Origin of the sequence: Pseudomonas sp. NPDC079367 (genome assembly GCF_044542195.1) — a bacterium.
In the GTDB taxonomy this organism is placed as follows: domain Bacteria; phylum Pseudomonadota; class Gammaproteobacteria; order Pseudomonadales; family Pseudomonadaceae; genus Aquipseudomonas.
Map to the genome: position 1 here is coordinate 169,558 of NZ_JBITTW010000003.1, position 55,533 is coordinate 225,090.

The window sequence follows — 55,533 nt, forward strand, 5'->3', positions numbered from 1 at the left end:
CAATTCACCGCCAGCGCGAACCTGCTGGATCTGGGCAACTCGCTTTCATTCGGCACCGAAGGGACGCTCGTGCAAACGGCCGCACCCGCGCTTGCAGTCAGCCGTCGTGGCTTTGGTCTGGTCACACTCGACAGCCAGGGTGACATGCGCTTCCTCGAGCCAACCGATGAACAGCAGCGCAGCCGTCTGTGGACTCCGGGTGACATGCACTTGCGTGCTGCGCAGATCTACCCCGCCAGCGGTGTCTCGGCTGATGTGCGAGTGGGTTATCAGACCCAGGCCGGATCGGTGCCGGAGCATACGTTGCGTATCGGCAGCTACGGGCCGGCGCCGACTTTATTGCCTTACTCGGTGTTCGGCAGCCTGACATTCAGCGCGGGACAGATCGAACAGGGGGGCGTCATTCGTGCGCCTTTGGGGCTGATTTCCCTGGGTGATGACTCCATCGTCAAGACCGGTGAGCTTCACCTTCTCCCGGGTAGTGTGACGTCAGTCAGCGCCGCCGGACTGGTCATGCCGTATGGGGGCACCACCGACGGTATCGACTATCGATACAACGACAAGTCGGTTTTCTTGAATGGCATTGCCAGTGCTGCATCCGGGGTCATACTCGATGCGCAATACACCGATGTGCAGGCCGGGGCGGTGATCGATCTTTCGGGCGGCGGCGATCTGCGTGGGGCCGGTTTTGTCTCCGGACGAGGCGGTTCCACCGATGCACGTTTCAATCCGCTGGTACGCAATGCCACCGATGGCACGTTCAGTTTGCCCGGGCTGGCCAGTAATCCCGTGTATGCAATCGTTGCCGGTGATCAGAGCCGCTATGCGCCGATGCTCGCCGAGGCTGGCGCAGTCGATCCGCGCATCGGCCAGCAGATCACCCTCGGTGCCGGCGTTACCGGACTGGCGCCCGGCACCTACACTTTGTTGCCATCGACCTTTGCCTTGTTGCCGGGCGCCTTCCGGGTCGAAATCAATGGTCAAGCGATGGCGGGTTCCATGGACGGTGCGCTGAAGTTGCGCAATGGCTCGTGGACCACGGCCGGACAGCTGTCGATTGCCAACACCGGTATTCGCGACAGTCTGCCCAGCCAGGTCATCGTGACGTCTGCCGACGTGCTGCGGCGCTATTCGCAGTACAACGAAACCGGGTTTACCCAATTTGTGCTCAACGATGCTGCCCGCCGCGGTCTGCCTCGCGCCCGCACACCGCTGGACGGCAACACGCTGCAGCTGCGCATGGTCAGTGGCGGCGAGCACGACACAGCCCTGGATTTCGACGGGCAAGTGCTGTTCAAGCCTGCCGAAGGGGGGGTTATTGGTACGGCGGTGGTTCAGGGCGGTTATACCGGCGGTGACTTTGAAATTCTCGGTGCCGGGCACACGCGTACGCCCGGGTTCGACGGTGTTTCGCTGTATGCCGACACCCTCAACCGCTTGAATGCCGGACGTTTGACCATCGGTGGCACCCCGACTGTGTATTACGGCTCCGAGGGCGGCTCGATCAAGGTGATCGGCAATATCGCGGCGATTCGTCTGCGCGAGGGCGCGATTCTCTCCGCGCCAGAGGTCGTGCTGAGCAGCAACAGTGCCAGTGGCGGCATCACCATCGATGCGGGCGCAGGCATCAATACCTTGGGACGAGGCGCCGTTCCGTACGATGCCGCAGCCGGTTTCGTCTACGCACCTGAGCGGTCTAGTCTGCTGGTGGTCTCCAATGGCTGGACACCGGTGCTTGCGCCTGCCGAGGGCGGGGGCGGGAGCATTCGTATCGGCAACTGTCCGACGGCCGATTGCACCGCTGCGGCGTTGCTGTATTCCAACGGCAGCATCATCGCCGCCACCGACAAGGACTTCGAACTGGGCGAAAGCGTGCGCTTTGGCACTCGCCAACTGGGGCTTTCGGTCGGCGTGGTCAATGCCGGCAGTCAGCAAGCACTGGCCGCAGCCAGCGGCCGTGTACCCGCGGGCCTGACGCTTAACCAGAGCGTGCTGGATCGCCTGTTGCAGGGCGACACGCAATTTGGCGCCCCCGCCCTGGAGACCCTGAGTCTGGTGGCCCGCGATGCGTTCAACTTTTTCGGCAGCGTTACCCTCGACACCCTTGATCCGAAGACCGGCCAGAGCCGCTTGCAGAATCTGGTACTGGGCAGCCCGGCCATCTACGGCTCGGGCGCTGCCACCGATGTTGCGACGATCCGCACCCGCAATCTGATCTGGAACGGGGCCACTCAGGCCCCGGGTACGGTGGTCAAGGATGGCGCCGGCACCGGCCACGGTACGCTGGATATCCAGGCGCAGCGGATCGAACTGGGTTATGGCCCGAATCCGCAGCCCAATGGCCTGGATCGCAATGACCGACTCACCCTGGGTTTTGCCAGCGTCAACCTCAACGCCAGCGAACGCATCACCGCCAACCACAAGGGCAGTCTGGCGGTGTACGAATCCCAAGGGGCTTATGACGCGGTCAAGGGGTTCAGCTACAGCGGCGGTAACCTCAATCTGCACACGCCACTGCTGACCGGCGAAGCTGCCTCGGTCAGTGATCTCAAGGCCGGCAACCGTCTGACCCTCAGCGGCACCGCCACAACGGCTGTGGCGGACGCGCTTGGCGCACAACTGAGCCTGACGGCACGCAACGTTGTGCTCGACAGCCGCATCGTTCTGGCCAGCGGCAAACTGCTGGTCAATGCCGAGGATGATCTGACCCTTGGCAGCGGCGCGCAGGTGGACATGGCGGGCCGGGTTCTGCCGTTCAACGACGTGAAGAAATACAGCTGGGGCGGCGATGTGTCGTTGCAGAGCAACAACGGCAATATTCGTCAGTCGGCGGGTTCGCGAATCGATCTGTCGGCCGTCAACAATCAGGCCGGGCAACTGAGCGTCGTGGCCCTGGGCACTGACGCCGGACAGGTTGACCTGCAAGGACAGATCAGCGGAACCAGCAGTGGCTATTACGATGCGGGCGGCACATGGGTGCCGTACAAGGCCGGTGGCGTGGACATTCGCGCCCAGCGCCTGGAAGGTGATTTGAGCCAGGCCTTTGCCAGTCTCAATCAGCGCTTGAACGCGGGCGGGGTGGTGGGCAGTCGCAGCTTCCAGTTCAAGCAGGGCAATCTGCTTGTCGGTAACGGACTCAAAGCAGGCGAGGTCAATGTCTCGGTGGACAACGGCAACCTGACCGTGGACGGGTTGATCGATGCCAGCGGCGAACGGGTCGGCTCTATCCGGCTGGCCGCGAAGAACGCGTTGACACTGACTGGCAACGCGGTGCTGGATGCCCATGGCCGCGTACTGCGCGTCGACAGCTACGGCAAGATCATCGACGCACCGAACCGCGCCATGGTTGAACTCAATTCGGCTGACGGCGTGCTGACACTGGCCGCTGGTGCACGGATTGACTTGCGGCACGGCACCGACGCACTGACGGGTAACCAGGCGGGACAACGCGACGGCCTGTCGCGCGGGACGCTGGAGCTCAATGCACCGCGTCTGGGCAGCGGTGATATTGCGGTTGATGCCAGCGGTACGTTGACTGTTCAAGGCGCCCGCTCCATCGGGTTGAATGCCGTTCGCCGTTACAGCGATGCCGCCGATGGCACCGATCCGGCGGCCAGCGGTCGCCCGTATCAAGTGATCGATCAAGCCTATCTGGACGCCATTCATGCCGACAGCAGCGGTTTCATCGATGCGGCACTGAACAACAGTGATCTGCTGCAGCGCAAATTGGCCGGCCTCAACAACGCGACCTATGCCGATGCGTTTCATCTGCGCCCGGGGGTCGAAATCGTCAGCAAAACCGCCGACGGCGATCTGGTGGTGCAGGGCGATCTCGACTTGTCCGGCTACCGTTACGCCAGCCTTAACCCCCACACTCGGCTCACCTCGGTGTACGGCAGCGGGGAAGCGGGCAATCTGTTGATCCGTGCCGGTGGCAACCTTGATATCTACGGCAGCATCAACGACGGTTTTGCGCCCCCACCGGGGACCGTGGACGACGCCGGCTGGAAACTGTTGCCGGGGATACAGCCGTTCGGCGGCGACCTGATCGTACCGGGCAGTGGTGTCAGCCTTGCCGAAGGGACGCTCTTCCCGGTCGGTGCGACCTTGAATTACGACCTGCCGATTCAAGCCGCCACGTTGGCCGCAGGCACGGTGTTGCCGGTACAAGCCACGCTTGCCGAACCCTACTCGCTACAGGGTGGAACGGTGCTGGCCGGCGATGTGCACGACGCGACGGGAAACCTGATATATGCCGCCGGTACGCTGCTCGACAATGCCGTGACCCTCCCGGCAGGCAGCCGATTGGGCGCCGGCCTCCGCTTGAACAACGCCACCGCCCTGCAGACCCTGCTCTGGCCCAAAGGCGTGCCGTTGCCGGGTGCCGTTGATGCCGATAATAGAACGGTGGGTGTTGGGTTGAACGGTACGTTGGCGCTGTTGCGCGGTTCGCTGATTCCATCCATGACCAACGTGAAGTTGGTGGATGGCACGGTCTACCTCGACCTGCGTCCCGCCAATGGCGAACTACAGGGGCGTAACTGGGCGATCGCCAGCATGCTGCCGGCGGGGAGTGCGTCGTGGTCGATGCGCATGGTCGCAGGCGCCGATCTGTCCGCAGCCGACAGCCGTAGCGTGAAACCTCAGGCCAGCGTCGGCAACTTGCAGATGGCCGACACCCATTATGGTGTGAGCATGACTGAGGTGGCTGGCAAACTGGTCTGGGCCGTGGATAACGAGTATGGCTTTACACCGTACGAACCGGTTCCCGAGGAATATCTTGTGCTCTGTGAGATTGCTCCCGGTGCCTGCGCCCCGATGGCGCGCAGTGTATGGGCCCCTGGCAACTGGATGGGCATGCCGGATTACACACCGATGAACGATGACGAATTGTTCTGGTGCTCCATCGACCCGGCACTGTGCATTGAAAACAATCCGAGCAAGAGCGCCCAGGCCCACACGCAGATGTTCAGCGTTTTGCGTACCGGTACCGGTGACCTGGACTTGATGGCGGCCGGTAATCTGAGCATGGCTTCACCTTTCGGTGTGTACACCGCCGGCACCCAATCGGGTGACGTCGATGCGCGTTATAACCAGGCGCGCGGCCGGCTATCGGCTGATGGATCGGTATTGGGCAGCGCTGGCAGCGATTACGAAAAATGGGTCGATGGCGGCAGTGCCAGCCTTTATCAGGCCTGGTATCCACAGATGGGCGGTAACCTGACGATCAATGCTGGCGGGTCTGTGTCCGGCGACGTGCTCGGGCGTCGCTCGGTCGCCACGGGCGACGGTACGCGGGAGCAGGTGCCGAGTGTGGCAGTGGGCAATTGGCTGTGGCGCCAGGGCACCGGCAACAACGATGTACCGACTGCCTGGTGGATCAACTTCGGCAGCTACGCTGCGCAGCCAATGCCGGCACAGGGCGTGGAAACCAAGCCTTATCTGGTGGGTTTTACCGGGTTCGGTACGCTGGGCGGCGGCAACATCAGTCTGAGCGCTGGCGCAGATGCCGGCATGCTAAAGCCCATGGGCGATGACAAGTATGCGTCGTATCCACGTAGTCAGGGGTTGATCGTGGCAGTCGGCAGTACGGGACGCGTGGGCAGCGACGGTAACCTGCAACTGACCGGTGGCGGAGATCTGGATATTCGTCTGGGCGGTGGCCTCAATCCGTCTCTGCAAGCACGTGCCGGCCTGCAAGGTACCGGCACGCCGACCCACGATTTGCAGGGCGCGCTCATCAACCTGCGCGGCGCGGCGCAACTGACGGGCGCAGCGTTGGGCGGAATCAATCTGCAGTACGGCGCTTCTGCGCTGTTTCATGACCCAAGGGAAACGCGCGCTTTCGATCCGTTCAACTCGACGGCCAGCAATGCCAGTGGTGGGCTGGTGCTGATTCCCGGCGACTCCGGCATGCGCCTCAACACTCGGGGTGATCTGGTGCTGGGTGGCGCCACGGATCCGGGTCGCGTGCGGTTACAAAACTCCACACCGTTTACCACGGCCGATGGCGTTTACCATGCGGGTGGCGGCTTGAGTGGTTTCTCGCTGTGGACCGATCACACCGCCATCGATTTATTCTCGGCGGGCGGTAACCTGACACCGAGCACTCAATTGATGGAGACCACCGGGCAGGACCCCGTCGCCGGGCTTAACACGTCACCTACGGATGACCGCTTCGTCATTCCTTCGATATTGCGTGCGGTGGCCGGCCAAGGCTCTATTTACGCGGGACCATCAGCCACTTACGGCGTAGGCAACCCGGCACCGGTCGTGGGCTATTCGTTGCTATTGGCACCTTCCAGCGCGGGGCAACTTGAACTGATCGCAGGGGATTCGATCTATGCCGGTGGCTACGCGATCAATCAGTCAGGGGCCAGCCCGGCGGCACTCGCCACGCCGTTGACACCTGCGTTCAATGGCTACGCCAACAACCAGTTCAGTCGCCCTGTCATGACCAATGCCGGCAGCGACGGCGTATTGGCGGATACCAATTCGCGCTATCCGCTGTTTGCCTTTGGTCCCGATAGCTATTCGGGGTTGAGCAGGGTTCAGGGGCCGGCGCGCTTCTATGCACTGACCGGTGACCTGGTGGGTATTCGCACGGGTGAAACGCTGGCGTTCGCGACCACAAAGCGCACCTGGTACGAATCGGCAGGCCCGGTCTGGATGGTGGCAGGGCGCGACATCGTGGCGTCCGGTACCAACCTGGGCCAACCCACGAATGCGCCCACCGGCGGCATGGGGCGCAATAACGAACAGGTCGCATCGACCGGCAATCTGTTCGTGCATAACGATGCGCGCGACATTTCGAGGGTTTCGGCCGGGCGCGACATTCTGTACAGCAGCTTCGACATTGCCGGCCCAGGGGTTCTGGACGTCAGTGCAGGGCGCAATATCATGATGGAAGATCGCGCCAGCATCACCAGCCTCGGCCCTCTCGCGGCGGGTGATCATCGCTCCGGTGCAACTATTGTGATGCAATCAGGCGCGGGCGCGCAGGGGCCGAATTACTCGCGGTTCGTTGCGCGTTATCTGAACCCGCAAAACGTCGCGGATTCGGCTGTGGCCCTGAGCGCGCAACCGGGCAAAGTGGTCAAGACCTATGTCGAAGAACTGCAGAGTTGGCTGAGCCTCGGTTATGGCTTCAAGGGTAGCGATGAACAAGCGCAAGCCTTCTTCGCCGCACTGCCGAGTACCGAGCAGGCGATCTTCGCCCGCCAGGTGTACTTCGCCGAACTGCGCGCCGGCGGCCTGGAATATACCGATGCCAATGGCCCGCGCACCGGCAGTTACCTGCGCGGTCGCAATGCCATTGCGGCGTTGTTTCCGAACACCGATGTGGCGGGCAATCCGATTCGCTACGACGGCGATATCACCCTGTACGGCGGCGCCGGGGTCAAGACGCTGTTTGGCGGCGATATCCAGATGCTCACGCCGGGCGGTGGTCAGGTGTTCGGCATCGAAGGCGCGGCGCCACCGTCGACGGCGGGGATCATCACTCAGGGCTCGGGCGATATTCAACTGTACTCGCAAGGCAGCATTCTGCTCGGCCAGAGCAGGATCATGACGACGTTCGGCGGCTCGATTCTCGGCTGGTCCGCCGAGGGCGACATCAACGCCGGTCGCGGCTCGAAAACCACTGTGGTCTACACGCCGCCAAAACGCGTCTATGACACCTGGGGCAACGTCACGCTGTCGCCGTCGGTGCCGAGCACCGGCGCCGGTATCGCCACGCTCAACCCGATCGCCGAAGTGGCGCCGGGCAACATCGACCTGATCGCGCCGCTGGGCACCATCGATGCCGGCGAAGCGGGGATTCGCGTGTCGGGCAACGTCAACATCGCTGCGCTGACGGTAGTCAACGCCGCGAACATTTCGGTGCAGGGCAAGGCGACCGGCGTGCCCGTGGTGTCGGCGGTCAACACCGGCGCAATCACCTCGGCCAGTTCGGCAGCATCCTCGGCGACCCAAGCGGCGGAAGACGTCGCCCGTCAGCAACAGGCGGCGGCGCGGCAGAATCAGGCCTCGGTGTTTACCGTGCAGGTATTGAGCTTCGGCAACGAGCAACTGGCGCCGTCGCGCGATGGTGCCAGCCGGGCACCGGCGACGGGCTACAACCCCGACAGCCCGGTGCAGGTACTCGGCGCCGGCGCGCTGGATGAACAGGCGAAACAGCAGCTGACCGAGGAGGAACGTGGGCAGCTGACGTTGTAAAAGACTCTCGTGCAGTACGTTTGGGCGGCCGGTTGGCCGCCTTTTTTTTAGAGTGATGGGGTTCGGGGATATTTTTGTCGAGCGTGAAGTACCCTGAGTATGTCGATCTCCCCATTCACCCGATAATCCAGCAGATAGTTCGGATGAATCACCATTGCTCGAGTGCCAGGCACCCGACCGGATCGGTAGCCATCGGGTATGGAAGAAAGTTTCTGCGCTGCGGTAACGGTTTTGCGTTGAAAGGAAACCGAAGCAATGGAGTTGTGCTGGTCGATGTAATCAATGATGTCAGCCAGTTGACGAATAGCCTTGTAGCTCCATTTAACCGCAGCGCGGCGTGTCCTGCGGTTTTCTTCATTCATCTGATCGAGCAACACCATTGCTTCGGCATGGGGAATGCCTGGGTGCGGGTCATCAAGTGCTTCCTGGACCTGCGCACGAAACCAAAGGTCGTAATCCGCAGCCTCTTCTTCGGTTTCGAAGTCTGAAACGATAAGTGAAAGTTCAGCGTTCATCATGACCTCCAACATCAATGTGAAGCAGTCTGAGGGGATGTGGGCTCGTTGTAGTCACTGGCGGGACGAGGGAGACATCATCCCCAAACCGACGATTCAGATCTGTCAGACGCTTCGCCTGTGATGCGCGTGAAGTCGATCAGCTGTGTAGTTCGATTCTGTGGGAAATCAGCTTTTGATCATCGGGCTGACGGCCGCCGCTCAAAGCCGCGGCCACAGCCACGCCGCAATCAATTGCCGTCCGCCACCTTGCGCTCGATCTCATCGACTTTGCGCTGCAGCTCTTCAGCTTCCTGCTCTTTGACCCGAGTGGAAGAGGGCGTGATGATTTTGTCCACGCCTTCGGTCTTGCCATCGCGGTCCTGCAGATCGCGTTCGACCACGTTCACTGGTTTGCCGCTGGCATCGGTGGGCGGGGCGTTGGGGGTTTTGTCGTCGTTGGGGTTCATGGCGCTGGCCTCCTGTGGGTGTACATATTGGAGACAGCGCGGCGGCAGACGTTCGAAATTTTTCAGCTGCGAGGCCCTCTCCCGCAGGAGAGGGCACAGCGGTTGTTTCAGTCCTTAAGAATGTCGCGATCCTTGGTTTCCGGCAGGAAGAACGTGCCGAGTATTGCCGTCGCCACTGCAATCACGATCGGGTACCAGAGCCCGTAGTAGATGTCACCGGTGGCGGCGACCATGGCGAACGCCACGGTCGGCAGGAAGCCGCCGAACCAGCCGTTGCCGATGTGGTAGGGCAGCGACATCGAGGTGTAGCGGATGCGCGTCGGGAACAGTTCGACCAGCCACGCGGCGATCGGGCCATAAACCATGGTCACGTAGATCACCAGCACGGTGAGCAGGAGCAGCATCATTGGGTAATTGATTTTCGCCGGATCGGCTTTTTCCGGATAACCGGCGTCTTTCAACGCTGCGCCGAGGCTGGCGGTGAAGGCGTCGTTGCGGGCCTTGAAGTCGGCGGCGGTGAGGGCGCTGCCTTCGAAACTTTCGATGACGCGATCACCTATGCGCACCTGCGCGACCGTGTTCGGTTCGGCAGCAACGTTCTCATAAGGAATCGCGCGTTTCGCCAGCAAGGTTTTCGCCAAGTCACAGGAGCTGGTGAATTTGGCCTTGCCCACCGGATCGAACTGGAATGAACACTGATCAGGATTGGCGATCACTTTGACCGGATTTTTCTCCTGCGCGACGAACACGTCCGGGTTGCCGTACTGGGTCAGCGCAGTAAAGATCGGAAAGTAGGTCAAAGCAGCCAGAATGCACCCGGCCATGATGATCGGTTTGCGCCCGATGCGATCGGACAGGCTGCCGAAAATCACGAAGAACGGTGTGCCGATCAGCAGCGATCCGGCGATCAGCAGATTGGCGGTCTGCGCGTCGATCTTCAATGTTTGCAACAGGAAGAACAGCGCATAGAACTGCCCGGTGTACCAGACCACCGCTTGCCCGGCGGTGCCGCCCAGCAACGACATGATCACCACTTTGAGGTTGTCCCAGCGTGCAAAGGATTCGGTCAGCGGCGCTTTCGAGGCCTTGCCTTCATCCTTCATTTTCTGGAATACCGGCGACTCGCTCAGTTGCAGGCGGATGTACACCGACACGGCCAGCAGAATGATCGACAGCAGAAACGGAATCCGCCAGCCCCACGCCTCGAACGCCTCGTTACCCAGCGCCGTGCGGCAGGCGAGAATCACCAGCAACGACATGAACAGGCCGAGGGTGGCGGTGGTTTGAATCCACGAAGTGAAAAAGCCACGGCGGTTGCGTGGCGCGTGCTCGGCCACGTAGGTCGCCGCGCCGCCGTATTCACCACCCAGCGCCAGGCCTTGCAGCAGACGCAGGGTAATCAGGATGACCGGGGCGGCGACACCGATGGTCGCGTAGCCGGGCAGCAGACCGACGATTGCCGTGGACACGCCCATGATCACGATGGTGATCAGAAACGTGTGTTTGCGCCCGATCATGTCACCCAGACGCCCGAAGACGATGGCGCCGAACGGCCGCACCGCAAACCCGGCGGCGAAGGCCAGCAGGGCAAAGATGAACGCGGTGGTTTCGTTGACGCCGGCGAAGAAGTGCTTGGCGATGATCGCCGCCAGCGAGCCGTAGAGATAAAAGTCGTACCACTCGAAAACCGTGCCCAGTGAGGAAGCGAAGATGACCTTGCGCTCCTCCTTGGTGATGCCGCCGCTGCGCGGTGGCGTGCCGGTGGATGCTGTGTCGATTGTGGCCATGGGTGTTCTCCGTCGTGCTTATTGTTGTAGGCCGGAGTCCCCCGTTACTGCCTGTCGCACTCTGGCCCGTTGGCATCTGCCGCCGTTGCTCTAGCGTGAAGCTTGCACAGTCTGACCGCCTCGCAGGGCTGCAAGGTTTCCTGAAGCATAATCAGCTTTTGCCAGATATCCACTCGGCCTACGCTTTGACCCAGCGCTGCCGGCTCCAGGCACTCAACCAGTCGACCAGAAACACCAGCAGCAGCATCGCCAGAATCACCGTGCTGGCCTGCGCTTCCTGGAACAGGCTCAAACTGACATAGAGCATCTGGCCCAGACCGCCAGCGCCGACAAAACCCAGCACGCTGGCCATGCGGATATTGTTCTCCCAGCGATACAGGCAGTAGGCGAGCAATTGCGGCGCGAGGTTCGGCAGGGTGCCGTAGCAGAACGCGTCAATCGGATTGCCGCCCTGCAGGCGGATCGCCTCGGCCGGTTGCGGCGGCGTGTTTTCCAGCGCTTCGGCGAACAACCGACCGAGCACGCCAGTGGTGTGCAGAGCGAGGGCGAGGGTGCCGGCGTTCGGTCCGAGTCCGGCGGCAAGCACCATCAGCGCCGCCCAAACCAGCTCTGGAATCGCCCGCAAGCCGTTGAGCAGCAGACGCGCCGCGCTTTGCAGCGGCCAGCCGAAACGCCCGGCAGCGGGCAGCGCGAGGACGATGCCGAACAGCGCCGCGAGCAGGGTGCCCAGCGCGGACATCGCCAGTGTTTCCAAAGAGCCGTGGACGATGGCTTTGAGGTAGCCCGCGCTCAAGTCAGGGCTGAGAAAACGCTGCACATAACTGCCCATCTGCTTGAGGCTGTTGGCGCTGCCGAGTTCGGCAAGATCCAGTTCCAGATAAGCGAAGGAAGCGAACGCCGCAAATGCGATCACGACGATCAGCAGCAGGTTGATCAGGCGTCTCATGTCAGCCTCCAGCGCAGCAGGCGGCTGAGTTGGTCGGCGCACAGCACCAGCAGCAGGAACGTCAGCAACATGCTGGCGACTTCACCGCCGGCGAACATGCGGATCGACAGGTCGATCTGTTGCCCCAGGCCACCGGCGCCGACAAAACCCATCACCACCGACGCGCGGATCGCGCACTCCCAGCGATACACCGTGTAGGAGAGCAATTCGGCGGCAACATTTGGCAACGTGCCGTAAGCAAACGCCGCCAGCCGACCGCTGCCGGCCTGCAACAACGCATGCGCCGGGCGCTGGTCGGTGGATTCGAAAATTTCTGCGTAGACCTTGCCGAGCATGCCGCTGTAGGTAATGGCGATGGCCAGCACACCCGCCGCCGGGCCGAGGCCAACGGCACGCACAAACAACAGCGCCCAGACGATCTCCGGCACGCTGCGCAAAAAGATCAGCAACCCGCGTACCGGCCAGCGCAGCAAGCGCCCGGGCAGGCTCGGCACGCCGCCCCGCGAAGCGGCAGAAAGCGACAGTGCGCGACTGGCGATCAGACTTGCCGGTACCGCCAGCAGCAGGGCCAGGGCCACGCCCGCTGTGGCAATCGCCAGGGTTTGCAGGGTGGCTTTGAGCAGCAGTTGCAGAAACGCCTGATCGTGCGCCGGTGGCCAGAATGCCGAAACGAAACGGCCCATTTCGTTCTGGCTATCGGCCTGAAACAACACGCCCAGGTCCAGCTCACTGAGCTGAATGCCCGGCCACAGCAGGGCCAGCGCCAGCAGCGTCAGCAAAAGTCGCGGCCACGCCGCCGGGTCCCGTGAATCGGCCTTCAGCATCGCGGAATCTGCACAATCAAAGGCGCGACCGCTGGCGCAGGCGATTGCAGTTGTTCATTGGCGTACAGCGCATCGAGCTTGTCGCGACTGACTTGATCGGATGGGCAATCGAAAAGAATCTGCCCGTCGCGCAAGCCAATGATCCGTGGAAAGTGCGCCAGCGCCAGATCCACCGCGTGCAGGCTCGCCACTAGCGTGACGTTGTGCTCGCGAGCATGGCGCGACAGGATCGACAGCGTGTGGCCGGCAAGCACCGGGTCCATGGCCGAGACAGGTTCGTCGGCGAGCAATATTTCCGGCGCCTGATACAGCACCCGCGCAATGCCGACGCGCTGCAATTGCCCGCCGGACAATTGCTGGCAATGGGCGAACAGTTTGTCGCCCAGATCCAGCCGCGCCAACGCCGCGCGCGCCCCCGCCACGTCCAGCGGATGCAGCAGGTTCAACAGACTTTTACCCAGACTCCACTGGCCGAGCTTGCCGGCCAGCACTGCGGTGATGACGCGCTGGCGCGGCGGGATGGGTGGCGCCTGATGCACCAGACCGATGCGCGCACGCAGGCGCTGACGCTGACGGGCTGACACGTGCCAAGCGCGCTCGCCGAGCACTTCGATGTCGCCACTGCTGGGCTTCAGCGCAGTTGCGAGCAGATGGAGCAGGCTCGATTTGCCAGCGCCGGACGGGCCGATGATCGCGACTTGTTCGCCGGCAGCAATCTGCACGTCGATATGGCGAAGGGCATCGACGCCATTAGCATGGCGCAGGCTGCCCTGGGTGAGGCGTAGGGTCATTTCAGCAGTTCGGCGGCGCGGGCGGCTTCCTCGATGCCCTTGTAGTTCTCGGGCTTGGTCTCGATGAAACGACTGGCGGCCTGCAGATCAAGAATCTTCTTCTGCTCGGGATTGGCCGGGTCGAGGTCGAGGAAGGCTTTCTTGATTTTCGCCGCCAGCTTCGGATCAAGGGTGCCGCGCACGGTCCAGTTGTAATCGAAGTAGGTCGGGGTGGTGGCAAAGACCTTGACCTTGTTGGTGTCGACCTTGCCGGCGTCGACCAGTTTCTGCCAGACGCTGGCGTTCAACACACCGGCATCGACCTTGCCGGCCTGCACCCAGGCAACGGTGGCGTCATGCGCGCCGGAGTAGGCGACGCGGCTGAAATAGCCTTCAGGCTTGATGCCGTCGTTCTTCAGCATGAAGTAACGCGGCATCAGGCTACCGGAGGTGGACGACACCGAACCGAAGGCGAAGGTCTTGCCCTTCAGGTCGGCGAGGCTTTTCACGTTGGGGTCGGCGGTGATGAATTTGCTGGTGAACTGCGCGTCCTGCTCGCGCTGCACCAGCGGGATCACCGGCGTCGTGGCATCAGTCTTCAAACGTGCCTGCACAAAAGTGAAACCGCCGAGCCAGGCCATGTCGAGGCGATCGGTGGCCAGGGCTTCAACCACGGCCGGGTAGTCGGCGACGGGGACAAACTGCACCTTCATGCCCAACTGCTGCTCAAGATAGGCGCCCAGCGGTTCGAACTTGCGCAGCAGCTCGGTCGGGGCTTCGTCGGGAATCGCGCTGACGCGCAGGACATCAGCGGCTTGCGTCATCAGGGCAGAAAAGGACAGCGCCAGACCGGCGGTGAGGGCGAGGGTACGCTTGAACATAGAATTCTCCGTTTCATAAGCGTCAACATTTGAAGGGCTGCCGCTACAGAGCGGCGCGCCACGTCAGGGTAGACGAAACGGCGAGGTTATACGCATTCGCGGGAGAATTGGCCAGCCTCCGTGCCGGCGCGTTGCGTCAGTTTGTGCTGGACCGGTCAAGCGGCTTCGGGCAGTTTCGCAATCACCTTGATCTCGAAATCGAAACCCGCCAGCCAGGTCACGCCGACAGCGGTGACGGTCGGAAACGGCGCTTCACCCCAGAACTCCGGCACCACTGTCCAGATCGTTTCGAATGTCGAGTGCGGATCGACCATGAACACGGTGACATCCACCGCATCATCGAAGCTGCAACCGGCCGCAGCGAGGATGGCGTTGAGGTTGTTGAAGGCGGTGCGTACCTGATCACGCAAATCCGCTTCGGGTGAACCGTCCTCACGGCTGCCGACTTGTCCGGAGACAAACAGGAAACCGTTGGAGCGAATCGCCGGCGAATAACGGTGACGCTCATACAGGGCATGGCGGGCAGGTGGAAAAACAACATCGCGCTTGGACATGGGGCTGACTCCATCAGTGGTTGATGGGCTGACTTTAGGTATTTGCACCTGCCGGATAAACGCGCAAGCTTGGCGTTCACTGTTTGTGAATTTCAAACAATCGAGGGGTGTGGATGGACCGGTTCGATGCGATGCAAGCCTTTGCCCGGGTGGTCGAGGCGGGCAGCTTCACCAAGGCTGCCGAAACCTTGCACATGAGCAAGACCACGGTGACGCAACTGGTGCAGCAACTGGAGGCGCGGCTGCGGGTCAAGCTGCTCAACCGCACCACACGCAAGGTCAACGTAACCGCTGATGGCGCGGCGTATTACGAGCGGGTGATCAAGCTGTTGGCCGACATGGACGACGCCGAAACCAGCCTGCCGGGTGCCGCCGCACGGCCGCGCGGGCGTTTGCGCATCGACGTACCCAGCCCGTTCGCGCGGCACATTCTGGTACCGGCACTGCCGGAGTTTCACGCGCGCTACCCGGACATCCAGATCGACATGGGCGTTAGCGATCGCATCGTCGACATCATCGATGAGAACGTCGATTGCGTGGTACGCGGCGGCGAATTGCTTGATCAATCGCTGATGGCGCGCAAGCTCGCCGACCTGCCATTGGGTGTTTTCGCCGCGCCGGCTTATCTGGCTCGTGAAGGCACGCCTGTACACCCGCTGGAGCTGCAAGACTCCCATCACCGCGTCGTCGCTTTCCTCTGGGCGCGCACCGGCAAACCTCTTCCGTACACAGTGCACAACGGCAGCGAGCGCCTGCAGATCAAGGGTCGCCACGTGCTAGCGGTCGACGACGGCAATGCCTATCTCGCGGCAGGGCTGGCCGGCATGGGTGTGCTGTGGCTGCCAACGTATATGTCTGATGCTCATGTGGCGCAGGGTGAGTTGGTGCCGTTGTTCGGTGACTGGCAGCTTGAATCAATGCCGCTTTATCTGGCCTATCCACCGAATCGACATGTCAGCCTCAAGCTGAGGGTGTTTATTGACTGGATGGTGGAGTTAATGGCGGCGCCGGCGCCATCGTGACGCGTCGGTAACGGCCATGATTGACTCTTGCGTGGAACCGGCCAACTATCGCCGCATAACAATGACCGATGGACCCGACCTTGATTGAACGACGTCAATTCAGCGGTGGCATGAAGGGCAAGAACCTTCGCTATCTGAATGAACAAAACTGCGATAACACCGGCGTCACCCGCACCGGTTTCCTGTTGCTCGAACACTTTTCGCTTCCGGCCTTCACCCAGGCGCTGGACACCGTGGTCACCACCAATCTGTTGCGCCCGGGACTATTCTCGTCGCGTACTTTCGGCCTGTGTGATGGCGAGGTGGTCAGCGATCTCGGGCTTGTCATCCGCCCCGACACGCGTCTGGATTCTGCCGCGCTTCACGATCTCGATTTGCTGGTGGTGTGCGGCGGCTATCGCACCGAGCTGCGCGCCAGTGATGAGTTCATCAGCCTGCTCAAGGCAGCGGCGGAGCGGGGCGTGAGCCTGGCCGGATTGTGGAACGGTTCTTGGTTTCTTGGCCGCGCCGGGCTGCTCGATGGCTATCGCTGTTCAATTCACCCGGAACATCGCCCGGCCCTGACCGAAATCGCCAAGAGCACCCATGTCAGCAGCGAACCTTATGTGATCGATCGCGACCGGCTAACCGCATCCAGCCCGTCCGGGGCATTCCACATGGCGCTGGACTGGATCAAGGGGTTGCACGGCAAGGCATTGGTCGAGGGCATCGAAGACATTCTTGCCTTCGAAGAGTCGCGTTATCGGCGGATCAAGCCGGATGAAAACATCTGCGTCAGCGCGCCGCTGCGTGAAGTGATCAAACTGATGGACGCCAACCTCGAAGAGCCGCTGGAACTTGAGCAACTGGCGGTCTATGCCGGCCGCTCACGGCGCCAGCTCGAGCGCTTGTTCAAAGAACAACTGGGCACCACGCCACAGCGCTACTATCTCGAACTGCGCATCACCGAAGCGCGGCGCCTGTTGCAACACACCGAGCTGTCGCAGGTGGAAGTGCTGGTGGCGTGTGGTTTCGTCTCACCGAGCCATTTCAGTAAATGCTACAGCTCCTACTTCGGTTATCGGCCTTCGAAGGAAAAACGGCTGGTCAAATAGCACCAGCCCTTTAGTGACCTCGAGGGGGTTCTTCACAGGTGGTCGGCATCCACTACTGCCTGGGCGAACGCTTTCGGAGCCTCTTGAGGCAAGTTATGTCCGATCCCACCTTCAATCAGCCGGAACTGGTACTTACCGGTAAACCGCTTGGCGTAGTCTTCGGGTGCCGGATGCGGCGCGCCATTGGCATCACCTTCCAGCGTAATCGTCGGCACGCTGATCGACGGCGCAGTCGAAAGCTTCTCTTCCAGTGCGGCATACTTCGCTTCGCCCTGCACCAGGCCCAGACGCCAGCGGTAGTTGAACACGGTTATCTCGACGTGATCGGGGTTCTGCAACGCTTCGGCGCTACGGTCGAAAGTGGCGTCATCGAACTTCCACTGCGGCGACGCGAGTTGCCAGATCAACTTGGCGAAGTCGTGGGTGTTCTTCTCATAGCCGACGCGACCACGCTCGGTAGCGAAGTAGAACTGGTACCACCACTGCAATTCGGCTTTCGGCGGCAGCGGGTTTTGCCCGGCGGCCTGATTGCCGATCAGATAGCCACTGACCGCCACCAGCGCTTTGACGCGCTCTGGCCACAGCGCTGCGACGATATCCGCCGAACGCGCGCCCCAGTCGTAGCCGCCCAGCACCGCTTGTTTGATGTTCAGCGCGTCCATGAAGTCGATCACGTCGCTGGCCAGCGCCGCCGGCTGGCCGTTGCGCAGGGTGTCTTTGAAGAGGAACTGCGTATCGCCATAACCGCGTGCATACGGCATCAACACGCGATAGCCGTTGGCCGCGAGCAATGGCGCGACTTTGTCATAGCTGTGAATGTCGTAGGGCCAGCCATGCAGCAGGATCACCACCGGGCCATCAGCCGGGCCGGTTTCGGCGTAGGCCACGTCGAGTACGCCAGCCTTGACGTGCTTCAGCGCGCCGAATGGGGAGGGCGCGGAATAGCTGGCGGCAGTCGGCTCAGTCGTTTGCGCCTGAGCGCTGCCAACCGCGCCGAGCAATGACAGCGCCATGACCGACAAGCCGAACGCGTGGCTGATTTTTGAAGTGTGCAGAAGCTGTTTCATGCTGACGTCTCCTTTGCAAACCTGTGGCCAAGGGCTGGATGAACCCTTGTAACTTTGGGTGCATTGAAGCGTGGCGAGGTATCTGCTCCGTGTCGCCGGAGGGGGTTTTTGCAAACGCGTGTATGGCAGCGGGGCGCGTACACAGTGTGATACACGCAGGCCAGACCCAACGTTTTCGCACGAAAATAATAAGTGGCTGTTTTAAAACAAAAAATATTTTATCTGGGGCTTCCCAAACGAAACGAATGTTGATAAATTGCGCCCCGTTCTCACAGCGAACCCAACGGGCCGCTGGAAAGAGCAGTAGGGGCGTCGCCAAGCGGTAAGGCAGCAGGTTTTGATCCTGCCATGCGTTGGTTCGAATCCAGCCGCCCCTGCCATCTTCGAAAAAAACGCCAACTTCGCAAGAAGTTGGCGTTTTTTTATGCCTGCGGTTTGGCCTGGCATAGAGAAGTCGATGTGCGCGACGCCGAAGCACCGCGCACATCAATCAGTCAGTGCGGTGCGCGCGGGATGGTTTTCATCAGGTCTTCAGGACTGATGTGCCCGACCACGCTGCCCGGCTGCGGCAGGTTGAGGATGTGGCCTTTCATCTTGCCGATGATGTGCATCTCGCACGGCTTGCAATCGAACTTCAGCGTCAGCACCTCATCGCCGTGAATCAATTGCATCGGCGCGACCTTGGTGCGCACGCCCGTGACGCCTTTGGCCTGTTTCGGGCACAGGTTGAAGGAGAAGCGCAGGCAATGCTTGGTGATCATCACCGGTACTTCACCCGGCTCCTCGTGCGCTTCATACGCCGCGTCGATCAGTTTGACGCCGTGACGGTGGTAGAAGTCGCGCGCCTTTTGGTTATAGACGTTGGCGAGGAAGGTCAGGTGCGAATCCGGGTACACCGGCGGCGGTGTGGTTTCGGCCTTGCGGCTGCCGCGCGGATGCGCCGCGACACGCGCCGCCGTCAGCGCTTCAATGACTTCACGACGCAGGGATTTTAGCTGCGAGTTCGGGATGAAGAACGCTTGCGGCGCATCCAGTTTGACGTCGGTGGCGTGGTACTGCGTCGTACCGAGCTGACCCAGCAGATCGCGCAGTTGCTCCAGCGCCTGTTCCGGCTTGTTGGCAACGCCGAACGGCCCGTTCAGGGTGACGCTGGCGCTGATGCCTTCTTCGCTGGTGGCGGTCACTTCCAGCTGCTCTTCGCGCAGACGGGCGAACCAGCTCAGGGCTACGCGACGTTCCGAAGACGTTTTCTGCAACGCCTGTTGCCAGTTGTGGTCGAGGTTGCGGTTCAGCGGGTGGTTCGGGCGCAGCTTGAACAGGCCTTCGGGCATTTCGTTCGGCTCGACGCGATAGCGGTAGCGCTTCTCGCCATCTTCCTCGAACTCGCCTTTGGCCTCGGCGATGTTGGCGCGGAAACCGACCACTTCGCGTTTGACCAGCACGTTCAGGCCATCGCCGTTGGACAGTGGCTCGTGAGTGATGACTTGCATGTCACGTTTGCCGACTTTTTCCACCGTGCCGACCGGCAGGCCGGTGAAGGTCGGCGAATCGAAGGCGCCGATGTCGATCTTGCGATCAGTGACGAAATAGTCGGTGCTGCCACGGTGGAAGGTTTTTTCCGGGTCGGGCAGGAAGAAATGCACGGTGCGGCCGCTTGAGGCGCGGGCCAGGTCCGGCCGATCTTCGAGTACGTCGTCGAGGCGCTGGCGGTAATAGGCAGTGATGTTCTTCACATAGCCCATGTCCTTGTAGCGACCTTCGATCTTGAACGAACGCACGCCGGCCTCGACCAACGCGCGAATGTTGGCGCTCTGATTGTTGTCTTTCATCGACAGCAGATGTTTTTCGTAGGCGATCACGCCGCCCTTTTCATCTTTAAGGGTATACGGCAAGCGGCACGCCTGGGAGCAGTCGCCACGGTTGGCGCTCCGGCCGGTTTGCGCGTGAGAGATGTTGCACTGGCCGGAGAACGCCACGCACAGCGCGCCATGGATGAAGAACTCGATCGCGGCATCGGTTTCATCGGCGATAGCGCGGATTTCCTGCAGGTTCAGCTCGCGGGCCAGCACCAACTGCGAGAAACCGGCCTGATCAAGGAACTTCGCCCGCTCAAGGGTGCGGATGTCGGTCTGGGTCGAGGCGTGCAGCTCGATCGGCGGGATGTCCAGCTCCATCACGCCCAGATCCTGGACGATCAACGCATCGACACCGGCGTCATACAACTGATGGATCAGCTTGCGCGCTGGCTCCAGTTCGTTGTCGTGCAGGATGGTGTTGATGGTGGTGAAGATGCGCGCGTGGTATCGGCGGGCGAATTCGACCAGTTCGGCGATTTCGCTGACTTCGTTGCAGGCGTTGTGGCGCGCGCCGAAGCTCGGGCCGCCGATATACACGGCGTCAGCGCCATGCAGGATGGCCTCGCGGGCAATGGCGACATCGCGGGCAGGGCTGAGCAATTCCAGGTGATGCTTGGGCAAGGACATAGTTTTTTTAGTCAGGCGGTCACGGTCAAGGCGCGCATTCTACCCGTGAAACGCGCGGCGGGCACGTGTGTGCTGCCCGATGGTGGCTGGCGATCGGGTCAGTTCGGCAGGCTGTTGTGTCGAATGTTCCGGCCCCTTCGCGGGCAAGCCCGCTCCCACAGGGTTTTCGCTGTGCTCATGAGTTTGCTCATAACCAAATACATGTGAGAGTGAGTTTGCCCGCGAAGACTTTGTCTGATTCAAAGGGTGCTCGGCAGACCCCCCGCGATATTGGTCAGCCCTTGGCCGCCATCGCGGTCACTTCCACGCGCATTCCTTCAACCGCCAGTGAGGCAACGCCCACTGCTGCGCGCACAGGCCACGGCTTGGCGAAGTAGCGTTTATAGACTTCGTTGAACGCTGCGCGATCACCCATATCGGTGAGGTAGATAGTCAGATGCAGAACCCGATCCATCGAACTGCCGGCACGCTCCAGTGCGACTTTAAGCGCCTGCAGTGTGCATTCGCTTTGCTCGGTGATGCCGCCAAGTTCCAGGCTGCCATCGGCGTGGGTCGGGATCTGGGTAGAAACCATGATCCCGCCGAAAGTGGCGACATCGGAAGAGATCGAGTCGGTGTCCGGATCGGGCGTGAAGGTGATGTCTTGGTTGGCCATGGGTATCTCTTGTTGGAGTGAATGATGATCGCGCCAGTTTACAGATTCCCTCCAGCCATGGCCCGTAAGGTTGCCAGAGGCACGTTTGTATAAGCGTGTATCCACCCTCAACGGATACACATGACAACACCAAACCGGGCGTTCGAGACACATCCGCCTTACATGCCGAGACCAAAGTAGCTCTCACACCCACACTGCGTTCAAGAGGGCATCACCATGTACCGTCCACTGTTTCTGGCTTCTGCCGTTGTCTTCGCTTCCCTGACCGGTTTCGCTCATGCGCAAGATGCGCCGGCCATGAGCTGGCAGAAAGGTCTGAGCCGTACCGATCTGGTTCGCCAGGATCTGGGCGCCGACAATCGCGAAGTGATTCAGGCGCGCATCGACTTCGACGCCGGCGTCAGCGCGCCTCGACATGCGCACCCCGGCGTTGAAGTCGCCTATGTGATCAGCGGCACGTTTGAGTATCAGCTCGAAGGGCAAGCGCCGGTAACACTCAAGGCCGGCGATTCGTTGTATATACCGGCGGGTGTCGCGCATGTGGCCAAAAACGTGGGCGACGAGAAAGCCGTGGAACTTGCCACTTACGTGGTGCCAAAGGGCGAGCCGCTGCTGATTCTCAAGCCGTGATGCGTCGGGCCGCTATTTCGAGCGCGGCTTGCTCATTGCACGCTTGATGCGCATCCAGTCCTGAAAGGCCGCCGTTCGTTTCGCGTCGGCCAGAGCCTTGGCTTCGGTAAAGCGAGCCCAGGCTTCAGGATTGTCCGTCTCGGCTTCAATGAATGTATAAGCCGCCTCTTCCAGAAGATCCGCCTCGCGGAACATGGCGGCATTGTCAGCCATCTCGTCATCCCACGATCGGCCGAAACCAAATCTCAATGTGCGCTCAGTCATTTTGCGTGATCCTCCTCCCAGACCAGAGGCACCGATTCTCGCCATTGCACCTCGGTCACGCCAAAGCGTTCCGCCATCGGTTTTGAAAAGCGTTTCAACGGAGGCCGGCCGGGGCGGGGAATGGGTGTGATGCCCGCATCACAACTTGCCCATTGCCAGGCTTCGGCATTGTTCATGTTTTTTGTGCGAATGACGAACGATCTGGCCTTTCCGTGAAGCAGGTAATCGATCACGTACAAATCCGCTCCGCTCATACAATTCCTCCGGCTGCTTATAAAGAGGGATATCTGGCGAAATGAATAATTCAGAGAAATTTCCTGTGACCGGGATGACCGGCTGCCCCTGCTTACATAGCGTTGTACGGCCGGTTGATACGTGCACAAGTTGAGCCCGAATGCGGTGGATATCCGTACTGTTCCGGGGCTTGGGGTGTCGATCTGAAAGGATTGAAACGCGCCCGCAACGACGCGTTATTGAGTAGAAGCATCACGAATAAATGCACGAGCAGACGAAGTCGGCATGAACCTCGGTGTTTTCCACGGCCGTGATCAGGCCTGAATGCAAAGCTTCTTCAGGATTGATGATGCGCGGGGCCGCTGTGAGATATTTCTCTGTTTCCAGCGCATTTTTACCCTGACTCGTACGCTCGGCGACGATTTGCGCGTAGAGGTGCAAGTCATAATCCAGGCTCATGGCGTACTCCGACATCCGCGAGTGATCAACTGAACCTTGCAGATGCCAATGGAAGGGATGAAACAGAAACTTGCTGTGAGTACAGGCGGTGCGGCGCTGGCCGGCGAGGAAGACAATATTGCCCATGGATTCAACGGTGCCCAGATTATGGGTATGCACCGGAATGGGCAGGGCAAGGAGAAAGTTGTACATCGTGAAGCCGTAACTGCATTCACCGCCCATCGTGGCGATATTGACGATGATTCGCGGCGCATCTTCCTTTACGGCGAGCGAGGCTTTATCGATCAATTGACCACAGGTCGACGCATTGATCGGGCCGGTGAAGTTAATGACATGAACAGGCATGGCGATTCCCTCGGCTGGTCAGGACTCCTAAGCAATAGCTGTGATCTTGCTGAAATGAAAGTGGGCAGGGGAGACAAGCTCCCCCGCACCCGGCGCATCAACTGTTGCGCCCGCCACCATGGCTGTTTTGACCACCCTTGCGTCCGGCTTCAGAGGCTTTTTCTCGATCATTGGCAAAGTTGCCGCCGCTGTTCTGGCCACCTTTGCTTCCGGCTTCTGCTGCGCGCTCAGGGTCGTTCTTGAAATTCCCTCCGCTGTTCTGACCGCCCTTGCTCCCGGCTTCAGCGGCGCGTTCCGGATCGTTTTTGAAGTTACCGCCGCTGTTCTGGCCGCCCTTGCTACCGATTTCCTGATAGAACTCTTTGTCGTGCGAAGCTGAAGTGGCTTCCCCACCTTTTTTGCCCGCTTCGTTTACCGACATGCCGCCTTGTTTATCTTGTGTCATTTCAAACTTCCTCAATTTTCTATATGGCGCCTTGTGAATAAAAGATGCACAAACTACGTGCCGTCGTCATTCGCAAAGTGCCCGCTAGTTGGCTGATTGGTTTGCTTTATTGGTCTTGCTTGTCTTTTAGCTACAAGTTTGACCGGTCTGCTAAGAACAGCGCTCATAAATTGGCATTGTATCCGGGGTGCGGGAGTTTTCAGAGTTAACTGTCAGTTCCCGGCGCTCATAGCATTCCTGCTGAACGCTCTCTCTGTGTCTTGGACTGACTTGCTGTCTTTCAACACAAGGTGACACCGACGGGCTGTCCGACCTTGTCACGTGCGAACTGCGCGCTGCTTCGGGATACACTTCCGCTCCCTTGTTTCGTTGCACTTCGCCTCGTGCAAAAGCCGTTACCGTTTTCATGATTACGCTCCATCAGCTGATTTCAAAGGGCAGCAGGGCTGCCCTTGTGCCGCTCACTCAGGACTTGCGACCACCGCCGTGGCTGTTTTGACCGCCTTTGCGACCAGCCTCGGATGCTTTTTCACGGTCATTGGCGAAGTTGCCGCCCGATGCCTGGCCGCCTTTTTTGCCAGCTTCAGACGCCTTCTCACGATCGTTCGCGAAGTTACCTGGATTTTTATTTCCTGTAGTCATGATAGCTCTCCGATATCAATTAACGTTTCGCTAGTTATGTCCATTGTTGCGCCGGACATCTACTCCGATTACGAGCCGGCGAAAAATGTTTTGAAAATTTTTGTTTAGCCCGATGAACGGTAAGTGCGTGATGAAACTTATACAGAGTGCAGTTTTGCATGCCGCTTCGTATAACTTTTCTATGCGTGGGGTATGGCAAGGGAAGAGTCAGTTTTTTGTTACCGTTTCGCTGCGTTTGATAAACCATTTGTCGGCGGGAAGTTGAACTGGAGTTCGCTCGTCTAGAGTCTGTGAAGTATCTCTACAACTGTGCCGAGGACAGAACCATGACCAATCATCACAAAGATCAACCGTTCGCTGAGGATCCGCAAAAAATCAAGGAAGCCGGCAAGAAGGGCGGAACTTCAGTCAATGTGAAAGTCGATCGGGCGGAGAAAGCGCGCGTCGGTGGGCAGCACAGCCATGGCGGTACGCGCACGGGCAAGGGGGACTGAGGCCGATGATCGCGGTCCTCTCTGCGCCAATGCAGAGAGGACTCCTTCACAGAGCTCATCTGAAGCGGGGCAGTGGCCGATCCTGCGGCTTGAGCGTTGAAAGTGTGTCGCGAATCAGCGGCGCGTCCTTTTCAATGTCGTGCAGCCGATCGCGAATGCGCAGCGCCGTCGGATGTCCGCCCTGATGATCGACCCAGTCGGCGATCTCTTTGCACGCGGCTGCAAGGCGCGCCTGGCGGGCGTCGAGCAGGGTGAGGAGGGTAGTGATGGACTCTTTCTCGGACATGGAACACCTCCGTTCAATGAAACCGCTGAACTGCAACAAAAAGCCCGCCTGTCGCGAGCGTTTTGCCGGTGGGGGCTGCTCCATCAGCTGGTTTCAGTATAGACCCGCTGCCGCCGGGCATCAGCCTGAGTGCTGGCGGGCCGGTAATTGAGAACTGGCTGCGTTGAGGCGCTGACATTCGCGGTGAGCATCCGCTTGCTCATCAAAGCCATCGCCAAAAAAGCCGCCAGTGCGTGTGTCGCAGATGCGAAACCACGCCGATGCTTCGGCGGGTTCCTGCTGGCTGTCTGCGGCGCGGCGCCCATGAATGACGATTTTGTTGCAGCGTTTCACGACGAATATGTCTTCCATGGCGCCACCGCAGTTGATTCGTGTCAGATCAACTATAGAAGCCCTGCGCGATCGTGCAAAAAATACCCAGCTCAGCTCGTCGGCGGAATACATGTGAGAGCTGACTTGATCGCGAAGGCAGTGTGTCAGACACAGACGATTCGCCTGCCCCGACGCTTTCGTGAGCAAGCCCACTCCCACAGGTTTCGCGGCGGACTCCAAATTCAAGGCACCCCGCAAACCTCATGTGGGAGCGGGCTTGCTCGCGAAGGCAGTGTGTCAGACACAGACGATTCGTCTGCCCCGACGCTTTCGTGAGCAAGCCCACTCCCACAGGTTTCGTGGCGGACTCCAATTTAAGGCACCCCGCAAACCTCATGTGGGAGCGGGCTTGCTCGCGAAGGCAGTGTGTCAGACACAGACGATTCGCCTGCCCCGACGCTTTCGTGAGCAAGCCCACTCCCACAGGTTTCGTGGCGGAACCCAAATTAGGCACCCCGCAAACCTCATGAGGGAGCGGGCTTGCGAAGGCGTCGGGGCAAGCTCAGATCAGTTGCCTGACGCACGATGAGCCTCTGATATCGGCGATCAAGAAGCCTCAGTCACCTCGCACATGCGCTCGAGAAACATCGCCAGTGCCACTTCCTCGGCGCGCAGGCCTTTGCGCACTCGCGGGCGGGGCAGTTCGGCGAGGGCGCCGAGCATGAAATGTTCAACTACGGCGGGGTGGATGTAGCACTTGCGGCACACCGCTGGTGTGTTGCCCAACTGTTTGGCGACGTTCTTCACGGCTTCGACCACGTGGCGCTTGGCTTCGGTTTCCGACTCATGCTGCAACTCGCGCAGCACCGACAGTGCCAGGGCACTGCCTGCCCAGGTGCGGTAATCCTTGGCGGTGAACGCCGCGCCCGTGAGTTTTTGCAGATAGGCGTTGACGTCGGAAGAAGTGACGGTATGCCGTTCGCCGTTTTCGTCGAGATACTGAAACAGGTTCTGCCCGGGGATTTCCAGACAGCGCTTGATGATTCGCGCCAGGCGTCGATCCTTGACGGTGATCTGGTGCTCGATGCCACTTTTGCCACGGAACTGGAACAGGATCGCACTGCCGTTGACCTCGACGTGACGGCTGCGCAACGTCGTCAGGCCATAGGAGCGATTGTCCCGCGCGTATTGGGTATTGCCGACGCGGATCAGGGTGGCATCGAGCAAGGTGATAACCGTAGCCATGACCTTGTCGCGGCTGAAACCCGGCGCATCAAGCAGCGCCTCAAGCTGGCGTCGCAGCTTAGGCAGGGCCAGGCCGAATTCGCGCAGGCGCGAATATTTGTCGGCATCGCGCACTTCGCGCCAGCGTGCGTGATAACGATATTGCTTGCGCCCGCGTGCATCGCGCCCTGTGGCCTGCAGATGTCCGCAGGGATCGGCGCAGATCCACACATCGGTATACGCCGGCGGCACCGCAAGAGCATTGATGCGTTTGATTTCGTCCGGGTCGGTAATGCGCTGCCCGGACGGTTCGAAATAGACGAACTTGCCGCGCAGTTTTTTCCGGGTGATACCAGGCTGAGTGTCATCGACGTAATGCAGATCGGCGGGCAGAGCATCTGTCAGCACGGTATCGGGCATGGCGGCTTCCTTCGGTCATACGGCAGTCTGTAACTGCATTGACCGCAGGCGCTGGCCGTCGTGCCGAATGATTTACGCGAGCACCGCTACCGCCTTGATCTGCGCCCATAGCCGCTGGCCCGGATGCACGTCCAATTGATCGCGAGAAAAGCGCGTGATTCGCGCCAACAGCGGCGTGCCACCGGCGTCCAGGCGGATCAGCACGTGCGCACTGTTGTCAGCCGCCTGTTCGCTGATGATCGTCACCGGCAGCCGATTGAGGATACTGCTGGCCGCATCGTTGTTCAGAGCCAAGCTGATGTCTCGCGCGTGTACCTTGCAGCGCAGGGCCTGACCCACGGCCATGGGCGCATGGGTGACGCGAATGTTCATTTCAGTGGCCGGCAATTGCAGGCTGAGCAATTGATAGGTGGCGTCGTAGGCGCTGACCTGGCCTGCGATGATCACCCCGGCGTCATCCCCCAGCGCCAAAGGCAGATCCAGACGCGCGAGGGTCTCGCCGATCGGGCCGCTGGCGAGCGCCTTGCCTTCGCTGAGCAACACCAGATGATCGGCCAGGCGCGCGACTTCGTCCTGGGCGTGGCTGACGTACAGCAGCGGAATATCCAGCTCGTCGTGCAGGCGTTGCAGGTACGGGAGGATTTCGCTTTTGCGGCGGCTGTCGAGCGCCGCCAGTGGTTCGTCCATCAGCAACAGTTTCGGACTGGTCAGCAGGGCGCGGGCGATGCCGACGCGCTGCCGCTCGCCACCGGACAGGTGCTGCGGATAACGCTCAAGCAGATGCCCGATGCCGAGCAATTCGGTGGCCTGGTTCATGTCGACCCGGCGTTGCGACCTGGCGATGCGTTTGAGGCCAAACTCCAGATTGGCCAGCACCGACAGATGCGGGAACAGGCTGGCTTCCTGAAACACGTAGCCAAGCGCACGTTTATGCGGCGGGACGAAGATGCCCTTGGCGCTGTCCTGCCAGACGTCGTCGTTGATCTGCACAAAACCATGCTCTGCGCGCTCCAGCCCGGCGATGCAGCGCAGGCAGGTGGTTTTGCCCGAGCCGGAATCGCCAAACAGCGCAGTGACACCGCGGCCCGGCACTTGCAGATCGACATCCAGTTCGAACCCCGGATAAGCGCGTTTCAGACGTACATCGATCATCGATCAGCTCCAGCCTGCGCGGGTCTTGCGGCTGGAATACAGCGCCAGCAACACCAGAAACGAGAACACCAGCATCGCCGCGGACAGCCAGTGCGCCTGGGCATATTCCAGTGCTTCGACGTGGTCGTAGATTTGCACCGAGACCACGCGCGTCTTGTCGGGAATGTTGCCGCCGATCATCAGCACCACGCCGAATTCACCCACGGTGTGAGCAAATCCGAGGATCGCTGCGGTGATGAAGCCTGGGCGCGCCAGCGGCAGGATCACGCTGAAAAACGTGTCCCAGGGATTGGCGCGCAACGTCGCGGCGACTTCCAGCGGTCGAGGGCCGATCGCTGAAAAGGCATTTTGCAGCGGTTGCACCACGAACGGCATGGAGTAGATCACCGAACCGATGACCAGCCCGGTAAAACTGAACGTCAACGTGCCCAGCCCCAGCCATTGAGTGAACTGACCGAGAAAACCGTGCGGCCCCAGCGCCAGCAGCAGATAAAAACCGATCACCGTCGGCGGCAGCACCAGCGGCAGGGCGACGATGGCGCCAATCGGGCCACGCAACCAGGACGAGGTGCGCGACAGCCATAACGCGATCGGGGTGCCGATCACCAACAGGATCACTGTGGTCAGTGACGCCAGTTTCAGGGTCAGCCAGATCGCGGCGAAATCGGCATTGGTCAGCGACATTTACAATTGGTACCCGAAGGACTTGATCACCGCAGCGGCTTTCGGGCTTTTGAGGTAATCGAGCAGGGCCTTGGCAGCGACGCTGTCCTTGCCTTTGTTCAAGATCACCGCGTCCTGTTTGATCGGATCATGCAGGCCAGCCGGAACTATCCATGCCGAACCGCTGCTGACCTTGCCGTCCTTGTAGATTTGCGACAGCGCTACAAAGCCCAGTTCGGCGTTGCCGGTGGAGACGAACTGGTAGGCCTGAGTGATGTTCTGGCCTTCGACGATTTTGCTTTTCGTGGCTTCGCTCAACTGGAGTTTTTCCAGCACCTGGGTGGCGGCGAGACCGTACGGTGCGGCTTTCGGGTTGGCGATGGACAAGTGCTGGTATTGGTTGGTTTTCAGCACGTCACCCTGTGCATCGACATAACCTTCTTTTGCCGACCACAGCGCCAGGGTGCCGATGGCGTAGGTGAAGCGCGACCCTTTGACGGTTTCGCCTTCCTGCTCAAGCTTTGCCGGGGTCGCGTCGTCAGCAGCGAGAAAAACTTGGAACGGTGCGCCATTCTTGATCTGGGTGTAGAACTGGCCGGTTGCGCCGTAAGCGGCGACCAGTTTGTGGCCGGTGTCTTTTTCGAAGTCGGCAGCGATGGCCTGGATTGGCGCGGTGAAGTTGGCGGCGACCGCCACTTGCACTTCGTCAGCCTGCGCGGCGCCGAAGCTGAAAAATGCTAGGAATGAGGCGAGGCAGACAGGGGCGAGGCGTGTGGCAGCAAGTGTCATGTAAAGGCTCCGTGATCGGCGGTAAATGCTTTGCTTTGGATAACGCCGATACACGGGCGCGATCGCTGTATACGGAAATATATAGCGATACGCCGCCAGGTGGCGAGGGAATAAATCCGCTCGCCACGTAAATTCAGTGGCGGTTGAGTTTCGCCAAGGCGCCTTCGGCGAGTTGCCGGGTCAGTTCAGCGCTACCGATATCCTTGCCGAGCGTCAGCGCCTGTCCGGCCCAGAGGTTGGCAAAGTCGGCGTCATCCTTGGCCCGCAGCGGCATCAGCGCACCGCCGGCCAACGGGAAGGCTGGCGCTTGCGCTGAAATCGGGCCGAGTTCGCGCATCGCCCGATTGACAATGCCCCGCGCCGGACGTCCGGTGAAAATGTTGGTGATGGCGGTCTGGCTTTCCTTGGCGGTGCGCAGGGCCTTGTGGTGTGAGGCGCTGACTTTGGCTTCCGGCGTGAACAGGTACGCCGTGCCGACTTGCACCGCCGAGGCGCCGAGCATGAAAGCTGCGGCAACGCCTCGCGCATCGCTGATCGCGCCCGCCGCGATCACCGGCACTTTCACCGCGTCGACCACCTGCGGCACCAGGGCGAAGGTGCCGACCTGGGTGCTCAGATCATCGCTGAGAAACATCCCGCGATGGCCACCGGCCTCATAACCCATGGCGATGATCGCATCGCAGCCGTGTTGCTCCAGCCAGATCGCTTCTTCGACTGTGGTGGCAGACGAAAGGATTTTCGCCCCGGTTGCCTTGACCCGATCAAGCAGGGCTATTTCCGGTAGCCCGAAATGGAAACTCACCACCTCGGGTCGGAACTCTTCGAGCACGGCACACGCTGCTTCGTCGAACGGAGCGCGGTTGGAAACCGGCGTCGGCGCGTCGAAATCGGCACCCAGTTCGCGGTAGTAGGGTTCGAGCAGGTTTTTCCAGTCACGGGCCCGCTGTTCATCAGGCGCCGGTGGCTGGTGGCAGAAGAAATTGACGTTGAACGGCTGGGTGGTGTGCTGGCGAATCGTTTTCAACTCTTCGCGCAGTTGCTCGCTGCTCAGCATCGCTGCCGGCATTGAACCGAGGCCGCCGGCATTGCACACGGCAATCACCATCGAAGAGTTGGTCGCACCGGCCATCGGGCCCTGAATGATCGGCAGTTCGATTCCGAGGAGATCAAGGATGCGGGTGTCAGGCCACTGGCTCATAAAGCAACTCTCCGAACGATAAAACGGGCAGGGACGGCCACCGGTTTTAGCAGCAAAACCAACTGCGCGGCCAGTCTGAAATTCTGAACATGACGTGCATTTTTTCAGCGTCGGTGCAATCCGCCGCCACCGCTAAACGATCGGTTCATCATTTGTGAAGAATGATTGAAGTTGTGCGTGCGCTGATTGCCGAGATTACGTGCGGCGGATTCGCGGTTGAGATTCTGCAGCTGCGCATTGTTGTTTGCGGGTCTGGTCCGGTTGGCACCGCTGCCGGCCACGGACTGCCAGCCGTTGTCGGTTTTCTTGTAGACGTTGCCGTCGCGCCCGGCATAAACATTGTCGCCGACCCGCGCGGCGCCGCCGTTGCGGCCATGGATACCGCCGTATTGCGTGGTGTTGCCGGTATTGGGGTTGTAAACGGCGCCGCGATTGGCACTGACGTGAGTGCCGCTGCGGACGTTGCCAGCGCTAACCCGTTCTCCGGCGATGGCGCCGCCGTTCGGGCCGACTGCCACGCCGCTGCGCCCGGCAGCGTAGTTGCCGGTGTAGGCGTTGTGCACCGCGCCACGTTGCCCGGCGGCGGCAATGCCGGTACGCGAGTTGTACGAGGCGCCAACCTGACCGGCCCAGCGATTGCCGGTCCAGGCGTTGTAACCGGCGCCATAACGGCTGACCGTCGCGCGATCACCCCACTGATGATAAAGATTGCCGGTGGTTCCGGCCCAGCCACCCGGGCCCCAGGCCACCGCGCCGCCGCGATAACCGTAAGCGGCGCCACCCCAGGCCAGCGGCGCCGGGTACAGACGCGGACCCCACGCGTAGCCCCAGCCGTAATTTCCCCACCACGGATAGGCGCCCCAGCCCCAGCCCATGGCGACGGTGTTGCCGCCCCAGCTCCAGCCGAATCCGAAGCCGAAGGTCCAGCCAGTCCACGGCGTGTAACGAATCGCGACGCCGAAACCATAGGTCACCGGCGGCCCGTACCAGACATTGCCGACCCACGGCGCATACGGATAACCGGTGCCGTACACCACAACGCCAGTCGCCGGGTCCAGCGTCGAGCCTTGATAGCCCGGCGTGTAGCCGACCACCACGGTATCGCCGCGGGATTCGTAAACCTTCACGTACGTGAGGTAGTGCATCGGCGAGCTGGGCGGAATCGAATAAATCACCGCTGGCACTGAAGTGGCCACACTCCACGGCCCGTTCAGCGAGGTGGCGCTGAACCAGATGCCGTTCTCCACGGCCCACCAACTGTCGTTGTCGACGCGAATGATCGGTGTGGCGCTGTTGATCACGTATTGCAACGGCGTATTGCTGATCGCTTTGAGCTGCGGCTCACCGTCAAATTGCGGCGCCGTCATCTTCACCGCGCTTTTCCTGATCGCCGACGTCTGCGGGATGGTCGCCGCAATGGCCGCCTCCTGCGCCTGTGGCGTGCCGGCTACCGAGGCTTTGACGTTCTCTTTGGCGCTGTCGTCGGGAATATTGGCAAAGTCGGCCGGCAGTTTGTCTGCCGGGACAAAGGTCCATGGCCCGCTCATGTCGCTGGCGCGAAACCAGCGCCCGGAGATCAGCACGTAACTGTTCTGGTCACCGATTTCCTTGAAGATGTGCCCGGTGGTGTTGCTCACGTACAACAGGCTGGTGCCCTGAATCGGTTGCCATTGCGCGGCGCCGTCGGTAACCAACAGTTCGGTTGGCGCGGTGGCGATGAAGATTTTCGGCTGCGGCGGCTTGGCCAGGCTGGGAATCTTGTCCTTCGGATCGCTTTGTCCGGTAAGCAGGTCCACCTGGCGACTCTTGATCGCCGCCTGTTTGGCTTTTTCCAGACTGGCCGGCGGCGCAGCAAGGCGCGTGTAATCGCCGGCCAATTGATCGGCGACCATCCAGCCGTCAAATACATGCAGGTAGTGTTTGCCTTCGGCGTCTTTGAGCAGCAGTGGGCGCGTGTTGATCACCCGTTGCAGCTCCGTTCCTTCCACCGGCCGATAAGCCGCCTCACCGTCGATGTACACGAGGATTGCCGGTCTGTCGGAACTGATTATGATCGGCGGGGTGTTTTCCAGCGGTGCGCTGTCGGCTTTCTGTTCAGCGTTGAGCACGCCGACCGCCGCTTCCAGTTGATCGAGGGAGATGGTTTTCTTGCGGCTCTCGGCATCTTTTTCCAGGATGGCGAGCCATGTGTTGGCCTGTTTGGCGTCGGCGGGGAAATCGGCCTCGATGATCTTGTACTGATCGAGCGCGACCCAGCGGGTGGTCTTGTCGACGAGAGTGTGCGCGCTGAACTGGACGATGCCGTAGGTGGATTTGCCATCGGCGGCGGTGGCTTCGACGGCCGCGCGGGCATTGAGCGTATAGCCATCCCAGCTGTCGAGCTGCGGCTGATACACCGTCAGCTTGCTCTTGCCGCTGCTGATCACCTGCGGCCATGTCGGCTCGCTTGGCGCCGCGTTCGGCTTTGCCGCTGGTGCGGCTGCCCAGGCATTGCCAAGCGTCAGCAGACATAACATCAGCAACGAGGGTAAAGCGCTCAGCAAAGGCATCGTCAGCTCCATCGACACACCGGTTGGCAAGGCGCAACCGGGAAAACACAACCGTCGAAAAAGCATAGCCGCCCGCCGTGGATTTACCCGGCTGATCGAGCAGTTAGCGCAAAGTCGAGTGTGGCAATGTGTTGCGATGTGCTATTTCAAGGCATGCTTTTTCCAAATCATCTTCGAGGGGCCGTCATGTTCAATGCCATTCTGATCGACAAAGACGACAACGGTTATCGTGCCTATCTGCAGCAAATCGATGAGCAGCAACTGCCCGAAGGCAACGTCAGCGTGAACGTCGCGTACAGCACCCTGAATTTCAAAGACGGCCTGGCGATCACCGGCAGCAGCCCGGTGGTGCGCAAGTTTCCCATGGTGCCGGGGATCGATCTGGCGGGGACTGTCGAGTCCAGTTCGCATGCGGATTTCAAGGCAGGCGATCGGGTGCTGCTCAACGGTTGGGGCGTCGGTGAAAGCCACTGGGGCGGGCTGGCGCAAAAAGCCCGGCTCAACGGTGACTGGCTGATTCCACTGCCGCAAGCTTTCACCCCCGCGCAAGCCATGGCCATCGGCACGGCAGGTTATACCGCGATGCTGTGCATCCTGGCGCTGGAGCGCCATGGCGTGACGCCGGATCACGGCGAAGTGCTGGTCACTGGCGCCAATGGCGGGGTCGGCAGCTTTGCCATCGCCTTGCTCAGCAAGTTGGGGTATCGCGTGGTGGCGTCCACGGGGCGGGTGTCCGAGCATGAATACCTGCAGCAATTGGGCGCTGCCGAAATCATCGATCGAGCCACTTTGTCCGAGCCGGGCAAGCCATTGGCGAAGGAACGTTGGGCGGCGGTGGTCGATTCGGTCGGCAGCCATACGTTGGCGAATGCTTGCGCCAGCACGCGCTCCGAAGGCGTGGTTGCGGCATGTGGGCTGGCGCAGGGCATGGATTTTCCGGCGTCGGTTGCGCCGTTCATTCTGCGCGGCGTCACTTTGGCCGGGATCAACAGCGTGACTCAACCGAAAGCACGCCGTGTCGAGGCATGGGATCGACTGGCCAGGGATCTGGATTTCTCCTTGCTCAACCTGATCAGCCAGGAAATCAGTTTGAGCGAAGCCCTTGAGGCCGCGCCCAAACTGCTCGCCGGTCAACTACGGGGCAGGGTGGTGGTCGACGTCAATCGCTGAGTTCGCGCTCTAACAGTTGACGTTTGCGCTCGACGCCCCAGCGGTAGCCGGAAAGATTGCCATCGCTGCGCACCACGCGGTGGCAAGGAATCGCTACCGCCAAGCGGTTGGCGCCGCAAGCCTGGGCGACGGCGCGCATCGAGGTCGGTGCGCCAATGCGCTGCGCGATCTGGGCGTAACTGGCGGTGCTGCCCGGCGGGATCTCGCGGAGTGCCTGCCAGACTCGCTCCTGAAACGCTGTGCCGCGTATATCCAGCGGCAAGTTCAGGCCGGTCGCAGGTGCTTCGACAAAGCCGACGACGTTGGCGATCAACCGTTCAAATTCGCGGTCGGCGCCGATCAGATTGGCGTTGCGAAACTGATCCTGCAGGTCGCACACCAATAGATGCGGATCGTCGCCGAGCAGAATCGCGCAAATCCCCCGTTCGCTTTGCGCGACCAGAATCGCCCCCAGCGAGCATTGGCCAACGGCAAAGCGGATGTCATTGTTCTGCCCGGCGGCGCGGTAGTCGGTGGGCTTCATGCCGAGCAATTGGTCAGCGGCTTCGTAAAAACGGCTGTTGGAATTGAAGCCGGCGTCATACAGCGCATCGGTCACCGAGCCGCCGTTCGCGAGTCGCGCACGCAGCTTGCGTGAACGATGCGCCGTGGCGTACGCCTTCGGTGTCAGGCCGGTCGCAGTTTTGAATACCCGGTGGAAATGAAAAGGGCTAAGGCCGGCGGTGGCCGCCAGGCTGTTGAGCGCCGGCAGCGTCTCACAGGCCTCGATCTGCCGACACGCTGCCGCAATGATCGCTGCATGCTGCGTATCATTCTGATCCTTACTGGCGCGTTTGCTCGGCCGATATCCGGCAGCTTCGGCCAGTTCGGCTGTATCGAAAAATACGACGTTCTGCGGTTTCGGCAACCGCGCAAGGCTGCTCGGTCGGCAATAAACACCGGTGGTTTTTACCGCGTAGACAAATGTCCCGTCGGCACTTGAGTCGCGAGCCACCACGGCGGCCCAGCGTGGATCGTCTTCAATACTGGTGTTCGAAAGCGTGTCCATGAGAGGGAATCCGTTGACCTGTTTGACTCAGGTTAACCAGCATCGGAGCTGACGACACTCCGCGCCTTGCGGTCAAACTTTTACTGATCGCCAGCGACGCGGAAGGTGATGTTGACGCGCCGCTCGCCCAAGAGCGGGTGATGGCCGGGTTTGATTGGCAGTACGCCGTGATAGCGCAGGCGATCCACCCCACCCCAAATCACCATGTCGCCGTGCAAGAGCGGGATGCGCTGGCTCTTGTCGCTGCGTTCGAAACCGCCGAACAGAAACATCGCCGGCAAACCCAGTGACAACGAAACGATGGGCGCGGCATAACCCTTTTCGTCCTTGTCCTGATGCAACGACATCTTGGCACCGGCGACGTATTGGTTGATCAGGCAAGAGTCGGGATGGAAATCCTTGTAGCCGGCTTGCTCTGCCGCCTCGCTCGCGAGTATGGCAAACACCGCCGGCATCGACGGCCAGGGCAAACCGCTGAGTGGGTCGACGCTGGAATAGCGGTAACCGCTGCGATCGGTGACCCAGCCCAACTGCCCGCAACTGCTGGTGCCGACCGACATGCTGAAACCGCCGGGCGTGACCATGTGGCGTAGCGGGGCGGCGACAAGAATCGCTTCAAGTTCGGTCAGCAGTTGCTCGACCTGCGGCAAGGCGAATCCGCGCAGCACCCACGATTGTTCGCCGATCTGCTCCGCGCGGGCTTGCTGTACGGGTTCGTTGTCGGCGAACAGGTCAAACGTGGTCGGTTGCATGGTGTTGTTACAGCGCTTTGCTGACCTTGATGTCACTGAGCTCTTCGTCAGCGTGCATTTTTTTCAGCGCCGCTTTCGCTTCCTCGTCAGTGCCCGTTTCCAGCTCGGCGAACTCGAAACGCTGTTCACCGTCCAGTTTGTACTTGATCACGTATTTGGTTTTTTGCGCCACGGTCATGTTTTCCTTTCAGAATTAACTGCGCGTCTCAGCTCAGTTTAGTGCTGGAACGACGGATGATCTTGATCGAATGGGTCAGCGTCGGCTTGCGCGTTACGCTGATTGCGCGGCGGTTGACGGTGTCGATGGTGATGTTCCAGAAGCCGGTGCTTGGCGCCGTGATGCGCGCTGGGAAGGTGTCGAACGCGCCGCCGTGATAGGTGTGACGGCCGCCGTTTTTGAAGCTGCGAAAGTTGGCATCGTTCATCAAACGGATGTTGCACATTTGCGAGCATTGAATGACGACGATGTCGTCTTCGTTGAGGTGCTCGCGCTGGTGAATGAATTTCATGGGCGCCTCCAGAAGGGCTTTTTCTACAAAATCAAAACGATAGCTTGTCGATGGGCGCAGTTTATCAGGCCGCACGGGTTATTATCTGGCCGTCGGGCGTTGCTTTGACAAATTTTGAACAGAACTTCGCCACGGCAGGCGGGTTAAATGCAAAAGGCCCCGGAGAAAAGCGGCGTTTGTGCTGTCGGACGGTCTTTAACGGAGGATTTGTATGAAGTGGGGTGTGGTGTGTGTGCCGTTGATTCTGGCGATGGCCGGTTGTGCAAATGTTTCAGAAATCAATGAAACGCTGCCAACCATGAGCGTGATCTCCGGCAAAAAGCCCCAGGAGTACGCGCAGTGCCTGACCGACAAGCTCGCTGATAGCCGCGGTGCGTTGCAGGTTCAGCCGCAAAAGGACGGTGTTCGAGTAATTGTTCCGGGCAAACTCTCTTCAGGCCCGGCAGCAGTATTTGATATCGAAGATCGCGCTGGCGGCAGCAGCATCAAGCTGCATGAGCGCATGTCCAATGTGCCGGTTCGCCCTCGCGATGTGCAGAAAGCCGCAAACGCCTGTATTTCCGGCTGATAGACTACCCAATCTCGGCACCCGATGCCGTCACAGTCCTGCTGTGGCGGCATTGTCATTTTTGGAGTTGCGATGAAGCGAGAGCACGTGCGCGAACGCCATGCAGAGGGCCTTATCTCTGCCACCCATGTGATCCAGAACCCGGCCAATCCTGGCGAATGGATCGTATTTTTCAAGAAGAGTGCAGGGCGCAGCTACTTCCTGGTGGATGACAATGATGAAGTCGAGTCTTTCAGTCGGCTCGACGATCTGATCGAGGTCGTCCGTGGCCTCGGAATCAAGTTCGCCGAAATTCACATGTAAGGCTTACTTGCAGACGACCACGACGTTGCGGGTTTTGTAATTGCCAACGTCGACGCCCAGGGTCTTGTCGTCTTCCTCAGGGGCCGGTGTGCCGTCAGTGCCGACGATGCGATAACCGGTTCCCGCGCAGGACGCATCGGCCTTTTCATAGCACATCGCCCAGGAGTTGGCTTCGCCGGAGCAGTCGATGCTCAACCCTTGTTCGCCGTTCTTCAGATAGGTCGGCTGCGAGGTGGCACAGCCGCTTAGTACCAATGCCGCGATAAGCGGCTGCAGTTTGTTCAGGTTCATGATTGCGTGGTCTTCAAGTGGGGGACTGGATGCTCTGACAGCGGCGCGATGAAAAGGTTATAGCGATTGGCCACTTGTTTGCCAACAAGGCACAAAAAAGCCCTGCGTGGTGGCAGGGCTTGGGGCGTGTGACGACTGGATCAGTCCTCTTTGCCGCGACGCTTGGCTGATGCAGGCGTATCGGTGAACACCGAGGCTACGTCCGTCGCCATCTGCTCGCTGTCGAAAGGCCCGGCAATGTGCTCGCCGTTAGTGGTGGTCAGCGTCCACTTGCCGTCTTTCTTGTCGATCACATACCCGTTGATGATTTTTACCGCAGCCATCTAGTCTGTCTCGTTCGCTGGTTCAAAGGCGCAATGATAGCGGCAAATGCTCGCATCGGGGGCGGATAAGCGTATGGTGATCCAGTTTCGACAGATCTTGAGCTACGCTGACTTTGCTGCTGAAAAACCCGGATGGAACTATCCGCGCGAATATTTCTCTATGTTGGCATCGGTTAGCCAGCGCGGGGCATTGTAAGGCGCGCGCCGCCTGATTAGACTGCCTCGAAACTCGTACACACAGCCTTTTCAAGGACTTATATGATCAAGAAATGCTTGTTTCCAGCAGCCGGTTACGGCACTCGCTTCCTCCCAGCGACCAAAGCCATGCCTAAAGAAATGCTGCCGGTGGTAAACAAGCCACTGATCCAGTACGGCGTTGAAGAAGCACTGGACGCGGGCCTGACTGAAATCTCCATTGTTACCGGCCGTGGCAAGCGTGCTCTGGAAGACCACTTCGACATCAGCTACGAGCTGGAAAACCAGATCAAGGGCACCGACAAGGAAAAATATCTGGTCGGTATCCGCAAGCTGTTGGACGAGTGCTCGTTCTCCTACACCCGTCAGACCGAGATGAAAGGCCTGGGCCACGCGATCCTGACCGGTCGCCCGCTGATCGGCGACGAACCGTTCGCTGTGGTGCTGGCGGACGACCTGTGCGTCAACATCGACGGCGACGGCGTGCTGACCCAGATGGTCAAGCTGTACAAGCAATTCCGCTGCTCGATCGTCGCCATCCAGGAAGTCGATCCGCAGGAAACCAACAAATACGGCGTAATCGCCGGCGAAATGATCCGCGACGACATCTACCGCGTACACAGCATGGTCGAAAAGCCAAAGCCTGAAGACGCGCCGTCGAACCTGGCGATCATCGGTCGTTACATCCTGACCCCGGACATCTTCGACCTGATCGAACAGACCGAGCCAGGCAAAGGCGGTGAAATCCAGATCACCGACGCCCTGATGAAGCAGGCCCAGAACGGTTGCGTGATGGCCTACAAGTTCAAGGGCAAGCGTTTCGACTGCGGTGGCGCTGAAGGCTACATCGACGCGACCAACTTCTGCTTCGAGAACTTCTACAAGACTGGCAAGGCTTACTGATAGCGTTCGCCTCGTCTGCAAAAGAAAGCCACCTTCGGGTGGCTTTTTCATTTTCTGCCCTTATGTGGATGGCAGTGCTTGCCCAATGGGTGACTGCAGGTATGCTGATCCCCTGCCGAGGAGAAAGAAATGGCCTACGATTTTGACCTTTATGTGATTGGTGCCGGTTCTGGCGGTGTGCGTGCTGCGCGGTTTGCCGCAGGCTTCGGGGCGAAAGTGGCGGTGGCCGAGAGCCGTTATCTGGGCGGGACCTGCGTCAATGTCGGATGTGTGCCGAAAAAGCTGTTGGTGTACGGCGCGCACTTTGCCGAAGACTTCGAGCAAGCTTCCGGTTTCGGCTGGAATCTGGACGAAGCCAACTTTGACTGGGCCACGCTGATCGGCAACAAGGATCGCGAAATCAATCGCCTCAATGGCATCTATCGCAACCTGCTGATCAACAGCGGTGTGACCCTGCACGAGGCGCACGCGAAAATCGTCGGGCCGCACGAGGTTGAGGTCAATGGCGAGCGCCACACGGCGAAGAACATTCTGATCGCCACCGGCGGCTGGCCGCAGATCCCTGAAATTCCAGGGCACGAACACGCGATCGGTTCGAACGAAGCGTTCTTCCTGAAAGAATTGCCCAAGCGTGTGCTGGTGGTTGGCGGCGGTTACATCGCGGTCGAGTTCGCTGGAATTTTCCATGGCCTTGGCGCCAACACCACGCTGTTGTATCGCGGCGATCTGTTCCTGCGTGGGTTTGACGGTTCGGTGCGCAAGCATTTGCAGGAAGAATTGACCAAGCGCGGTCTCGACCTGCAATTCAACGCCGACATCGCGCGCATCGACAGGCAGGACGACGGCAGCCTGAAGGCGACGCTCAAGGATGGTCGCGTACTCGAAGCTGATTGCGTGTTCTATGCCACCGGTCGGCGTCCGATGCTGGACAATCTGGGCCTGGAAAACACCGATGTGCAGCTGGACGACAGAGGCTTCATCAAGGTCGACGACGAGTATCAAACCACCGAACCGTCGATTCTCGCGCTTGGCGACGTCATCGGTCGCGTGCAGCTGACACCTGTCGCATTGGCTGAGGGGATGGCCGTCGCGCGACGTCTGTTCAAGCCGGAGCAATACCGTCCGGTGGATTACAAGATGATCCCGACCGCTGTGTTCAGCCTGCCGAACATCGGCACCGTTGGATTAAGCGAAGAAGAGGCACGTGAATGTGGCCACGAGGTGGTGATTTTCGAGAGTCGCTTCCGGCCAATGAAGCTGACCTTGACTGAGTGTCAGGAGAAAACCCTGATGAAGCTGGTGGTCGACGCCAAGACTGACAAGGTGCTTGGCTGCCACATGGTCGGCCCGGACGCTGGCGAGATTGTGCAAGGTCTGGCGATCGCCTTGAAGGCTGGTGCGACCAAGCGTGACTTCGACGACACGATCGGGGTGCACCCGACGGCCGCCGAAGAGTTCGTCACCATGCGCACGCCGGTCAGCGCTTAAGCGTCCTTCGCGTTGGCCGAGTCTGGCGCTGCCGCAGTGGCAGCGGCCAGGCGCTGGCTGTCCTCAAGGCTCGCCTGAGCCTTGAGCAATTCCTTTTCCAGTGACTGATTGAGCTGTGTCTGCTCCTCGACGCTCTGCTTGAGTGCCTGGCTTTCCAGTGTCGCCACGCGTAGACGTTCCTGGAGGAGGGTACGCTCGCTGTCCATTCTTGTGGCCTGTTCGAGTAACTGATCCTGACGCTGATTGCTCTGCTTGAGCTGATCCTGCAACAGGTTCAGCTCGCGTTGGGTGCCACGGTTCTCGGTGAGCAGTCGTTCGTTATCGCGGTGCAGTTGAGTGATTTCGTCCTGGCGCACCAACGCGCTTTGCTGTGCTTGACGCAGTTCGGCCTGAATCTGCTGGATTTGCCCTTCGTGGCGGGCCTGTTCCTGCTCCCGCTGTTCCTTGGTCGCGTTGCGGTAATGCTCCAGCGCATCGCGCGCGTGCAGGTGTTTTTCTTCAAGCGAGCGGATCTGTTCGTCCTTGTCCTGCAAGCGCAATTCGAAATCTGCCAAGGCCTGGTTCAGCCCGGCATTGCGCGTCTGTTCGGTTTGCAGCATCGAGCGCGTGCTGTTCAGCGCTTCGGATTCGCGCTGGAGCGCAGCGCTTTGGATGTCGTGGTCGTGCTCGAGTTTTTCCAGCGCCTGGCGCGTCTCTTTCAGCTCGGTTTCCAGGGCTTCACGCTGCTCCTCGAATTGTTCGCGGGCTTGCTCGATGGGCTCCTGAGCCTGCTCTTTCAGGCGCTGGGCGAGGCGAGAGACGAGGGCGCTCAGCTCATCATCGATCGGTTCTGCTGACGCCTCTGTTGGTTGGGCACCGTCATCGAGTTCTTTCAGATAGCGATGGATCGTGGTTTTCGAACCGGTGTTGCCCATTTCAATGCGTACTGCATCGATACTCGGGTGTTCGCCGCGAGCGAGAATCGCTGTGCGCGCGATTTGCACCAGTGCTTTGGTAATGCCGCCACGGGCCATGTTAACTCCTACGGTTACGTACTGTGGTACATGCCACTAAAGTACGCAGTGTACCATGCTTAAAATATAGGTAAATCCTTGAAATAAAACAGGCGGGATATACTGGTATTGCCCAATGTCAGGCGGCAAAATGCGCCTCTGCATGTCTGAACCCGTACGCCAGCGAGAAAACTGCACATGAGTGACATCGATCGATATCTGCAAGCCGCCACTCGCGACAACACCCGTCGCAGCTATCGCATGGCTATCGAACATTTCGAAGTGACGTGGGGCGGGTTCCTGCCCGCCACCGCCGACAGCGTTGCGCGGTATCTGGTGGAGCACGCTGGAGTGCTGTCGATCAATACGCTGAAGCTGCGCCTGTCGGCGCTGGCCCAATGGCATAACAGCCAGGGTTTTGCCGACCCGACCAAGGCGCCGGTAGTGCGCAAGGTATTCAAAGGGATTCGCGCGCTGCACCCAGCGCAGGAAAAACAGGCCGAACCTTTGCAACTGCAGGATTTGCAGCGAGTAATCGATTGGCTGGAGCTGGAGGCGCAGACGGCCCGGCGGGAACAGGACCGCCCGACCTTGCTCAAGGCTTATCGCGATCGTGCATTGATTCTGTTGGGCTTTTGGCGCGGCTTTCGCAGCGATGAGTTGTGCCGCTTGCAGATCGAACACGTGCAAGCCAGTGCTGGCAAGGGCATCACTGTGTATCTGCCGCGCAGCAAGGGCGATCGAGAAAATCTCGGCCAGACGTACCAGGCCCCGGCGCTGTTGAAGTTGTGCCCGGTGCAGGCCTATATCGACTGGATCACGGAAGCCGCGCTGGTACGCGGCGCAGTTTTCCGCAGCATTGACCGCTGGGGCAACCTGAGCGAGGACGGCTTGCACGCCAACAGCATCATCCCTCTTCTGCGCCAAGCCTTGCATCGCGCCGGGATCGCCGCCGCCAATTACACCAGTCATTCATTGCGGCGGGGTTTTGCGACCTGGGCGCATCAAAGCGGTTGGGATCTGAAATCGCTGATGAGTTACGTTGGCTGGAAGGACATGAAATCGGCTATGCGCTATGTTGAGATCAGCCCATTCCAGGGGATGGCTCGGATTATGGATAAACCGGATCAACCGTAGAGATCGTTTTCTTCTATTAATACAGTCAGCTAATAGCGAAAACAAATCAGCAGTATCAGGTTTGCCAATGAGCCTTCCGTCGAGTGAGTGGGTAGGATTCACCCATCAACTTCATAACCCCTGACGGAGAGTCATCGATGCCTATCATCAACAGCCAAGTAAAACCGTTCAACGCTACCGCGTTCAAAAACGGCGACTTCGTTCAAGTCTCGGATGCTGACTTGAAAGGCAAGTGGTCCGTTGTGTTCTTCTACCCAGCCGACTTCACCTTCGTGTGCCCAACCGAGCTGGAAGACCTGGCAGACAACTACGCTGAGTTCAAGAAACTGGGCGTGGAAATCTACAGCGTTTCGACCGACACCCACTTTGCTCACGCTGCCTGGCACAACACCTCGCCAGCCATCGGCAAAATCGAATACACCATGATCGGCGACCCGACCCACGTGATCTCGCGCAACTTCGACGTGCTGATCGAAGAAGCCGGTCTGGCTGACCGCGGCACCTTCGTGATCAACCCTGAAGGCCAGATCAAAATCGTTGAGCTGAACGATGGCGGCGTTGGCCGTGACGCTTCCGAGCTGCTGCGCAAGATCAAGGCTGCTCAGTACGTCGCTGCACACCCAGGCGAAGTTTGCCCAGCCAAGTGGAAAGAAGGCGAGGCCACTCTGGCTCCGTCGCTGGACCTGGTCGGCAAGATCTAAGTCTGTGACATGCAACGCAGGGCGGCACGCCGCACCTTCTTAAGTTAGCTGCACCGCCCAATAAAAATGCCCGGGCGAGATTCGCTCGGGCTTTTTTTTGCCTCAAATAAAGGAAATCGCCCGTATGTTGGACGCCAATCTTAAAGCCCAGTTGAAATCGTACCTGGAACGGGTCACCCAACCGATCGAGATCGTTGCATCGCTCGACGACGGTGCGAAATCCCGTGAAATGCTGGACCTGCTGAAAGACGTTGCGAGTCTTTCGAGCCAAATTACCCTGATCGACAGCGGTGACGATGCCCGCAAGCCATCGTTCTCGATCAACCGCCCCGGAGCCGACATCAGCCTGCGCTTCGCCGGTATCCCGATGGGCCATGAATTCACCTCACTGGTGCTGGCCTTGCTGCAAGTCGGCGGCCACCCGTCGAAAGCCAGCGTTGAAGTCATCGAGCAGATCCGCTCGCTCACAGGCGAGTTCAGCTTCGAGACCTACTTCTCGCTGTCCTGCCAGAACTGCCCGGACGTCGTTCAGGCGCTGAACCTGATGGCCGTGCTCAACCCGAACATCCGCCACGTCGCCATCGACGGCGCGCTGTTTCAGGATGAAGTCAACGACCGCAAGATCATGGCCGTGCCGAGCGTCTACCTCAACGGTCAAAACTTCGGCCAGGGCCGTATGGGTCTGGAAGAGATTCTCGCCAAACTCGACACCGGCGCCATCGTGCGTCAGGCCGAGAAGATCAGCGCAAAGGAAGCCTTTGACGTGCTGGTTGTCGGCGGTGGCCCGGCCGGTGCTTCGGCCGCTATCTATGCTGCACGTAAAGGCATCCGCACCGGTGTTGCCGCCGAGCGTTTTGGCGGTCAGGTGCTGGACACCATGGCCATCGAGAACTTCATTTCCGTACAGGAAACCGAAGGGCCGAAACTGGCGACGGCGCTGGAAGAACACGTCAAGCAATACGACGTCGACATTATGAACCTGCAACGTGCCGACAAGTTGATCCCAGGCAAGAACGGTGAGCTGCACGAAGTCCACTTCGCCAGTGGTGCGACTCTGAAAGCCAAGAGCGTGATCCTGGCGACTGGTGCGCGGTGGCGTGAAATGAACGTGCCTGGCGAGCAGGAATACCGTAACAAAGGCGTGGCGTACTGCCCGCACTGCGACGGCCCGCTGTTCAAAGGCAAGCGCGTGGCGGTGATCGGCGGCGGTAACTCCGGCGTTGAAGCGGCTATCGATCTGGCCGGTATCGTGTCGCACGTAACGCTGCTTGAATTCGATGTGCAACTGCGCGCCGACGCTGTGTTGCAACGCAAGCTGCACAGCCTGCCGAACGTCACCGTGATCACCAGTGCGCAAACCACTGAAGTCACCGGTAACGGCGAGAAGGTCAACGGTCTGCGTTACAAGGATCGTACGACTGATGAGTTGCGCACGGTCGAGCTGGAAGGCATTTTTGTGCAAATCGGCCTGCTGCCCAACACCGATTGGCTCAAAGGCACCATCGAGCTGTCGCCGCGTGGCGAGATCATTGTCGACAACCGTGGCGAGACGTCGATTCCAGGGATCTTTGCAGCGGGTGACGTGACGACTGTGCCGTACAAGCAGATCGTGATTGCCGTCGGCGAGGGCGCCAAGGCTTCGCTGAGTGCGTTCGATCACCTGATCCGGACTTCGGCACCGGCGTAATTGACTGGTCGGAAATGAAAAAACCCATGAGCGATCATGGGTTTTTTTATGCGTGAGACACGGCAAATTTGGGAGCGAGCTTGCTCGCGTGGGGCAACATCATCGTCATGACGCACCGCAGTCGCGAGCAGGCTCGCTCCCGCATAGATTCAGGCAGCTCCTTAGAGCGGAGCCGGCTGAATGATTTCGACCCAGTAGCCATCCGGATCCTTGATGAACGCCAGGCTTTTCATGCGGCCATCGGTCAGGCGCTTCTGGAAGTCGCAGCCCAGCTCTTCGAAACGTGCACACGCTGCGACGATATCCGGCACCGAAATACAGATGTGGCCGAAACCGCGCGGGTCGGTGTTGCCATTGTGATAGGCGAAGTCAGCATCGTTTTCGGTGCCGTGGTTATGGGTCAGTTCGAGAATGCCCGGGATCGATTTCATCCATTCGGTACGCGCGGCGGCGTCGGTCGGGATCTGCGCTTTGTCGACGAGTGCGAGGAAGTACAGGCTGAACTCGGCTTCCGGGAAGTCACGCTTTTCGACCAGCGAAAAACCCAATACGCGGGTGTAGAAGTCCAACGACTTGGTGATGTCCTTCACGCGCAGCATGGTGTGGTTGAACACGAAGTTGCGGGTTGCGCTGTCTGGCGTGGCAGTCACGCCGGGGAAAGTGTTCAGTTCGTTGAGGCTCATGGGCCCTCCAATAACAATGGGCGAGTGAATGGGCGCAATGATACGCATGCCGGGCGGCATCGCCAAATGCAAGGCGGGCTTGCTCTGTGCGAGGGTGGGGGGCAGACTTTGCCTCCTACCTTCGAGTGCGTCCGGCAATGATCCGACTGTTGAAATTCGTGTTTGTTTTTTTGGCTTTGTCGTTGGCCGTGGTTTTTTCTGCCTCGGCCGAACCGAGCATCACTTGGCCGCCAGGCTGGGAGGTCGAAGTATTGCCGGACAGCGCGCCGCCAGTTTCGCGACAGAGGGCAGTGAAGCTCGACGCCGATGGTAACCGGGTCATGGTGATGGAGTTGACCATGACTCAAGTGGAGGCGGGGCATCAGGTCAATCTGCACGGCGTGCTGCTGGAAATGCGCAAATCCATCCAGAAAGATTTTTTCCGCAGTGGCTATCAGAGTGTCTGCAACCGGATTCATCCGGCAGCCTTCGGTCCCTTGACCGGTTTGGAGGCGACCTGCACGGTCACCGAAAACGGTCGGCACGTGTTATCACAAACCTTGGTAGCCGCCGTGGAAACGGACAAGGCTTATGTACTTTCGTATGCCGGTCAGGTCGAGGCTTATAAGGCGAGCGCAGACGATATAGAGTCGGCACGCAATAGCCTGAAATTATAAACGTCCGTACCAACTAGCGACGGTCTAATACCGGAAAGGATTAAGCACAAAGTTTGATTCAGCTCATCGCAGCAACATCACGCAGCAAAATGTTTAGCCTGATGATTCATTATCGTTACACACATTTACAACTTGTTCGATGAAAATCATTTCATCTGTTAGATATTGTCAATAAAAAGCCCTGCATGGAGCAGGGCTTCTTGTGGGCGTCAAATCAACTGCGCAACCAGGAATCCACCGTGGCTGCACCGTACTGTTCTTTCCAGGATTTGAGGCCGCGGTGGTTGCCACCCTTGGTTTCAATCAGTTCGCCAGTGTGCGGGTTCTGATAAACCTTGACCACCCGGGCGCGTCGAGTCTTAGGCGCTGCGGGCGACTGCAAGCCCGACTTTGCCGGGTTCGGATCAAGTATGGCGATGATGTCTTTGAGGCCTTTGCCATAGCTTTTCATCAGCCCCTGGAGCTTTTCTTCGAATTCGATTTCTTTCTTGAGCCCGGCATCGTTCTTCAGCGATTCCAGCTGTTTGAGCTGTTCCTGAAGGGCCTTTTCAGCTGCGCGGAATTCGGCGAGTCTGGACAATATCTTTACTCCAATAATGTATTTGGCTGATACCAACCGCAAACAAAGCTATAAGCCAAGAGCCTTGAAGCGACTCGGTGATAACTGGCTCACCTGCCAGTCTGGCTGAGGTTGAAAAAATTGTAGTAGTTAATGCGACAAGAGTAAATCCTGATGTTGTCGTCATGTAACAACAATGACTTTTTGTATCAATTTGGTGCGCCGGTCGGCCGAGTCATGATAGTGGGTTAACGATCATTTAATGCTCTGATGAAATCAGCGGCCGGCATTGGTTTGCCGAATAAATACCCTTGCAGGAAACTCACCTTATGCGCAGTCAAATAGTCGACCTGGGCCTGAGTTTCGACACCTTCGGCAACAATCCCAAGATCCAGCTTGGCCGAGAGCTCGATGATGGAATCGAGAATATGCCGTGATAGCGCATCGATGCCGATCATGGCGATAAAACTCTGGTCGATCTTGAGAAAATCGACCTTGAAAGTTCGCAAATAGCCGAGGCTTGAATGGCCGGTACCGAAATCATCTATCGCGATTTTTACTCCAAGAGCACGCAATTGCTCGAACAGCTCAAGAGTGATGTCGTTTGGCTCGACCAGCTCGCGCTCCGTCAATTCCAGCACCAGCTCTACGCTGCCCGGTTCAAACGCAGCGAGGAAATCTCGACAGTCCTTAACCAGCTCCAGGTCGTGGCAATGGCTGGCAGCGATGTTGATACCTACATGGAACGGTTTGTTGAAGGTTGCAGATTGTGGGCCCAGCAGCACCGCTGTCTGTTGCATCAGGGAGCGGGTCATCGGCACGATCAAGCCCGAGTGCTCGGCAAATGGAATGAACAGGTCCGGGCGTACCAGGCCCTCTTTGGGATGATTCCAGCGCATCAGCACTTCGGCACCCGACCATCGCTTGCTGTCGCCGTAAACCACGGGCTGAAAGTAAGGAATGAACTCCCCAGCCTCAAGTGCACGAAGCATTTCATGACTAGGCGAAGTCGAGCGTTGCTGAATGAAATGTCCGATCGCGCCGGAGACCACGCCGAAAAAGAGCAGCAGGCTGAACAGTGGCGGATACTCTGCCGCCATGTAACGCCAGATTTCGCCTTTGGGGAAACCCGCCGATACTTTGAAACCGTAACGCTGGGATTCCAGCACGCTCTGCGCAACCGGCAGGACGGGCAGGGATCCCTTATGCACGTTACCGTCTGCGGACAGCCAGTTCTCGCCCACCTGCAACATCAGTAATGTCTGGCGGCCGATCAGGCGCAGAATGTTGCTCAGGTGATAACCATCCAGTGTGGTCAGCGCGCCGCCACGACCGTTGCTGAGGCGATAAATCAACAATGCCGTATCAGGCGTTACCGGATTGCCGTTCATCAGCCACAGTCTGCCGTCGTGGTAATTCCCGGCATTGACGACTTCCTTGAACTGGCCGAACAGCGAGCTGCAATAGAGATTGTTGTCCCAGACCAGATTGGTCGAGCGCACGAAGGGGCGGCGGGTTACTTGTTCGCGCAAGGCCAGTTTTACCTCTTCGCAATTTTTCCCGGCAAGTGGCAACAGAATCCGCGCGGCTTCTGCGGTGTTATCGAGCATTAAGTCGAACTGTCGCAACGCTTGCTCGGCAGTTTCCCCGGCACTTTGCTGCAACGTGCGTTCTGCCTGCATATAGAGGATGACACTCCCGAGCACGACTGGCAGCAGGCCGCTGAGCAAAGTCACAACGATGCGGGTGCTGCGTTTGCGGCGGGGTCTGCGGGTCAACGGCATGGGCGCATCCTGTGAATGTTGGTATTGGTCGGCGCTGCTGCGCGCGCCCAGGTCAAGTGAGCCAAGGGGAGAATAGATGGCAGGTAGCGCTTGTGCTGGCCATGACTCAAGAGTTTCGCCGGGATCATCCTGACCAGACTTTATTGGTGCAACAAACCTCTTGCGCCTTGGGAGAAAAAGCGGATTTTATAGAGAGGGCAGACAGGTCCGGTTACGCTGTGTAGAATCGGTTTACGCATACAATAATAATCGTCTTCTGGCAGCAGAAGCCTCGCCCGCAAGAGCCTTGGGTCGACAATGAAGATATTCGGGTTTCAACTGATCTACGGAGACTTCCTCGCCCGCAGCGTGCGTGGCATCTCCTGTGCGCCTCCCTCTTCATCAATTTCCTGACAGGTAATTCTGGTTAATTGATAAGAAATGATGAGGCGTCACCATGGCAGATTTATACGAAAACCCAATGGGCCTGATGGGCTTTGAATTCATCGAGTTCGCATCTCCGACTCCAGGTACGCTGGAGCCGATCTTCGAGATCATGGGCTTCACCAAAGTCGCGACCCACCGTTCCAAGAACGTGCACCTGTATCGTCAGGGCGCGATCAACCTGATCCTCAACAACGAACCCAACAGCGTCGCTTCGTACTTTGCCGCCGAGCACGGTCCGTCCGTTTGCGGCATGGCATTTCGCGTGAAGGATTCGCAGAAAGCCTATAGCCGCGCGCTCGAACTCGGCGCTCAGCCGATCCATATCGAAACCGGCCCGATGGAACTGAACCTGCCGGCAATCAAAGGCATCGGCGGCGCGCCGCTGTACCTGATCGACCGTTTCGGCGAGGGCAGTTCGATCTACGATATCGACTTCGTGTTTATCGAAGGCGTTGATCGCAACCCGGTCGGCGCCGGTCTGAAGATCATCGACCACCTCACTCACAACGTTTATCGCGGTCGCATGGCCTACTGGGCGAACTTCTACGAGAAGCTGTTCAACTTCCGTGAGATTCGTTACTTCGACATCAAGGGCGAATATACCGGCCTGACCTCGAAAGCCATGACCGCACCGGATGGCATGATCCGCATCCCGCTCAATGAAGAGTCGTCCAAGGGCGCCGGTCAGATCGAAGAGTTCCTGATGCAATTCAACGGGGAGGGCATCCAGCATGTTGCGTTCCTCACCGATGACTTGATCAAGACCTGGGATCAGTTGAAGAAAATCGGCATGCGCTTCATGACGGCGCCACCAGACACTTACTACGAAATGCTCGAAGGTCGCCTGCCAAATCACGGCGAGCCGGTCGATCAACTGCAATCGCGCGGCATCCTGCTCGATGGCGCGTCGGAGCAGGGTGACAAGCGCCTGCTGCTGCAGATCTTCTCGGAAACCCTGATGGGCCCAGTGTTCTTCGAGTTCATTCAGCGCAAGGGCGACGATGGTTTCGGCGAAGGCAACTTCAAGGCTCTGTTCGAATCGATCGAACGTGACCAGGTGCGTCGTGGTGTGCTGACCACCGAGTAATCTGCACTGAAATAAAAATCCCGTCCTGCAGCGATGCAGGGCGGGATTTTTTTGCTTCACAGAAAAACTGTGGGAGCGGGTTTTGTAAAGCTCAGGCTCGGCGTTGCCGCATCAGGTGTTTAAAGCCTTCGAAAACCAGCACCACCACCGCCAGCCAGATCGGTATGTAGGTCAGCCATTCACCCGACTTGATGCTTTCTCCGAGCAATAATGCCACGGCAAGCAACAACACCGGTTCCACATAACTCAACAAACCAAACAGACTGAACGGCAGTAAACGGCTGGCAATGATGTACACCACCAGCGCGGACGCACTGATCACGCCAAGCAGCGGAATCAACCACATCAACCCTGGGTATTGATCAAACACGCCCAGTCCCTGTTCGCCATTCTGCACAAACCAGTAGGCCACTGGCAGCATCAGGGTCATGTCGACCCATAGCCCTCCCAGGTTGTCGGTTTTCAGGTATTTGCGCAGCACGAAGTACAGCGGATAGCCGACCACGACGACCAGCGTCGCCCAGGAAAATCCGCCAACCTGATACAACTCATTCAACACGCCAAGGCTTGCGAAGAATACGGCGATTTTTTGCAGCCGAGACAAGCTCTCGCCGTAGGCAATCCGCCCGGTCAGCACCATCGCCAGTGGCAACAGGAAATAGCCCAGCGACACATCCAGGCTGTAGCCATTGAGCGGCGCCCACATGAACAGCCACAGCTGCACACCGAGCAGGGCGGAAGAAACCAACAGTCCAGCGATCAGTTCTGGCCTGGCCGCCATCAATCGGATCAGCTCCAGCACCCGTCGCCATTCCCCGGAGACCAGCATGAACACGGTCATGCACGGCACGGTCAGGAGCATGCGCCAGCCGAAGATCTCCACGCCGCTCAGAGGCGTCAGCAGCGATGTGTAGTAATACATGACGGCAAACAGCATCGAGGCTGAAACCGATAGAGCGATACCTTTAGACAAACTGTCCTCGCGGTTTGATGGTTAAACGGGGCGGGCAGGATACGTTGTTTTTGTGCTGAATATTGAGCGGGTGCTCATTATTTCCTACACGCTTGTGCTGGGTTGGCTATCCCTGGCAAGCCAGCTCCCACAGGATGTACGTTGAACCATAGCTTGCGTTTCAACACAGAGCATTGTGGGAGCTGGCTTGCCAGCGATGCTTTCAGGATTGCAGCGGTTTGCGGCCCGACACAAAATGGCTCACATCATTGAACCCCGGTGTCGAGGCATGCCCCGGTGTCACCAGAGAATCAATGAATGCCTCGTCTTCGGCCGTGATGGTCAACGCCTGCGCCAGCGTATAGGCGTCCCATTGCTGTTCGGTGCGCGGCCCGACAATCGCCGAGGTCACCGCGCTGTTGTTCAGCACCCAGGCAATCGCGAACTCGACCATGCCGACGCCGCGCTGCTCGGTGTATTGCTGAATCTGCTGGGCAATGCGCAACGACTCCACCCGCCATTCGGTTTCCAGAATGCGTTTGTCCTGACGCCCGGCGCGGCTGTTGGCGTCCGGCGTGACATTCGGGGCGTACTTGCCACTGAGTACGCCTCGGGCCAAGGGGCTGTAAGGCACCACCCCAAGGCCATAGGTCTGCGCGGCGGTGATCTGCTCGCTCTCGGCCTGACGATTGACGATGTTGTACAGCGGCTGGCTGATCACCGGGCGATCGACACCGAGCTTGTCGGCGATGCGAATCACCTCGGCGATCCGCCAGCCGCGATAGTTCGACAGACCCCAGTAGCGAATCTTGCCCTGGCGGATGAGATCGCCAATCGCCGATACGCTGACTTCCAGCGGGGTGTGGTGGTCTTCGCGGTGCAGGTAATAGATGTCGACGTAATCAGTGCCGAGCCGCGCGAGGCTGGCCTCGAGTCCGTTGAAGATGTGTTTGCGGCTCAAACCGCTGCGGTTCGGCACGCCGTCAACCGGGCCGAAGCCGACTTTGGTCGCGAGCACCCATTCGTGGCGATGACGGGAGATCGCTTCACCGACGATTTCTTCGGAGCGGCCATTGGTGTAGACGTCGGCGGTGTCGATGAAATTGATGCCCTGATCCCAAGCCTTGTCGATGATGCGCAGCGAGTCTTCGGCGCTGGTCTGCTCGCCGAACATCATCGTGCCGAGGGTGAGCGTGGAGACCTGCAAGCCTGAATGGCCCAGTGTGCGGTAGCTCATGCCGAAATCCTTTTGTCGGTGGGGGGAAGTCAATCAGATACCAGAAGCATCGAAGGTCGCAAAGTGAATTGTTGCGCCGGATAAACGCAAAAAGATCGCAGCCTTCGGCAGCTCCTACAGGGAACGCATTCCAAAGTAGGAGCTGACGAAGGCTGCGATCTTTGATCTGCGCCTCTAATTAAGCCCGCAACGTCCGCGTCATCCGCAACGCCAGCAAACTTCCGCCGACAATCACCGCTGCCAGCACATACAGTGCCGCATCCGTCGAACCGGTGCTGTCTTTGACCCAACCCACCAGGTACGGGCTGAGGAACCCGGCCATCTGCCCCATCGAGTTGATCAACGCCAGGCCGCCAGCCGCCGCACCCGCGCTCAACATGGCGGTCGGCACCGGCCAGAACATCGGCAGGCCGGTCAGTGCGCCCATGGTTGCGATGGTCAAACCGAGGATTGCAATGGCCGGGTTGGCGGCGAAGTTGACTGCGATCACCAGACCAATCGCGCCCATCAGCATCGGCACCACCAAATGCCAGCGGCGCTCCTTGCGCAAATCTGCGGAGCGGCCGACCACCAGCATGAATACCGCCGCGAGCAGGTACGGAATCGCACTCAGCCAGCCGATCACCAGGTTATCGCTGAAGCCGAGGTTCTTGATGATCGACGGCAGCCAGAAGTTGATCGCGTACACGCCGCTCTGGATGCAGAAGTAGATTAGACCAAAGGCCCAGATCGCTGGGTTCTTGAACACCGCAAGCAGTGAGTCGGTCGCGGTTCTCGGTTTGTTGGCGAGGTCTTCGGCGTGGTCGGCTTCGAGCACCGCGCGTTCGTGGGCGGTCAGCCATTTGGCATTGGCAAAGCTGTCGCTCAAAAGGAAATACGCCAGCGCACCTAGGATCACCGTCGGAATGCCTTGCAGCAGAAACATCCACTGCCAGCCTGCCAGGCCACCCTGGCCGGCGGCGAAGTGGTTGAGGATCCAGCCGGAAAACGGGCTGCCGAGCAAACCGGAGACCGGAATCGCCGACATGAACAGGGCCATGATTCGCCCTCGGCGGAAGGTCGGGAACCACTGCGAGAGATACAGCACTACGCCCGGGAAGAAACCGGCTTCAGCCGCACCGGTGAAAAAGCGCAGGGTGTAGAACTCGGTCGGGGTAGTGACGAACAACAGGCAGGTCGACAGCGTGCCCCAGGTGATCATCATCAAGGCAATCCAGCGCCGAGGACCGAAGCGGGTCAGCGCCAGGTTGCTGGGCACGCCGCACAGCACGTAGCCGATGAAGAAAATCCCGGCGCCGAGACCGTACACGGTTTCGCTGAATTTCAATGCGTCGAGCATCTGCAACTTGGCGAAGCCAACGTTGACCCGGTCGAGGTAGTTGAACAGGTAGCAGATGAAAATGAAGGGAATCAAACGCAGCGTGATGCGTTTGTAGACGGCGTTTTTACCGTCGTCGATGGTCTGGGTAGCTGCGGCGCTCTGCGACATAGCGGCTCTCTCTTTATTATGATTTTTTGCGATGCAAAGGGTAACGTTGATCGCCCTGAGAGTCTCGGCCACCTTTGGCCGGATTGTCTTTGTGCCTGAGCACAGGGTTTGCCGCCAGACCCTGTGCGACTGAACAACCGTTCGTGCCTGAAATGAAGGATTGCCGCCGCTATGTTCGAACTCGATCACGACCTTGCCCAGGATATCGTCGACCGGGCCATGGCCATTTTGCCGTACAACGTCAACGTCATGGACAGTCAGGGTCTGATCCTCGGCAGCGGCGAACCGGAACGCATCAACACCCGGCATGAAGGTGCGCAACTGGTGCTGGCCAACGGGCGCGTGGTGGAAATCGATGCGCAGACGGCGGTGCATCTCAAAGGCGTGCAACCGGGCATCAACCTGCCGCTGCTGCTCGACCAGCGCTTGATCGGCGTGCTCGGCATCACCGGCGAGCCGGAGCAATTGCGCACCTACGCCGAACTGGTGCGCATGACCGCCGAAATGCTCGTCGGCCAGCGCAATCAGCAGGCCGAGCAACAGTGGCGGCGCCAGCGTTGCGATGATCTGCTGGCGTTGCTGTTGAGCGAGGCGGGGGATTCGCCGCGTCTGGTCGACGAGGCGCAGCAGCTTGGGCTCAAGCCGCAATTGACGCGGGTGCCCTATCTGTTCGAGCTGGGTCTGGAGCACGCCCCAGGACAAACCGTGGAAGCACTGAGCGCTTGGCTGACGTCGCGCTATCCCGACAGCTGGTGCGTGAGTTCGGCGAAATCGTCGCTGCTGTGGTGCCGCCCGGCGAGCCAGAACGTCGAGCACGATCGCCTGCTGGAAAAACTCGATGGCCTCGGCTGGAAGATCCTGCGCATCGCCGTCGGCGGGCAGGCGGATGGCCTGGCCGGGTTGCGCCGCTGTTATCGACGGGTCGGCGATTTGCTGGCGTATGGTCGTGACGTCTTGCCGAATTCGAGACTGCTGACGCTCAATCGTTATCGCTTGCCGGTGATGCTGTGGCGTCATCGCAACGATGATGCGTTGGATGAACTGCTTAAACCGCTGCACAAGGTCATCGCCAAGGACAGTAACGGCCAGCTACTGGCGACTCTGCGCAGCTGGTGCGAGCACGACGGGCAGAGTCAGGCCTGCACCGAGGCGTTGGGCATTCATCGCAACAGCCTGCGCTATCGCATGGAGCGGATTGCCGAATTGAGTGGGGTTGATCCGTT

General features: G+C 59.5%; 53 protein-coding genes and 1 tRNA gene (2 of these 54 cut by a window edge). 17 read left to right on the forward strand and 37 right to left on the reverse strand.

Translation table 11 applies throughout. From position 1 onward, the window contains the following. On the forward strand, positions 1-8,217 hold the 3' portion of the coding sequence (locus tag ACIGDJ_RS06905) for a filamentous haemagglutinin family protein (RefSeq protein WP_397478482.1). It extends 4,269 nt beyond the left edge of the window; the window shows 8,217 of its 12,486 coding nt (coding positions 4,270-12,486); the start codon falls outside the window, past its left edge; the stop codon is at positions 8,215-8,217. A gap of 47 nt (positions 8,218-8,264) precedes the next feature. Here the strand turns inward: ACIGDJ_RS06905 and ACIGDJ_RS06910 are convergent, their stop codons facing one another. The 8 genes from ACIGDJ_RS06910 to ACIGDJ_RS06945 form a co-directional block, all read right to left on the reverse strand. Next, positions 8,265-8,732 carry a type II toxin-antitoxin system RelE/ParE family toxin gene (locus ACIGDJ_RS06910; RefSeq protein WP_397478481.1) on the reverse strand — a complete coding sequence of 156 codons (468 nt, stop codon included), beginning with the start codon at positions 8,730-8,732 and terminating at the stop codon, positions 8,265-8,267. A gap of 230 nt (positions 8,733-8,962) precedes the next feature. Next, positions 8,963-9,181, reverse strand: a complete 219-nt coding sequence (locus ACIGDJ_RS06915) for a hypothetical protein (RefSeq protein WP_056789562.1) — start codon at positions 9,179-9,181, stop codon at positions 8,963-8,965. A 107-nt stretch (positions 9,182-9,288) separates the two neighbouring features. Next, positions 9,289-10,968 carry an MFS transporter gene (locus ACIGDJ_RS06920; RefSeq protein WP_397478480.1) on the reverse strand — a complete coding sequence of 560 codons (1,680 nt, stop codon included), beginning with the start codon at positions 10,966-10,968 and terminating at the stop codon, positions 9,289-9,291. A 178-nt stretch (positions 10,969-11,146) separates the two neighbouring features. Continuing rightward, on the reverse strand, positions 11,147-11,914 hold the full coding sequence (phnE, locus tag ACIGDJ_RS06925) for a phosphonate ABC transporter, permease protein PhnE (protein ID WP_397478479.1): 768 nt from the start codon (positions 11,912-11,914) through the stop codon (positions 11,147-11,149). Then, positions 11,911-12,738, reverse strand: a complete 828-nt coding sequence (locus ACIGDJ_RS06930) for an ABC transporter permease (RefSeq protein WP_101157144.1) — start codon at positions 12,736-12,738, stop codon at positions 11,911-11,913. Before ACIGDJ_RS06930 ends, phnE begins: the two co-directional genes overlap by 4 nt. Beyond that, the gene (locus ACIGDJ_RS06935) at positions 12,732-13,529 is read right to left on the reverse strand and encodes a phosphonate ABC transporter ATP-binding protein (RefSeq protein WP_101157146.1); all 798 of its coding nucleotides are present in this window, start codon (positions 13,527-13,529) and stop codon (positions 12,732-12,734) included. Before ACIGDJ_RS06935 ends, ACIGDJ_RS06930 begins: the two co-directional genes overlap by 7 nt. After that, on the reverse strand, positions 13,526-14,389 hold the full coding sequence (locus ACIGDJ_RS06940) for a putative selenate ABC transporter substrate-binding protein (RefSeq protein ID WP_071172619.1): 864 nt from the start codon (positions 14,387-14,389) through the stop codon (positions 13,526-13,528). The genes ACIGDJ_RS06935 and ACIGDJ_RS06940 overlap by 4 nt, the downstream gene beginning before the upstream one ends. Before the next feature lie 155 nt (positions 14,390-14,544). Then, the gene (locus tag ACIGDJ_RS06945) at positions 14,545-14,943 is read right to left on the reverse strand and encodes a RidA family protein (protein ID WP_101157148.1); all 399 of its coding nucleotides are present in this window, start codon (positions 14,941-14,943) and stop codon (positions 14,545-14,547) included. Positions 14,944-15,056: 113 nt separating this feature from the next. On the opposite strand from ACIGDJ_RS06945, the gene ACIGDJ_RS06950 reads away from it, so the two are divergent. After that, positions 15,057-15,965, forward strand: coding sequence for a LysR substrate-binding domain-containing protein (locus ACIGDJ_RS06950; RefSeq protein ID WP_397478478.1), 909 nt, complete (start codon positions 15,057-15,059; stop codon positions 15,963-15,965). Between the two features lie 68 nt (positions 15,966-16,033). Next, positions 16,034-17,059 carry a GlxA family transcriptional regulator gene (locus tag ACIGDJ_RS06955; protein WP_397478477.1) on the forward strand — a complete coding sequence of 342 codons (1,026 nt, stop codon included), beginning with the start codon at positions 16,034-16,036 and terminating at the stop codon, positions 17,057-17,059. A 32-nt stretch (positions 17,060-17,091) separates the two neighbouring features. On the opposite strand, the gene ACIGDJ_RS06960 is transcribed toward ACIGDJ_RS06955, so the two are convergent. After that, positions 17,092-18,072 (reverse strand): alpha/beta fold hydrolase, encoded by a 981-nt coding sequence (locus ACIGDJ_RS06960; RefSeq protein WP_397478535.1) that lies wholly within the window; start codon positions 18,070-18,072, stop codon positions 17,092-17,094. 359 nt (positions 18,073-18,431) lie between these two features. Between ACIGDJ_RS06960 and ACIGDJ_RS06965 the strand changes: the two genes are divergently transcribed. Next, positions 18,432-18,506: transfer RNA gene (locus tag ACIGDJ_RS06965), tRNA-Gln, on the forward strand. Between the two features lie 114 nt (positions 18,507-18,620). Here the strand turns inward: ACIGDJ_RS06965 and ACIGDJ_RS06970 are convergent. Beyond that, positions 18,621-20,609, reverse strand: coding sequence for a U32 family peptidase (locus tag ACIGDJ_RS06970; protein ID WP_313001718.1), 1,989 nt, complete (start codon positions 20,607-20,609; stop codon positions 18,621-18,623). A gap of 274 nt (positions 20,610-20,883) precedes the next feature. Further along, positions 20,884-21,264 carry a RidA family protein gene (locus ACIGDJ_RS06975; protein WP_397478476.1) on the reverse strand — a complete coding sequence of 127 codons (381 nt, stop codon included), beginning with the start codon at positions 21,262-21,264 and terminating at the stop codon, positions 20,884-20,886. Positions 21,265-21,480: 216 nt separating this feature from the next. On the opposite strand from ACIGDJ_RS06975, the gene ACIGDJ_RS06980 reads away from it, so the two are divergent. After that, entirely contained in the window at positions 21,481-21,894 is a 414-nt protein-coding gene (locus tag ACIGDJ_RS06980) for a cupin domain-containing protein (protein ID WP_101157160.1), read from the forward strand. 12 nt (positions 21,895-21,906) lie between these two features. Here ACIGDJ_RS06980 and ACIGDJ_RS06985 read toward each other — a convergent pair whose 3' ends face one another. The 5 genes from ACIGDJ_RS06985 to ACIGDJ_RS07005 form a co-directional block, all read right to left on the reverse strand. Continuing rightward, the gene (locus tag ACIGDJ_RS06985; protein ID WP_313001708.1) at positions 21,907-22,158 is read right to left on the reverse strand and encodes a hypothetical protein; all 252 of its coding nucleotides are present in this window, start codon (positions 22,156-22,158) and stop codon (positions 21,907-21,909) included. After that, positions 22,155-22,412 (reverse strand): DUF6555 family protein, encoded by a 258-nt coding sequence (locus ACIGDJ_RS06990; protein WP_101157164.1) that lies wholly within the window; start codon positions 22,410-22,412, stop codon positions 22,155-22,157. Before ACIGDJ_RS06990 ends, ACIGDJ_RS06985 begins: the two co-directional genes overlap by 4 nt. Positions 22,413-22,644: 232 nt before the next feature. Further along, the gene (locus tag ACIGDJ_RS06995) at positions 22,645-23,196 is read right to left on the reverse strand and encodes an ATP-dependent Clp protease proteolytic subunit (RefSeq protein ID WP_397478475.1); all 552 of its coding nucleotides are present in this window, start codon (positions 23,194-23,196) and stop codon (positions 22,645-22,647) included. A 97-nt stretch (positions 23,197-23,293) separates the two neighbouring features. Beyond that, a complete protein-coding gene (locus ACIGDJ_RS07000) occupies positions 23,294-23,641 on the reverse strand; it encodes a general stress protein (protein WP_101157168.1) in 348 nt (115 codons plus the stop codon). A 465-nt stretch (positions 23,642-24,106) separates the two neighbouring features. Beyond that, on the reverse strand, positions 24,107-24,283 hold the full coding sequence (locus ACIGDJ_RS07005) for a general stress protein (protein WP_039764047.1): 177 nt from the start codon (positions 24,281-24,283) through the stop codon (positions 24,107-24,109). A gap of 326 nt (positions 24,284-24,609) precedes the next feature. On the opposite strand from ACIGDJ_RS07005, the gene ACIGDJ_RS07010 reads away from it, so the two are divergent. Then, the gene (locus ACIGDJ_RS07010) at positions 24,610-24,777 is read left to right on the forward strand and encodes a general stress protein (protein ID WP_101157169.1); all 168 of its coding nucleotides are present in this window, start codon (positions 24,610-24,612) and stop codon (positions 24,775-24,777) included. Positions 24,778-24,832: 55 nt separating this feature from the next. On the opposite strand, the gene ACIGDJ_RS07015 is transcribed toward ACIGDJ_RS07010, so the two are convergent. The 8 genes from ACIGDJ_RS07015 to ACIGDJ_RS07050 all read right to left on the reverse strand — a co-directional run bounded on the left by ACIGDJ_RS07015 (position 24,833) and on the right by ACIGDJ_RS07050 (position 33,370). Next, positions 24,833-25,063, reverse strand: coding sequence for a hypothetical protein (locus ACIGDJ_RS07015; RefSeq protein WP_101157171.1), 231 nt, complete (start codon positions 25,061-25,063; stop codon positions 24,833-24,835). A 120-nt stretch (positions 25,064-25,183) separates the two neighbouring features. Next, a complete protein-coding gene (locus tag ACIGDJ_RS07020) occupies positions 25,184-25,414 on the reverse strand; it encodes a hypothetical protein (protein WP_101157173.1) in 231 nt (76 codons plus the stop codon). A gap of 567 nt (positions 25,415-25,981) precedes the next feature. Next, complete coding sequence (locus tag ACIGDJ_RS07025; protein WP_101157175.1) at positions 25,982-27,019, reverse strand: DNA topoisomerase IB; 1,038 nt, start codon at positions 27,017-27,019, stop codon at positions 25,982-25,984. A gap of 72 nt (positions 27,020-27,091) precedes the next feature. Beyond that, a complete protein-coding gene (gene modC, locus ACIGDJ_RS07030) occupies positions 27,092-28,171 on the reverse strand; it encodes a molybdenum ABC transporter ATP-binding protein (RefSeq protein ID WP_101157177.1) in 1,080 nt (359 codons plus the stop codon). 3 nt (positions 28,172-28,174) lie between these two features. Continuing rightward, positions 28,175-28,855: a molybdate ABC transporter permease subunit gene (modB, locus tag ACIGDJ_RS07035; RefSeq protein ID WP_397478474.1), complete on the reverse strand. Its 681-nt coding sequence runs from the start codon at positions 28,853-28,855 to the stop codon at positions 28,175-28,177. After that, a complete protein-coding gene (modA, locus tag ACIGDJ_RS07040; protein WP_397478473.1) occupies positions 28,856-29,623 on the reverse strand; it encodes a molybdate ABC transporter substrate-binding protein in 768 nt (255 codons plus the stop codon). Between the two features lie 133 nt (positions 29,624-29,756). Further along, entirely contained in the window at positions 29,757-30,821 is a 1,065-nt protein-coding gene (locus ACIGDJ_RS07045) for a nitronate monooxygenase family protein (protein ID WP_313001670.1), read from the reverse strand. 104 nt (positions 30,822-30,925) lie between these two features. Next, a complete protein-coding gene (locus ACIGDJ_RS07050) occupies positions 30,926-33,370 on the reverse strand; it encodes an autotransporter (protein ID WP_397478472.1) in 2,445 nt (814 codons plus the stop codon). A 186-nt stretch (positions 33,371-33,556) separates the two neighbouring features. Here ACIGDJ_RS07050 and ACIGDJ_RS07055 point away from each other — a divergent pair, with 186 nt between their 5' ends. After that, the gene (locus tag ACIGDJ_RS07055) at positions 33,557-34,540 is read left to right on the forward strand and encodes an MDR family oxidoreductase (RefSeq protein ID WP_101157187.1); all 984 of its coding nucleotides are present in this window, start codon (positions 33,557-33,559) and stop codon (positions 34,538-34,540) included. Here ACIGDJ_RS07055 and ada read toward each other — a convergent pair. The 4 genes from ada to ACIGDJ_RS07075 form a co-directional block, all read right to left on the reverse strand. Continuing rightward, positions 34,530-35,588 carry a bifunctional DNA-binding transcriptional regulator/O6-methylguanine-DNA methyltransferase Ada gene (gene ada, locus ACIGDJ_RS07060; RefSeq protein ID WP_101157189.1) on the reverse strand — a complete coding sequence of 353 codons (1,059 nt, stop codon included), beginning with the start codon at positions 35,586-35,588 and terminating at the stop codon, positions 34,530-34,532. The two genes, ACIGDJ_RS07055 and ada, sit on opposite strands and share 11 nt — an antisense overlap. A gap of 80 nt (positions 35,589-35,668) precedes the next feature. Beyond that, entirely contained in the window at positions 35,669-36,340 is a 672-nt protein-coding gene (alkB, locus tag ACIGDJ_RS07065; RefSeq protein ID WP_397478471.1) for a DNA oxidative demethylase AlkB, read from the reverse strand. Positions 36,341-36,347: 7 nt separating this feature from the next. After that, positions 36,348-36,518 carry a hypothetical protein gene (locus ACIGDJ_RS07070; protein WP_016774926.1) on the reverse strand — a complete coding sequence of 57 codons (171 nt, stop codon included), beginning with the start codon at positions 36,516-36,518 and terminating at the stop codon, positions 36,348-36,350. Positions 36,519-36,546: 28 nt separating this feature from the next. Further along, on the reverse strand, positions 36,547-36,849 hold the full coding sequence (locus ACIGDJ_RS07075; RefSeq protein WP_007912251.1) for a DUF1883 domain-containing protein: 303 nt from the start codon (positions 36,847-36,849) through the stop codon (positions 36,547-36,549). 211 nt (positions 36,850-37,060) lie between these two features. On the opposite strand from ACIGDJ_RS07075, the gene ACIGDJ_RS07080 reads away from it, so the two are divergent. Together ACIGDJ_RS07080 and ACIGDJ_RS07085 are read left to right on the forward strand one after the other, a co-directional pair. Next, positions 37,061-37,417 (forward strand): hypothetical protein, encoded by a 357-nt coding sequence (locus tag ACIGDJ_RS07080; protein ID WP_016774925.1) that lies wholly within the window; start codon positions 37,061-37,063, stop codon positions 37,415-37,417. 72 nt (positions 37,418-37,489) lie between these two features. Continuing rightward, on the forward strand, positions 37,490-37,720 hold the full coding sequence (locus tag ACIGDJ_RS07085) for a hypothetical protein (protein WP_039762740.1): 231 nt from the start codon (positions 37,490-37,492) through the stop codon (positions 37,718-37,720). Positions 37,721-37,723: 3 nt separating this feature from the next. Here ACIGDJ_RS07085 and ACIGDJ_RS07090 read toward each other — a convergent pair whose 3' ends face one another. Further along, on the reverse strand, positions 37,724-38,011 hold the full coding sequence (locus tag ACIGDJ_RS07090; RefSeq protein WP_101157193.1) for a hypothetical protein: 288 nt from the start codon (positions 38,009-38,011) through the stop codon (positions 37,724-37,726). Positions 38,012-38,151: 140 nt separating this feature from the next. Then, positions 38,152-38,334 (reverse strand): hypothetical protein, encoded by a 183-nt coding sequence (locus ACIGDJ_RS07095; protein ID WP_101157195.1) that lies wholly within the window; start codon positions 38,332-38,334, stop codon positions 38,152-38,154. A gap of 258 nt (positions 38,335-38,592) precedes the next feature. Here ACIGDJ_RS07095 and galU point away from each other — a divergent pair, with 258 nt between their 5' ends. Both galU and gorA read left to right on the forward strand, forming a co-directional pair. Beyond that, positions 38,593-39,432: a UTP--glucose-1-phosphate uridylyltransferase GalU gene (gene galU / locus ACIGDJ_RS07100; RefSeq protein WP_024013124.1), complete on the forward strand. Its 840-nt coding sequence runs from the start codon at positions 38,593-38,595 to the stop codon at positions 39,430-39,432. 129 nt (positions 39,433-39,561) lie between these two features. After that, positions 39,562-40,920, forward strand: a complete 1,359-nt coding sequence (gorA, locus tag ACIGDJ_RS07105) for a glutathione-disulfide reductase (protein ID WP_397478470.1) — start codon at positions 39,562-39,564, stop codon at positions 40,918-40,920. On the opposite strand, the gene ACIGDJ_RS07110 is transcribed toward gorA, so the two are convergent. Then, positions 40,917-41,933, reverse strand: coding sequence for a DNA-binding protein (locus ACIGDJ_RS07110; protein ID WP_313001625.1), 1,017 nt, complete (start codon positions 41,931-41,933; stop codon positions 40,917-40,919). The two genes, gorA and ACIGDJ_RS07110, sit on opposite strands and share 4 nt — an antisense overlap. 177 nt (positions 41,934-42,110) lie before the next feature. Here ACIGDJ_RS07110 and ACIGDJ_RS07115 point away from each other — a divergent pair, with 177 nt between their 5' ends. From ACIGDJ_RS07115 to ahpF, 3 genes are all read left to right on the forward strand, one after another. Beyond that, the gene (locus tag ACIGDJ_RS07115) at positions 42,111-43,049 is read left to right on the forward strand and encodes a site-specific integrase (RefSeq protein WP_313001621.1); all 939 of its coding nucleotides are present in this window, start codon (positions 42,111-42,113) and stop codon (positions 43,047-43,049) included. A gap of 137 nt (positions 43,050-43,186) precedes the next feature. Then, on the forward strand, positions 43,187-43,750 hold the full coding sequence (ahpC, locus tag ACIGDJ_RS07120; protein ID WP_101157203.1) for an alkyl hydroperoxide reductase subunit C: 564 nt from the start codon (positions 43,187-43,189) through the stop codon (positions 43,748-43,750). Positions 43,751-43,874: 124 nt separating this feature from the next. Continuing rightward, positions 43,875-45,437, forward strand: a complete 1,563-nt coding sequence (gene ahpF / locus ACIGDJ_RS07125; RefSeq protein ID WP_101157205.1) for an alkyl hydroperoxide reductase subunit F — start codon at positions 43,875-43,877, stop codon at positions 45,435-45,437. A gap of 161 nt (positions 45,438-45,598) precedes the next feature. On the opposite strand, the gene gloA is transcribed toward ahpF, so the two are convergent. Beyond that, positions 45,599-46,120 (reverse strand): lactoylglutathione lyase, encoded by a 522-nt coding sequence (gene gloA / locus ACIGDJ_RS07130; RefSeq protein ID WP_101157207.1) that lies wholly within the window; start codon positions 46,118-46,120, stop codon positions 45,599-45,601. 137 nt (positions 46,121-46,257) lie between these two features. Between gloA and ACIGDJ_RS07135 the strand changes: the two genes are divergently transcribed. Beyond that, complete coding sequence (locus tag ACIGDJ_RS07135) at positions 46,258-46,776, forward strand: DUF4946 domain-containing protein (RefSeq protein WP_397478469.1); 519 nt, start codon at positions 46,258-46,260, stop codon at positions 46,774-46,776. Between the two features lie 214 nt (positions 46,777-46,990). Here ACIGDJ_RS07135 and ACIGDJ_RS07140 read toward each other — a convergent pair whose 3' ends face one another. Beyond that, entirely contained in the window at positions 46,991-47,356 is a 366-nt protein-coding gene (locus ACIGDJ_RS07140; RefSeq protein ID WP_101157211.1) for a histone-like nucleoid-structuring protein, MvaT/MvaU family, read from the reverse strand. A gap of 227 nt (positions 47,357-47,583) precedes the next feature. Further along, positions 47,584-49,119, reverse strand: a complete 1,536-nt coding sequence (locus tag ACIGDJ_RS07145; RefSeq protein ID WP_397478468.1) for an EAL domain-containing protein — start codon at positions 49,117-49,119, stop codon at positions 47,584-47,586. 436 nt (positions 49,120-49,555) lie between these two features. Between ACIGDJ_RS07145 and hppD the strand changes: the two genes are divergently transcribed. After that, the gene (gene hppD / locus ACIGDJ_RS07150; protein WP_101157216.1) at positions 49,556-50,632 is read left to right on the forward strand and encodes a 4-hydroxyphenylpyruvate dioxygenase; all 1,077 of its coding nucleotides are present in this window, start codon (positions 49,556-49,558) and stop codon (positions 50,630-50,632) included. A 91-nt stretch (positions 50,633-50,723) separates the two neighbouring features. Here the strand turns inward: hppD and rarD are convergent, their stop codons facing one another. The 3 genes from rarD to ACIGDJ_RS07165 all read right to left on the reverse strand — a co-directional run bounded on the left by rarD (position 50,724) and on the right by ACIGDJ_RS07165 (position 54,310). After that, positions 50,724-51,605: an EamA family transporter RarD gene (rarD, locus tag ACIGDJ_RS07155; protein WP_101157218.1), complete on the reverse strand. Its 882-nt coding sequence runs from the start codon at positions 51,603-51,605 to the stop codon at positions 50,724-50,726. Between the two features lie 202 nt (positions 51,606-51,807). Further along, positions 51,808-52,821, reverse strand: coding sequence for an aldo/keto reductase (locus tag ACIGDJ_RS07160; protein WP_101157220.1), 1,014 nt, complete (start codon positions 52,819-52,821; stop codon positions 51,808-51,810). A 178-nt stretch (positions 52,822-52,999) separates the two neighbouring features. Continuing rightward, positions 53,000-54,310, reverse strand: coding sequence for an MFS transporter (locus ACIGDJ_RS07165; protein WP_397478467.1), 1,311 nt, complete (start codon positions 54,308-54,310; stop codon positions 53,000-53,002). Positions 54,311-54,481: 171 nt separating this feature from the next. Between ACIGDJ_RS07165 and ACIGDJ_RS07170 the strand changes: the two genes are divergently transcribed. Next, positions 54,482-55,533, forward strand: partial view of a sugar diacid recognition domain-containing protein gene (locus tag ACIGDJ_RS07170; protein WP_313001582.1) — the 5' portion only. Its footprint extends 67 nt past the window's final position; 1,052 of the gene's 1,119 nt are visible here — the first part of the coding sequence; it begins with the start codon at positions 54,482-54,484; the stop codon falls past the right edge of the window.

What these genes read in the sequence shown, in the direction of transcription:
- ACIGDJ_RS06950 (WP_397478478.1), top strand. Translation starts at nt 15,057, where the DNA reads ATGGACCGGTTCGATGCGATGCAAGCCTTTGCCCGGGTGGTCGAGGCG.
- ACIGDJ_RS07145 (WP_397478468.1), bottom strand. Translation starts at nt 49,119, where the DNA reads ATGCCGTTGACCCGCAGACCCCGCCGCAAACGCAGCACCCGCATCGTT.
- ACIGDJ_RS06945 (WP_101157148.1), bottom strand. Translation starts at nt 14,943, where the DNA reads ATGTCCAAGCGCGATGTTGTTTTTCCACCTGCCCGCCATGCCCTGTAT.
- ACIGDJ_RS07050 (WP_397478472.1), bottom strand. Translation starts at nt 33,370, where the DNA reads ATGCCTTTGCTGAGCGCTTTACCCTCGTTGCTGATGTTATGTCTGCTG.
- ACIGDJ_RS06970 (WP_313001718.1), bottom strand. Translation starts at nt 20,609, where the DNA reads ATGTCCTTGCCCAAGCATCACCTGGAATTGCTCAGCCCTGCCCGCGAT.
- ACIGDJ_RS07010 (WP_101157169.1), top strand. Translation starts at nt 24,610, where the DNA reads ATGACCAATCATCACAAAGATCAACCGTTCGCTGAGGATCCGCAAAAA.
- ACIGDJ_RS07070 (WP_016774926.1), bottom strand. Translation starts at nt 36,518, where the DNA reads ATGACCGTGGCGCAAAAAACCAAATACGTGATCAAGTACAAACTGGAC.
- ACIGDJ_RS07000 (WP_101157168.1), bottom strand. Translation starts at nt 23,641, where the DNA reads ATGACACAAGATAAACAAGGCGGCATGTCGGTAAACGAAGCGGGCAAA.
- ACIGDJ_RS06990 (WP_101157164.1), bottom strand. Translation starts at nt 22,412, where the DNA reads ATGAGCGGAGCGGATTTGTACGTGATCGATTACCTGCTTCACGGAAAG.
- ACIGDJ_RS07025 (WP_101157175.1), bottom strand. Translation starts at nt 27,019, where the DNA reads ATGCCCGATACCGTGCTGACAGATGCTCTGCCCGCCGATCTGCATTAC.
- ACIGDJ_RS07005 (WP_039764047.1), bottom strand. Translation starts at nt 24,283, where the DNA reads ATGACTACAGGAAATAAAAATCCAGGTAACTTCGCGAACGATCGTGAG.
- ACIGDJ_RS07160 (WP_101157220.1), bottom strand. Translation starts at nt 52,821, where the DNA reads ATGAGCTACCGCACACTGGGCCATTCAGGCTTGCAGGTCTCCACGCTC.
- ACIGDJ_RS07015 (WP_101157171.1), bottom strand. Translation starts at nt 25,063, where the DNA reads ATGTCCGAGAAAGAGTCCATCACTACCCTCCTCACCCTGCTCGACGCC.
- ACIGDJ_RS06985 (WP_313001708.1), bottom strand. Translation starts at nt 22,158, where the DNA reads ATGACTGAGCGCACATTGAGATTTGGTTTCGGCCGATCGTGGGATGAC.
- ACIGDJ_RS07165 (WP_397478467.1), bottom strand. Translation starts at nt 54,310, where the DNA reads ATGTCGCAGAGCGCCGCAGCTACCCAGACCATCGACGACGGTAAAAAC.
- phnE (WP_397478479.1), bottom strand. Translation starts at nt 11,914, where the DNA reads ATGAGACGCCTGATCAACCTGCTGCTGATCGTCGTGATCGCATTTGCG.
- galU (WP_024013124.1), top strand. Translation starts at nt 38,593, where the DNA reads ATGATCAAGAAATGCTTGTTTCCAGCAGCCGGTTACGGCACTCGCTTC.
- ACIGDJ_RS07090 (WP_101157193.1), bottom strand. Translation starts at nt 38,011, where the DNA reads ATGAACCTGAACAAACTGCAGCCGCTTATCGCGGCATTGGTACTAAGC.
- ACIGDJ_RS07095 (WP_101157195.1), bottom strand. Translation starts at nt 38,334, where the DNA reads ATGGCTGCGGTAAAAATCATCAACGGGTATGTGATCGACAAGAAAGAC.
- ACIGDJ_RS06995 (WP_397478475.1), bottom strand. Translation starts at nt 23,196, where the DNA reads ATGCCTGTTCATGTCATTAACTTCACCGGCCCGATCAATGCGTCGACC.
- gorA (WP_397478470.1), top strand. Translation starts at nt 39,562, where the DNA reads ATGGCCTACGATTTTGACCTTTATGTGATTGGTGCCGGTTCTGGCGGT.
- ACIGDJ_RS06935 (WP_101157146.1), bottom strand. Translation starts at nt 13,529, where the DNA reads ATGACCCTACGCCTCACCCAGGGCAGCCTGCGCCATGCTAATGGCGTC.
- ACIGDJ_RS06920 (WP_397478480.1), bottom strand. Translation starts at nt 10,968, where the DNA reads ATGGCCACAATCGACACAGCATCCACCGGCACGCCACCGCGCAGCGGC.
- gloA (WP_101157207.1), bottom strand. Translation starts at nt 46,120, where the DNA reads ATGAGCCTCAACGAACTGAACACTTTCCCCGGCGTGACTGCCACGCCA.
- ACIGDJ_RS07020 (WP_101157173.1), bottom strand. Translation starts at nt 25,414, where the DNA reads ATGGAAGACATATTCGTCGTGAAACGCTGCAACAAAATCGTCATTCAT.
- ACIGDJ_RS06955 (WP_397478477.1), top strand. Translation starts at nt 16,034, where the DNA reads ATGGACCCGACCTTGATTGAACGACGTCAATTCAGCGGTGGCATGAAG.
- ACIGDJ_RS06975 (WP_397478476.1), bottom strand. Translation starts at nt 21,264, where the DNA reads ATGGCCAACCAAGACATCACCTTCACGCCCGATCCGGACACCGACTCG.
- ACIGDJ_RS07045 (WP_313001670.1), bottom strand. Translation starts at nt 30,821, where the DNA reads ATGAGCCAGTGGCCTGACACCCGCATCCTTGATCTCCTCGGAATCGAA.
- ada (WP_101157189.1), bottom strand. Translation starts at nt 35,588, where the DNA reads ATGGACACGCTTTCGAACACCAGTATTGAAGACGATCCACGCTGGGCC.
- ACIGDJ_RS07135 (WP_397478469.1), top strand. Translation starts at nt 46,258, where the DNA reads ATGATCCGACTGTTGAAATTCGTGTTTGTTTTTTTGGCTTTGTCGTTG.
- ACIGDJ_RS07075 (WP_007912251.1), bottom strand. Translation starts at nt 36,849, where the DNA reads ATGAAATTCATTCACCAGCGCGAGCACCTCAACGAAGACGACATCGTC.
- ACIGDJ_RS06910 (WP_397478481.1), bottom strand. Translation starts at nt 8,732, where the DNA reads ATGAACGCTGAACTTTCACTTATCGTTTCAGACTTCGAAACCGAAGAA.
- ACIGDJ_RS07055 (WP_101157187.1), top strand. Translation starts at nt 33,557, where the DNA reads ATGTTCAATGCCATTCTGATCGACAAAGACGACAACGGTTATCGTGCC.
- ACIGDJ_RS06940 (WP_071172619.1), bottom strand. Translation starts at nt 14,389, where the DNA reads ATGTTCAAGCGTACCCTCGCCCTCACCGCCGGTCTGGCGCTGTCCTTT.
- modB (WP_397478474.1), bottom strand. Translation starts at nt 28,855, where the DNA reads ATGTCGCTGACCAATGCCGATTTCGCCGCGATCTGGCTGACCCTGAAA.
- ACIGDJ_RS06960 (WP_397478535.1), bottom strand. Translation starts at nt 18,072, where the DNA reads ATGGCGCTGTCATTGCTCGGCGCGGTTGGCAGCGCTCAGGCGCAAACG.
- ACIGDJ_RS07085 (WP_039762740.1), top strand. Translation starts at nt 37,490, where the DNA reads ATGAAGCGAGAGCACGTGCGCGAACGCCATGCAGAGGGCCTTATCTCT.
- ACIGDJ_RS06980 (WP_101157160.1), top strand. Translation starts at nt 21,481, where the DNA reads ATGTACCGTCCACTGTTTCTGGCTTCTGCCGTTGTCTTCGCTTCCCTG.
- ahpF (WP_101157205.1), top strand. Translation starts at nt 43,875, where the DNA reads ATGTTGGACGCCAATCTTAAAGCCCAGTTGAAATCGTACCTGGAACGG.
- alkB (WP_397478471.1), bottom strand. Translation starts at nt 36,340, where the DNA reads ATGCAACCGACCACGTTTGACCTGTTCGCCGACAACGAACCCGTACAG.
- hppD (WP_101157216.1), top strand. Translation starts at nt 49,556, where the DNA reads ATGGCAGATTTATACGAAAACCCAATGGGCCTGATGGGCTTTGAATTC.
- ahpC (WP_101157203.1), top strand. Translation starts at nt 43,187, where the DNA reads ATGCCTATCATCAACAGCCAAGTAAAACCGTTCAACGCTACCGCGTTC.
- modC (WP_101157177.1), bottom strand. Translation starts at nt 28,171, where the DNA reads ATGATCGATGTACGTCTGAAACGCGCTTATCCGGGGTTCGAACTGGAT.
- ACIGDJ_RS06915 (WP_056789562.1), bottom strand. Translation starts at nt 9,181, where the DNA reads ATGAACCCCAACGACGACAAAACCCCCAACGCCCCGCCCACCGATGCC.
- ACIGDJ_RS07080 (WP_016774925.1), top strand. Translation starts at nt 37,061, where the DNA reads ATGAAGTGGGGTGTGGTGTGTGTGCCGTTGATTCTGGCGATGGCCGGT.
- ACIGDJ_RS07110 (WP_313001625.1), bottom strand. Translation starts at nt 41,933, where the DNA reads ATGGCCCGTGGCGGCATTACCAAAGCACTGGTGCAAATCGCGCGCACA.
- ACIGDJ_RS06930 (WP_101157144.1), bottom strand. Translation starts at nt 12,738, where the DNA reads ATGCTGAAGGCCGATTCACGGGACCCGGCGGCGTGGCCGCGACTTTTG.
- modA (WP_397478473.1), bottom strand. Translation starts at nt 29,623, where the DNA reads ATGACACTTGCTGCCACACGCCTCGCCCCTGTCTGCCTCGCCTCATTC.
- ACIGDJ_RS07115 (WP_313001621.1), top strand. Translation starts at nt 42,111, where the DNA reads ATGAGTGACATCGATCGATATCTGCAAGCCGCCACTCGCGACAACACC.